The 56,406-nt window shown below is 57.1% G+C and carries 54 protein-coding genes, 1 tRNA gene and 1 pseudogene (1 of these 56 only partly in view); 37 read left to right on the top strand and 19 right to left on the bottom strand.

Annotation, left to right across the window (positions count from 1 at the left end; translation table 11 throughout):
• On the top strand, positions 1–827 hold the 3' portion of the coding sequence (locus tag QZT71_RS04225; protein ID WP_295912919.1) for a GyrI-like domain-containing protein. 37 nt of this gene lie to the left of the window's left edge; the window shows 827 of its 864 coding nt (coding positions 38–864); its start codon lies beyond the left edge, outside the window; the stop codon is at positions 825–827.
• A 194-nt stretch (positions 828–1,021) separates the two neighbouring features.
• Here QZT71_RS04225 and QZT71_RS04220 read toward each other — a convergent pair whose 3' ends face one another.
• Both QZT71_RS04220 and QZT71_RS04215 read right to left on the bottom strand, forming a co-directional pair.
• Entirely contained in the window at positions 1,022–2,698 is a 1,677-nt protein-coding gene (locus tag QZT71_RS04220) for a glutamine--tRNA ligase/YqeY domain fusion protein (RefSeq protein ID WP_295912917.1), read from the bottom strand.
• A 5-nt stretch (positions 2,699–2,703) separates the two neighbouring features.
• On the bottom strand, positions 2,704–3,822 hold the full coding sequence (locus QZT71_RS04215) for a hypothetical protein (RefSeq protein ID WP_295912915.1): 1,119 nt from the start codon (positions 3,820–3,822) through the stop codon (positions 2,704–2,706).
• An 80-nt stretch (positions 3,823–3,902) separates the two neighbouring features.
• Here QZT71_RS04215 and QZT71_RS04210 point away from each other — a divergent pair, with 80 nt between their 5' ends.
• From QZT71_RS04210 to guaA, 5 genes are all read left to right on the top strand, one after another.
• Positions 3,903–4,439, top strand: a complete 537-nt coding sequence (locus tag QZT71_RS04210; protein WP_295912912.1) for an RNA methyltransferase — start codon at positions 3,903–3,905, stop codon at positions 4,437–4,439.
• A 263-nt stretch (positions 4,440–4,702) separates the two neighbouring features.
• Positions 4,703–5,518 (top strand): 3-methyl-2-oxobutanoate hydroxymethyltransferase, encoded by an 816-nt coding sequence (panB, locus tag QZT71_RS04205; protein ID WP_295912909.1) that lies wholly within the window; start codon positions 4,703–4,705, stop codon positions 5,516–5,518.
• 155 nt (positions 5,519–5,673) lie between these two features.
• The gene (gene guaB / locus QZT71_RS04200; protein WP_295912907.1) at positions 5,674–7,152 is read left to right on the top strand and encodes an IMP dehydrogenase; all 1,479 of its coding nucleotides are present in this window, start codon (positions 5,674–5,676) and stop codon (positions 7,150–7,152) included.
• Between the two features lie 2 nt (positions 7,153–7,154).
• Entirely contained in the window at positions 7,155–7,490 is a 336-nt protein-coding gene (locus QZT71_RS04195) for a DUF3795 domain-containing protein (protein ID WP_295912996.1), read from the top strand.
• 13 nt (positions 7,491–7,503) lie between these two features.
• The gene (gene guaA / locus QZT71_RS04190) at positions 7,504–9,030 is read left to right on the top strand and encodes a glutamine-hydrolyzing GMP synthase (RefSeq protein WP_295912904.1); all 1,527 of its coding nucleotides are present in this window, start codon (positions 7,504–7,506) and stop codon (positions 9,028–9,030) included.
• A gap of 92 nt (positions 9,031–9,122) precedes the next feature.
• Here the strand turns inward: guaA and QZT71_RS04185 are convergent, their stop codons facing one another.
• Positions 9,123–10,211, bottom strand: coding sequence for an SGNH/GDSL hydrolase family protein (locus QZT71_RS04185; RefSeq protein ID WP_295912903.1), 1,089 nt, complete (start codon positions 10,209–10,211; stop codon positions 9,123–9,125).
• 304 nt (positions 10,212–10,515) lie between these two features.
• On the opposite strand from QZT71_RS04185, the gene QZT71_RS04180 reads away from it, so the two are divergent.
• Complete coding sequence (locus QZT71_RS04180; protein WP_295912900.1) at positions 10,516–11,010, top strand: 3'-5' exonuclease; 495 nt, start codon at positions 10,516–10,518, stop codon at positions 11,008–11,010.
• Between the two features lie 37 nt (positions 11,011–11,047).
• Here QZT71_RS04180 and QZT71_RS04175 read toward each other — a convergent pair whose 3' ends face one another.
• Positions 11,048–12,319, bottom strand: coding sequence for a porin (locus QZT71_RS04175; RefSeq protein WP_295912898.1), 1,272 nt, complete (start codon positions 12,317–12,319; stop codon positions 11,048–11,050).
• Positions 12,320–12,570: 251 nt separating this feature from the next.
• Here QZT71_RS04175 and tpx point away from each other — a divergent pair, with 251 nt between their 5' ends.
• The 3 genes from tpx to QZT71_RS04160 all read left to right on the top strand — a co-directional run bounded on the left by tpx (position 12,571) and on the right by QZT71_RS04160 (position 14,379).
• Positions 12,571–13,077, top strand: coding sequence for a thiol peroxidase (gene tpx / locus QZT71_RS04170; RefSeq protein ID WP_295912896.1), 507 nt, complete (start codon positions 12,571–12,573; stop codon positions 13,075–13,077).
• 18 nt (positions 13,078–13,095) lie between these two features.
• Positions 13,096–13,371 (top strand): putative quinol monooxygenase, encoded by a 276-nt coding sequence (locus QZT71_RS04165; RefSeq protein WP_295912891.1) that lies wholly within the window; start codon positions 13,096–13,098, stop codon positions 13,369–13,371.
• Positions 13,372–13,737: 366 nt separating this feature from the next.
• Positions 13,738–14,379 carry a nitroreductase family protein gene (locus tag QZT71_RS04160; protein WP_295912888.1) on the top strand — a complete coding sequence of 214 codons (642 nt, stop codon included), beginning with the start codon at positions 13,738–13,740 and terminating at the stop codon, positions 14,377–14,379.
• 40 nt (positions 14,380–14,419) lie between these two features.
• Here QZT71_RS04160 and QZT71_RS04155 read toward each other — a convergent pair whose 3' ends face one another.
• Positions 14,420–14,896, bottom strand: coding sequence for a TspO/MBR family protein (locus tag QZT71_RS04155; RefSeq protein WP_295912886.1), 477 nt, complete (start codon positions 14,894–14,896; stop codon positions 14,420–14,422).
• A 124-nt stretch (positions 14,897–15,020) separates the two neighbouring features.
• On the opposite strand from QZT71_RS04155, the gene QZT71_RS04150 reads away from it, so the two are divergent.
• Positions 15,021–15,281 carry a GlsB/YeaQ/YmgE family stress response membrane protein gene (locus QZT71_RS04150; protein ID WP_295912883.1) on the top strand — a complete coding sequence of 87 codons (261 nt, stop codon included), beginning with the start codon at positions 15,021–15,023 and terminating at the stop codon, positions 15,279–15,281.
• Between the two features lie 219 nt (positions 15,282–15,500).
• On the opposite strand, the gene QZT71_RS04145 is transcribed toward QZT71_RS04150, so the two are convergent.
• The 6 genes from QZT71_RS04145 to QZT71_RS04120 form a co-directional block, all read right to left on the bottom strand.
• Positions 15,501–15,710: a hypothetical protein gene (locus QZT71_RS04145; protein WP_295912881.1), complete on the bottom strand. Its 210-nt coding sequence runs from the start codon at positions 15,708–15,710 to the stop codon at positions 15,501–15,503.
• 189 nt (positions 15,711–15,899) lie between these two features.
• Positions 15,900–17,342, bottom strand: coding sequence for an alpha-amylase (locus QZT71_RS04140; protein WP_295912876.1), 1,443 nt, complete (start codon positions 17,340–17,342; stop codon positions 15,900–15,902).
• 114 nt (positions 17,343–17,456) lie between these two features.
• Positions 17,457–18,428, bottom strand: a complete 972-nt coding sequence (locus QZT71_RS04135; protein ID WP_295912873.1) for a manganese catalase family protein — start codon at positions 18,426–18,428, stop codon at positions 17,457–17,459.
• Between the two features lie 88 nt (positions 18,429–18,516).
• The gene (locus QZT71_RS04130; RefSeq protein ID WP_295912870.1) at positions 18,517–18,924 is read right to left on the bottom strand and encodes a hypothetical protein; all 408 of its coding nucleotides are present in this window, start codon (positions 18,922–18,924) and stop codon (positions 18,517–18,519) included.
• A 47-nt stretch (positions 18,925–18,971) separates the two neighbouring features.
• On the bottom strand, positions 18,972–19,202 hold the full coding sequence (locus QZT71_RS04125) for a hypothetical protein (RefSeq protein ID WP_295912867.1): 231 nt from the start codon (positions 19,200–19,202) through the stop codon (positions 18,972–18,974).
• A 67-nt stretch (positions 19,203–19,269) separates the two neighbouring features.
• Positions 19,270–20,517 carry a spondin domain-containing protein gene (locus QZT71_RS04120; RefSeq protein ID WP_295912865.1) on the bottom strand — a complete coding sequence of 416 codons (1,248 nt, stop codon included), beginning with the start codon at positions 20,515–20,517 and terminating at the stop codon, positions 19,270–19,272.
• Between the two features lie 356 nt (positions 20,518–20,873).
• Between QZT71_RS04120 and QZT71_RS04115 the strand changes: the two genes are divergently transcribed.
• The 3 genes from QZT71_RS04115 (at position 20,874) to QZT71_RS04105 (ending at position 23,122) form a co-directional block, all read left to right on the top strand.
• Positions 20,874–21,728: a VIT1/CCC1 transporter family protein gene (locus QZT71_RS04115; RefSeq protein WP_295912863.1), complete on the top strand. Its 855-nt coding sequence runs from the start codon at positions 20,874–20,876 to the stop codon at positions 21,726–21,728.
• 170 nt (positions 21,729–21,898) lie between these two features.
• A complete protein-coding gene (locus QZT71_RS04110) occupies positions 21,899–22,333 on the top strand; it encodes a PepSY-like domain-containing protein (RefSeq protein WP_295912861.1) in 435 nt (144 codons plus the stop codon).
• A 102-nt stretch (positions 22,334–22,435) separates the two neighbouring features.
• Positions 22,436–23,122: an SOS response-associated peptidase gene (locus QZT71_RS04105; RefSeq protein ID WP_295912860.1), complete on the top strand. Its 687-nt coding sequence runs from the start codon at positions 22,436–22,438 to the stop codon at positions 23,120–23,122.
• Between the two features lie 67 nt (positions 23,123–23,189).
• On the opposite strand, the gene QZT71_RS04100 is transcribed toward QZT71_RS04105, so the two are convergent.
• The 4 genes from QZT71_RS04100 to QZT71_RS04085 all read right to left on the bottom strand — a co-directional run bounded on the left by QZT71_RS04100 (position 23,190) and on the right by QZT71_RS04085 (position 26,920).
• Positions 23,190–23,504 carry a hypothetical protein gene (locus QZT71_RS04100; protein WP_295912857.1) on the bottom strand — a complete coding sequence of 105 codons (315 nt, stop codon included), beginning with the start codon at positions 23,502–23,504 and terminating at the stop codon, positions 23,190–23,192.
• 2 nt (positions 23,505–23,506) lie between these two features.
• Positions 23,507–23,767: a GlsB/YeaQ/YmgE family stress response membrane protein gene (locus QZT71_RS04095; RefSeq protein ID WP_295912854.1), complete on the bottom strand. Its 261-nt coding sequence runs from the start codon at positions 23,765–23,767 to the stop codon at positions 23,507–23,509.
• A gap of 70 nt (positions 23,768–23,837) precedes the next feature.
• A complete protein-coding gene (pulA, locus tag QZT71_RS04090; RefSeq protein WP_295912852.1) occupies positions 23,838–25,805 on the bottom strand; it encodes a type I pullulanase in 1,968 nt (655 codons plus the stop codon).
• 11 nt (positions 25,806–25,816) lie between these two features.
• Entirely contained in the window at positions 25,817–26,920 is a 1,104-nt protein-coding gene (locus QZT71_RS04085; protein ID WP_295912850.1) for a mechanosensitive ion channel family protein, read from the bottom strand.
• 171 nt (positions 26,921–27,091) lie between these two features.
• On the opposite strand from QZT71_RS04085, the gene QZT71_RS04080 reads away from it, so the two are divergent.
• Entirely contained in the window at positions 27,092–27,610 is a 519-nt protein-coding gene (locus QZT71_RS04080; protein WP_295912848.1) for an STM3941 family protein, read from the top strand.
• 682 nt (positions 27,611–28,292) lie between these two features.
• Here QZT71_RS04080 and crcB read toward each other — a convergent pair.
• Positions 28,293–28,670, bottom strand: coding sequence for a fluoride efflux transporter CrcB (crcB, locus tag QZT71_RS04075; RefSeq protein ID WP_195459975.1), 378 nt, complete (start codon positions 28,668–28,670; stop codon positions 28,293–28,295).
• A gap of 213 nt (positions 28,671–28,883) precedes the next feature.
• Between crcB and QZT71_RS04070 the strand changes: the two genes are divergently transcribed.
• The 11 genes and pseudogenes from QZT71_RS04070 to QZT71_RS04020 all read left to right on the top strand — a co-directional run bounded on the left by QZT71_RS04070 (position 28,884) and on the right by QZT71_RS04020 (position 38,183).
• Positions 28,884–29,186 carry an urease subunit gamma gene (locus QZT71_RS04070; protein WP_009597094.1) on the top strand — a complete coding sequence of 101 codons (303 nt, stop codon included), beginning with the start codon at positions 28,884–28,886 and terminating at the stop codon, positions 29,184–29,186.
• 111 nt (positions 29,187–29,297) lie between these two features.
• Positions 29,298–29,591, top strand: a pseudogene (locus QZT71_RS12510) (urease subunit beta); the annotation flags it as partial.
• Positions 29,592–29,737: 146 nt separating this feature from the next.
• Entirely contained in the window at positions 29,738–31,456 is a 1,719-nt protein-coding gene (locus tag QZT71_RS04060) for an urease subunit alpha (RefSeq protein ID WP_195459980.1), read from the top strand.
• A 74-nt stretch (positions 31,457–31,530) separates the two neighbouring features.
• Entirely contained in the window at positions 31,531–32,106 is a 576-nt protein-coding gene (gene ureE, locus QZT71_RS04055; RefSeq protein ID WP_295912836.1) for an urease accessory protein UreE, read from the top strand.
• 10 nt (positions 32,107–32,116) lie between these two features.
• The gene (locus tag QZT71_RS04050) at positions 32,117–32,809 is read left to right on the top strand and encodes an urease accessory protein UreF (RefSeq protein ID WP_295912834.1); all 693 of its coding nucleotides are present in this window, start codon (positions 32,117–32,119) and stop codon (positions 32,807–32,809) included.
• A 104-nt stretch (positions 32,810–32,913) separates the two neighbouring features.
• The gene (gene ureG, locus QZT71_RS04045) at positions 32,914–33,585 is read left to right on the top strand and encodes an urease accessory protein UreG (RefSeq protein WP_295912831.1); all 672 of its coding nucleotides are present in this window, start codon (positions 32,914–32,916) and stop codon (positions 33,583–33,585) included.
• On the top strand, positions 33,582–34,496 hold the full coding sequence (locus tag QZT71_RS04040) for an urease accessory protein UreD (RefSeq protein ID WP_295912829.1): 915 nt from the start codon (positions 33,582–33,584) through the stop codon (positions 34,494–34,496). Before ureG ends, QZT71_RS04040 begins: the two co-directional genes overlap by 4 nt.
• A 30-nt stretch (positions 34,497–34,526) precedes the next feature.
• Positions 34,527–35,567 carry an urea transporter gene (gene yut, locus QZT71_RS04035; protein WP_295912828.1) on the top strand — a complete coding sequence of 347 codons (1,041 nt, stop codon included), beginning with the start codon at positions 34,527–34,529 and terminating at the stop codon, positions 35,565–35,567.
• A gap of 65 nt (positions 35,568–35,632) precedes the next feature.
• Entirely contained in the window at positions 35,633–36,619 is a 987-nt protein-coding gene (locus QZT71_RS04030; protein WP_295912826.1) for an energy-coupling factor ABC transporter permease, read from the top strand.
• Positions 36,616–37,425: a cobalt ECF transporter T component CbiQ gene (gene cbiQ / locus QZT71_RS04025; RefSeq protein WP_295912824.1), complete on the top strand. Its 810-nt coding sequence runs from the start codon at positions 36,616–36,618 to the stop codon at positions 37,423–37,425. The genes QZT71_RS04030 and cbiQ overlap by 4 nt, the downstream gene beginning before the upstream one ends.
• A complete protein-coding gene (locus tag QZT71_RS04020) occupies positions 37,422–38,183 on the top strand; it encodes an energy-coupling factor ABC transporter ATP-binding protein (protein WP_295912821.1) in 762 nt (253 codons plus the stop codon). Before cbiQ ends, QZT71_RS04020 begins: the two co-directional genes overlap by 4 nt.
• A gap of 3 nt (positions 38,184–38,186) precedes the next feature.
• On the opposite strand, the gene QZT71_RS04015 is transcribed toward QZT71_RS04020, so the two are convergent.
• Positions 38,187–40,085, bottom strand: a complete 1,899-nt coding sequence (locus tag QZT71_RS04015) for an MFS transporter (protein WP_295912818.1) — start codon at positions 40,083–40,085, stop codon at positions 38,187–38,189.
• A 270-nt stretch (positions 40,086–40,355) separates the two neighbouring features.
• On the opposite strand from QZT71_RS04015, the gene QZT71_RS04010 reads away from it, so the two are divergent.
• Positions 40,356–42,245 carry a TonB-dependent receptor gene (locus QZT71_RS04010; protein ID WP_295912815.1) on the top strand — a complete coding sequence of 630 codons (1,890 nt, stop codon included), beginning with the start codon at positions 40,356–40,358 and terminating at the stop codon, positions 42,243–42,245.
• On the top strand, positions 42,245–43,735 hold the full coding sequence (locus tag QZT71_RS04005) for a nucleoside hydrolase (protein WP_295912812.1): 1,491 nt from the start codon (positions 42,245–42,247) through the stop codon (positions 43,733–43,735). The genes QZT71_RS04010 and QZT71_RS04005 overlap by 1 nt, the downstream gene beginning before the upstream one ends.
• Before the next feature lie 370 nt (positions 43,736–44,105).
• Here QZT71_RS04005 and QZT71_RS12505 read toward each other — a convergent pair whose 3' ends face one another.
• Together QZT71_RS12505 and QZT71_RS04000 are read right to left on the bottom strand one after the other, a co-directional pair.
• Positions 44,106–44,456 (bottom strand): IS1 family transposase, encoded by a 351-nt coding sequence (locus tag QZT71_RS12505; RefSeq protein ID WP_363150775.1) that lies wholly within the window; start codon positions 44,454–44,456, stop codon positions 44,106–44,108.
• Positions 44,457–44,977: 521 nt separating this feature from the next.
• Positions 44,978–45,068 (bottom strand) — tRNA-Ser (locus QZT71_RS04000).
• 419 nt (positions 45,069–45,487) lie between these two features.
• Between QZT71_RS04000 and sufB the strand changes: the two genes are divergently transcribed.
• From sufB to QZT71_RS03955, 9 genes are all read left to right on the top strand, one after another.
• Positions 45,488–46,933 carry a Fe-S cluster assembly protein SufB gene (gene sufB, locus QZT71_RS03995; protein ID WP_295912809.1) on the top strand — a complete coding sequence of 482 codons (1,446 nt, stop codon included), beginning with the start codon at positions 45,488–45,490 and terminating at the stop codon, positions 46,931–46,933.
• A gap of 25 nt (positions 46,934–46,958) precedes the next feature.
• Positions 46,959–47,711: a Fe-S cluster assembly ATPase SufC gene (gene sufC / locus QZT71_RS03990; protein ID WP_295912807.1), complete on the top strand. Its 753-nt coding sequence runs from the start codon at positions 46,959–46,961 to the stop codon at positions 47,709–47,711.
• Positions 47,708–48,529, top strand: a complete 822-nt coding sequence (locus QZT71_RS03985) for a SufD family Fe-S cluster assembly protein (RefSeq protein ID WP_295912804.1) — start codon at positions 47,708–47,710, stop codon at positions 48,527–48,529. Before sufC ends, QZT71_RS03985 begins: the two co-directional genes overlap by 4 nt.
• A gap of 2 nt (positions 48,530–48,531) precedes the next feature.
• Complete coding sequence (locus QZT71_RS03980; protein WP_295912801.1) at positions 48,532–49,749, top strand: SufS family cysteine desulfurase; 1,218 nt, start codon at positions 48,532–48,534, stop codon at positions 49,747–49,749.
• A gap of 38 nt (positions 49,750–49,787) precedes the next feature.
• Positions 49,788–50,492: a thymidylate kinase gene (locus QZT71_RS03975; RefSeq protein WP_295912798.1), complete on the top strand. Its 705-nt coding sequence runs from the start codon at positions 49,788–49,790 to the stop codon at positions 50,490–50,492.
• Positions 50,470–51,576, top strand: a complete 1,107-nt coding sequence (locus QZT71_RS03970; protein WP_295912795.1) for a BT_3928 family protein — start codon at positions 50,470–50,472, stop codon at positions 51,574–51,576. Before QZT71_RS03975 ends, QZT71_RS03970 begins: the two co-directional genes overlap by 23 nt.
• 60 nt (positions 51,577–51,636) lie before the next feature.
• Positions 51,637–52,665 carry an efflux RND transporter periplasmic adaptor subunit gene (locus QZT71_RS03965; protein WP_295912793.1) on the top strand — a complete coding sequence of 343 codons (1,029 nt, stop codon included), beginning with the start codon at positions 51,637–51,639 and terminating at the stop codon, positions 52,663–52,665.
• Positions 52,666–52,672: 7 nt separating this feature from the next.
• Complete coding sequence (locus QZT71_RS03960; protein WP_295912791.1) at positions 52,673–55,705, top strand: efflux RND transporter permease subunit; 3,033 nt, start codon at positions 52,673–52,675, stop codon at positions 55,703–55,705.
• The coding region (locus QZT71_RS03955) for a TolC family protein (RefSeq protein WP_295912788.1) at positions 55,702–56,406 on the top strand (705 nt) is incomplete at its 3' end. The genes QZT71_RS03960 and QZT71_RS03955, both read left to right, overlap by 4 nt.

Genomic DNA, 56,406 nt, shown 5'->3' with positions numbered 1-56,406 from the left:
GGCGTATCAACGTCGTCGTCGAATACATCCGCACCCACCTGGACGGGAATATCGACCTGCGCACGCTGGCCGAGGTGTCCTCCTTTTCGCCCTGCCATTTCCACCGTATCGTTTCGGCGTTCCTGGGCGAGCCCGTCGGGGAGTTCATTGTCCGCACGCGCATCGAAACGGCGGCCCGGCTGCTGCGTTACAGCGACCTGCCGGTTTCGGAGATCGCCTACCGCGTGGGCTACGACGCCCCGTCGTCGCTGACCAAGGCTTTCGGGCGGTTTTTCGGCATCTCGCCCACAGAGTACCGAACCGCTAAAATCTTTCCGCCCATGAGTACAGTCATGCCGCAGGCCGCCGAAGTCCGGTTGTCGAAACCCAAAATCCGGGAAATTCCCGAAAAGCCCGTCGCCTATATCCGTGCGCAGGGAAATTACAGTAAAGTCGATTACTGCGACAGCTTCGCTGCCCTGTGGCGGTATGTCAAGGAGTACAAACTCTTTTCCGCAGGCATCGAAAATATCGTCGTCTACCATAACGACCCCGATATTTCGAAAGCCGACGACCTGCGCTGCGACGTATGTCTGGTCGTCCCGAAAGGCCCGGTCGCTGCGGGGCCTGTCGGCGTGAAAACGGTCGGCGGAGGCCGCTATGCCGTCTTCACCTATACGGGCCCCTACTCGGGGCTGGGTGGCGCCTATCGCAAAATCTGCCGCGAATGGCTGCCCGACAGCGGGTGCGAACTGCGCGACAGCCCCTGTTTCGAGAAGTACCTCAATAATCCCGACCGGGTTCCCGCCGGGAAACTGAAGACCGAAATCTACATACCGGTAAAGTGACAGGCCTCCGGATAAAAAGGGAGCTTTTTCATGAAAGCTCCCTTTTTAATGCCGGTATCGCCCGGGAATGCCGCCTGCCGAACCATAGGCCGCCCGTACGCATTCGTGTCTTGCTTCCGGCTGCGTGGCCTCTTCTGGAGAAAAACAAAAAACCGCCCCGGTGGGGCGGTTCCTGTTTGCAGGGCGGAAGCCTGCTATTTGTTAATTTTGGCCCATGAATCCTTGAGTGTTACCGTGCGGTTGAATACCGGGTGTTCGGGCGTCGAGTCGGTGTCGGGGCAGAAGTAGCCCACACGCTCGAACTGCACGGCCTGGCCGACGGGAATATCGCGCAGCGACGGTTCGAGGTAACCTTTGATGCAGACCATCGAATTGGGATTGAGGTTGTCTTCCCAGGTCTGCCCCTCCTCGACGTCGTCGGGATTCTCCTTGGTGAAAAGCGGGTTGAACAGGCGGATTTCAGCCTCCACGGCATCCTTGGCGGAAACCCAGTGGATGACGCCTTTCACGCGGCGGCCGTCGCTCGACGAGCCTTCGCCCGACATCGGGTCGTAGGTGCATCGCAGCTCGGTGATGTTGCCTTCGGCGTCCTTTACGACCTCCTCGCACTTGATAAGGTACGAATAGCGCAGGCGCACTTCGCCGCCCGGCGCGAGGCGGAAGAACTTCTTGGGGGGCTCCTCCATGAAGTCGTCGCGCTCGATGTAAATCACTTTCGAGAACGGAACCTGACGGGTGCCGGCCGCTTCGTTTTCGGGATTGTTGATTGCCGTGAACATTTCGGTCTTGCCCTCCTCGTAGTTGGTGATGACCACTTTGAGCGGATTCAGCACGGCCATGCGGCGTTCGGCGACCTTGTTCAGGTCTTCGCGCACGCAGTACTCCAGCTTGCCCAGGTCGATTACGTTGTCGCGCTTGGCCACGCCCACCATTTCGGCGAAGTTGCGCACCGAGGCCGGGGTGTAACCTTTGCGGCGCAGGGCGCAGATTGTCGGCATGCGGGGATCGTCCCAGCCCATCACGGCGCCTTCCTGGACGAGTTTCAGTAGTTTGCGCTTCGACATCATCGTGTAGGTGAGGTTCAGGCGCGCGAATTCGTATTGGTGCGAGGGGAAAATCTCCAGCGCCTGGATGAACCAGTCGTAGAGCGGGCGGTGCACGTCGAATTCGAGCGTGCATATCGAATGGGTGATTTTTTCAATCGAGTCGCTCTGGCCGTGGGCGTAGTCGTACATCGGGTAGATGCACCACTTGTCGCCCGTACGGTGGTGTTCGGCGTGGATGATGCGGTACATAATCGGGTCACGGAAGAGCATGTTGGGGTGCGCCATGTCGATTTTGGCGCGCAGCACCTTCGCCCCGTCGGGGAATTCGCCGTTCTTCATGCGCACGAACAGGTCGAGGTTCTCCTCCACCGAACGGTCGCGCCACGGCGACGGGGTGCCCGGCACGGATACCGTGCCGCGGTTCTCGCGGATTTGCTCCTGCGTCTGGTCGTCGACGTAGGCCAGCCCCTTTTTGATCAGGACGACGGCCCAGTCGTAGAGCTGGTCGAAATAATCCGACGCGTAGCGCTCGACGGCCCAGTCGAAACCGAGCCATCGGATGTCGCGTTTGATCGAGTCGACGTACTCTACGTCCTCCTTGACCGGATTCGTGTCGTCGAAGCGCAGGTTGCATTTGCCGCCGTATTTTTTCGCCAGCCCGAAGTTGATGCAGATGCTCTTGGCGTGGCCTATGTGCAGGTAGCCGTTCGGCTCGGGCGGGAAACGGGTCTGTACGCGCGTTTCGCCTTTTGCGATGGACTCTTCGATGATTTCTTCGAGGAAGTTCAGCGACTTCTCCCGTGTTTCGTTTGTTTCGCTTGCCATATCTGTTATTTTTTATGATTCTTGCTGTTGTATGCGGTCTTTAAGAACCGCACGGCTACTTCGAGTTTCTGTTGGGAGCCGAGCCCCGTGCCGTCGTAATGGGTTACGAATTCGGCCTTGACGCGTACCGTATCCTTGAAAAACCACTTGGCGTAGGAGAGCGAAGCCCGGTTGTAGACGTTCTTGTCCGTGCGGAAAAAACTCTCTCCGGGGTACAGTTCGCGTCCGTAGGGAATATAGGTCGTCGTTCCGTCTTCGTTGTCGATGGTGTGGCCCCCGAAGAACGGGTTCAGGTTGTTGCCGAAATAGAGCCGCTCGTCGAGGGTGAAGCCCCAGCGGCTCATCTTGAAGCCGAACTCGCCCATGCGCGGCGTTTCCCACGAATGTCCGAAACTGCGGTCGCGCTGTGCCGACTGCAACAGTCCCAGCCTGATGTCGAAGTCGAAAAAGGCGCTGAATTTCACGCCCACGGCCGGGTTGAGCAGGAATGCGTCCACGACGTTCTCGAGTTGCGCCCCTTTCTGTCCCGCGAAGTGGAACATCGAGAAGTTGTAGCCGTAATAGAAATATTTGAGGTAATGGCGTCCGGAACTCAATATGCGGAACTTTTCGCGCGAATTTTCCGAATACATGCCCTCCCAGTCGCAGATGAACTCGACATACGACGGCCCCGAGTTGTATTGCGCCAGCACGCCGTTCATGCGGTTGTGGATGAATTTGTGGGAATCGGTGAAAAACGCCGTCGAATAATCGTCGCTGTGGGTCATGTCGCGGGTGAAGATACCGGCCACGGCTTTGACCTTGGGGGTGAGGAACTGGTAGTAGACGATGGGTTTTACGTCGGAAAGGAACCCGGAGTTTTTCTCCCCGAAGTTCTGGAGCATGTCGACGCCGAATACCAGCGTGTTCTTTTCTTCCCAGCGCACCCCGATTTTGGGAATCAGGCGTGCTGCGAAGTCGGTGCCGGACTCGATGTCCAGCCCCGGCACCGCGAACGTGTTGTTGCCGAACTCCTTGTTGTCGAAATACATATCGAAGTCGGCCCCGACTATGATTTCCTGCGCATGGCCTGCGGCGACGGAAGCGACGAAAGCCAACGATAAAACGAGTCGAAATAGTTTCATAAAATGATTTTTGAATCAACTGACAAAAGTAGGGAAAAGATTTTAAAAATGTCTAATTTTGCAGCACTAATAGAGAACTTATGCGCAAAATCACCAACGAAGAGCTCGGCCGACCCACGGCCGGGGAGTTTGCCGCGATGGAGAAGATGCCCGTTGCGGTGGTGCTGGACAACGTCCGTTCGCTGCAGAACGTGGGGGCTTTCTTCCGTACGGGCGACGCCTTTGCCGTGGAGCGTATCGCCCTGTGCGGCATAACCGCCACACCGCCTAACCGCGACATCCACAAGACGGCGCTCGGCGCCGAGCTGACCGTGCCGTGGACTTATTATCAAACGACGGAGGAATGCATCGCCCGCCTGCGCGGCGACGGCTACCGGGTCTATGCCGTCGAGCAGGTCGAAGGGGCCGTGATGCTCGATGCGTTCCGGGCCGAGCCGGGCGTGAAATACGCACTGGTGTTCGGCAACGAGGTGATGGGAGTGGGGCAGCAGGCCGTGGATATGTGCCACGGCGCAATCGAGATTCCGCAGGCCGGGACGAAACATTCGATTAACGTGTCGGTTTCGGGCGGGGTCGTCCTGTGGAGTTTTTTCTGCCGGCTCCGGCCGAAACGGTGACTTTACTGCGGGGAAAGCAGCGGCCCCGGCAGGCTGCGTTTCGGCAAAGTACAAATAAATTTGGCTTTGCGCCCGGCTTGCGCTATCTTTGCGCCGGTTTACAAGTGAACGAACGTAAGTCTTCCTTTTTTAGGAAGGTTTGGAGGGATTGTCGATATGGAGCCGGTGCACCAGCGCCGCAATACGAATCCGATGGGTTCCGTACCGAAGCCTTGCGAACAGTTGAAAATGTTGAATAATCCATCGGATTCATATTAAAAATTATGTCTGTAGAAAGTACTGTCAGGGCTGTGACGACCTACCGTCTGACGGAGATGAAGCAGCGGGGCGAGAAGATTGCCATGCTGACCTCGTACGATTATTCGATGGCGAAAATCGTCGATGCCGCCGGTATCGACGTGATTCTCGTCGGCGACTCGGCGGCCAACGTGATGGCCGGCTATGAAACCACGCTTCCCATTACCCTCAATATGATGATTTACCACGCCCGCTCGGTCGTACGCGCCGTCAACCGGGCTCTGGTGGTCGTCGACCTGCCTTTCGGAACCTATCAGGGCAATTCCAAAGTGGCGCTCGACTCGGCTGTTCGCATCATGAAAGAAACCGAAGCCGACGCCGTGAAAATCGAGGGCGGCGAGGAGATTCTCGAATCGGTCAACCGGATTCTTTCGGCCGGCATTCCGGTCATGGGACACCTCGGACTGACGCCCCAGTCGATTCATAAATTCGGTACGTACAGCGTCCGCGCCAAGGAGGAGGCCGAAGCCGCCAAACTCGTGCGTGACGCACGCCTTTTGAGCGACGCAGGGTGCTTCGGCATCGTGCTCGAAAAGATTCCGGCGGCGCTGGCCACACGCGTGACGCAGGAGATTCCGGTTCCCACGATCGGCATCGGCGCCGGCAACGGCTGCGACGGGCAGGTGTTGGTGATTCACGATATGCTGGGCATTAACAAAGGGTTTTCGCCCCGCTTCCTGCGCCGCTATGCCGACCTGCACGAGGTGATGACGGGCGCCGTGACGCAATATATCAAGGATGTCAAGGACTGCGACTTCCCCAACGAGAAAGAGCAGTACTGATTCTGTTTTACGGAATGTATGTCCGGAACGTTGCGTTCCGGACTTTTTTTGTCCTTTGATAAAATGTTGATAAAAAAATCACCGGAAAGGTCCGGATTTTAGGCCGTTTCGAAAAAAATGATTACTTTTGCGAGCAACAAAAATCCACGTTCATTATGTCTTTTATCAACGAAAGGGTTCAGCCCGAAGGACTTACGTTCGACGATGTGCTGCTTGTACCCGCCTATTCGGAAGTGTTGCCGCGAGAGGTCAGTATCCAGACCCGGTTTTCGCGAAATATCAAACTCAACATCCCTATTGTGTCCGCTGCTATGGACACGGTTACCGAAGCGCCGATGGCTATCGCACTGGCTCGTGAAGGCGGAATCGGCGTGATTCACAAGAACATGTCCATCGCCGAGCAGGCCGCGCACGTGCGCCGTGTGAAGCGCGCGGAGAACGGTATGATTTACGACCCGGTGACCATCTCGAAAGACCATACGGTCGGCGATGCGCTCAACCTGATGAAAGAGAACAAGATCGGCGGTATCCCGGTCGTGGATGCCGACCGGAAGCTGATCGGTATCGTCACCAACCGCGATTTGCGTTTCCAGCGCGACATGTCGCGCCGCATCGAAGAGGTGATGACCCCCGGCGACCGGCTCATCACCACGCACAGCACCGAACTCTCGCACGCATCGGAAGTGCTGCTCAACAGCAAAATCGAAAAGCTCCCTGTGGTGGACGACGAAGGCCATCTTGTGGGGCTTATTACTTATAAGGACATCACCAAGGTACAGGATCATCCCAATGCCTGCAAGGATGCCAAAGGGCGTCTGCGCGTCGCTGCGGGCGTGGGAATCACGCCCGACGCGCTGGAGCGCGTGAAGGCGCTGGTCGAGGAGGATGTGGACGCCGTGGTGCTCGACTCGGCGCACGGACATTCGATTGCGATTGCCCGCAAACTCCGGGAAATCAAGGCGGCATACCCCTCGCTGGAGGTGGTCGCTGGCAACGTCGCTACGGCCGAAGCCGCGAAATTCCTGATCGAGAACGGCGCCGACGGCGTGAAGGTGGGCATCGGGCCGGGCTCGATTTGCACCACCCGCATTATTGCGGGCGTGGGCGTTCCCCAGCTTTCGGCGATTTTCGACGCTGCGTCGGCCGCTGCCGGTACGGGCGTGCCTATTATTGCCGACGGCGGACTGCGCTATTCGGGCGACATGGTCAAGGCGCTGGCTGCGGGCGGCGACTGCGTGATGATCGGTTCGATGTTCGCCGGTACGGAAGAGGCTCCGGGCGAAACGATTATCTACAACGGCCGTAAATTCAAATCCTACCGCGGCATGGGCTCCATCGACGCGATGAAAGCCGGTTCGGCCGACCGTTATTTCCAGAAGGGCTGCGAGAACAATTTCAGCAAGCTCGTACCCGAGGGAATCGTGGCCCGCGTACCTTTCAAGGGTACCTTGAGCGAAACGGTCTTCCAGCTCGTGGGCGGCGTCCGCGCCGGCATGTTCTACTGCGGTGCAAAGGACATCAGGGCCCTGCAGCAGGCCCGCTTCGTCCGGATAACCTCCTCGGGTATGCAGGAGAGCCATCCGCACGACGTGGCAATCACCAGCGAAGCCCCCAATTACAGCAGCGAGCGGTAATGATGAATCCCGAAATCGCGGCCTGCGGGCTCTTCTGCGGTACCTGCCGGAAATTCCGTAAGGGGAGTTGTCCGGGATGCCATGCCAATGAAAAGGCTTCGTGGTGCGAAGTGCGTTCCTGCTGCCGGGAACACGGCTGGCAGAGTTGCGCCGAGTGCACGTTGATGCCGCTGGAGGCCTGCGGAAAGTTCAACAACTTTATTGCCAAGGTATTCGGGCTCGTGTTCCGCTCCGACCGCCGGGGCTGTATCGAGCGTATCCGCGAAACTGGGTATGAGGCTTTCGCCGCGGAAATGCACCTTGCGGGATGTTACAACCGTCCGGTAAAGAAACAATAAACAACGAAAATAGATGGAAAAAATCCTGATCCTCGACTTCGGTTCGCAGTACACGCAGCTCATTGCGCGGCGCGTGCGGGAACTGAATGTCTATTGCGAAATCCACCCTTTCAACAAGATTCCGGCGCTGGACGCTTCGGTGAGGGGTGTGATTCTCTCGGGCAGCCCTTTCTCCGTGCGGGACGAGCATGCCCCCAATCCAGACCTTACGGCGATTAAGGGCAAACTGCCCCTGCTGGGCGTCTGCTACGGCGCACAGTTCCTCGCCTCGTCTTTCGGCGGTGAGGTGCAGCCCGCACCCAGCCGTGAATACGGGCGTGCGATGCTCTCCGTGGGCGATGCCAATGACCCGCTGATGCAGGGCCTGCCCCGAACCACGCAAGTGTGGATGTCGCACGGCGACACGATTACCTCGGTTCCTGCGAATTATAAAATCGTCGCCAGCACGGAAGATGTGCGCGTGGCGGCGTTCCGTATCGAGGACGAACAGACGTGGGGCATTCAGTTCCATCCCGAGGTTTACCACTCGACCGACGGTACGCAATTGCTCCGCAATTTCGTCGCGGGTATCTGCGGCTGCCGGCAGGAGTGGACGTCGGAGAGTTTCGTGGAGGCTACCGTGCGCGAATTGCAGCAGAAGCTGGGCGATGACAAAGTCGTGCTGGCCCTTTCCGGCGGCGTGGATTCGACCGTGGCCGCCGTGCTGCTGCACAAGGCTATCGGCAAAAACCTCTACTGCATCTTCGTGGACTCGGGCCTGCTGCGCAAGGACGAGTTCGAGGATGTGCTCGAGTCGTACAAGGGCATGGGGCTGAACGTCAAGGGCGTCAAGGCCCATGACAAGTTCCTGGGCGATTTGGCCGGTGTCAGCGACCCGGAAACCAAACGCAAGATTATCGGCCGCGATTTCATCGAGGTGTTCAACGAGGAGGCTGTCCGTATCGAGGACGTGCGCTGGCTGGCGCAGGGGACGATTTATCCCGACGTCATCGAGTCGGTGTCGGTTAACGGCCCTTCGGCGACGATCAAGTCGCACCACAATGTCGGCGGACTTCCCGAGAAGATGAATCTCCGGATTGTCGAGCCGCTGCGCCTGCTCTTCAAGGACGAAGTGCGCCGCGTGGGCCGCTCGCTCGGTATTGCGGCCCAGCTGATCGGCCGCCATCCTTTCCCGGGCCCGGGCCTTGCGATTCGCATCCTCGGCGACATCACGCCCGAGAAGGTCGAAATCCTGCAAAACGTCGACAAGATCTATATCGACGCCCTGCGTGACGCGGGCCTTTACGACAAGGTCTGGCAGGCAGGCGCAATCCTGCTGCCCGTGAAGAGCGTGGGCGTGATGGGCGACGAGCGTACCTACGAAAGCTGCGTCGCCCTGCGGGCCGTGGCCTCGACGGACGGTATGACCGCCGACTGGGTGCACCTGCCCTACGAATTCCTGGCCAACGTGTCGAACGACATCATAAACAAGGTCAAGGGGGTCAACCGCGTAGTTTACGACATCTCCTCGAAACCGCCCGCAACGATCGAGTGGGAGTAAAGTATGCAGGCATATATATGCCGAACCGCCCGGACTGGAAAGTTCGGGCGGTTCGTTTTGCAGGGTATCCCGGTGTGCACCCGGCGGGGCGGTTACCGGATGCCGTATTTTTTGAGGATTTTCCGAATCGGCGGCTCGATGCGTTCGAGCATGCGTGTGAATCCGAGGTCGGTGGGGTGGATGCCGTCGGTCGTAGCGATGTGGTCGCCGCCCAGCAGGTCGCCCGGAGCGACGAAGTAGATGTGTTTGTCCGTTTTCATGCGCTCGCGGATTCGTGCCTCGGCTGCGGCCATTTTGTCGCTTTCGAACTTTTCGATTCTGGTGCTGAAGTTACGGGTTTCGCGGCGGATGGTCTGCAGGAAAATCAGCGGGGTAGTGGGATGCGCCTTGCGGATGGTATCCACAAATGCGTCGAACCGCTCGTCGATGGTTTTGGCCGAGGGGTTGGAGAAGCAGTCCAGGATGAATGCGTCGGCTTCGACGTGCGCCAGGTAAGAGGCGAACTCGGGTTGCATGGTGCATTGTCCGCTGAACCCGAGGTTGATGAAGTAAAGCCCCAGGTCGCGTCCGAGCCGGGAGGAGTAACACATACCGGCGCGTCCGGCCGCTATGCCGTGCGTAATGCTCGAGCCGTGGATTACGATTCTGTGGCGGAACGGGTTTTCCATCGGGGCGATGTCGCTCTGTCCGTCGACGCCGATTTCGAGGCGCTTCAGCTGGTCGTAGAGCGGCAGGTAAAGCAGGCACTCCTTTTCACCCTCCTCCAGGGTGCTGACCAGTGTGGCTTCGTGGCGGTCGTTCCTGCCGTCTATCTTCGGCGTTCCCACTCCGGCGAAAACCCATTCTCCGCCTCGGCGGATATACAGGTCGAGTCCTTTCTGGGCGATGGCGGTCATGTTGGCGCCGGGGTTTTTGCCCGAAGTTTCCCAGCGTGCGCAGATTGTGCGGCTGTCGGTGCGGAAAACGACGGCCAGTCCTGTCGAATGGTAGCAGAAGCCGACGGTTTTGGCCGGCACCCGGAACCGCGCCGTGTCGATGCGGTTATAGGGGAGTTCTGTGGGCAGGGCTTTGCCGATAATGGTCAGCGTCGTTGCGTCTACGTAGCGGATGGGCGGTGCGGCATGCGACGCTGCAGCGAAGAGTGCGCTCCCGAGCAGCATCAACAGGTGTATGCGTTTCATAATCCGGTGGTTTTGTTTGTTACTCCGGATACAAAGATAGCATAATTTCAATCCGTTGTATCCTGTCGGAGGACAGAATGTGCCCCTTGCGGTATCGTCATACGCCCGTCGCCGTTTCGAAACAGCGGGGAGGGTGCCGGGCAGCGCCCGACGCCCTTCGTGAACACCGCCTGTGCGGGGCGTGTTGCCGGCCGGCCCCAAAACTTCGCCGTCCCGTCCGCAATGAACGGGATTTTTTTACGTTTCCCGGGTACGGCTGGCCGCGAAAATGCCTATCTTTGCAACTGTGTCCAGCTTGAAAACGATGAAAGATTTTGCAGCCATAGATTTCGAAACGGCCAACGGCCGGCGTACGAGCGTCTGCTCGGTAGGTGTCGTCGTTGTCCGCGGCGGCGAAGTGGTCGACACCCTGTACAGCCTGATTCGCCCGCGTCCCAATTTTTACAGCCGTTTCACCACGGCCATCCACGGCCTTACCTATGAAGATACCGCCGAAGCCCCCGATTTTGCGGAGGTGTGGAAGCAGATTGCGCCCCGTATCGAGGGCCTGCCGCTCGTGGCCCATAATTCGCCTTTCGACGAAGGGTGCCTGCGGGCTGTTTTCGAGTTGTACGGCATGCCGTATCCCGGTTATCAGTTTTACTGCACGTGCCGTGCTTCGCGCCGGACTTTCGGCAGCCGGCTGCCCAACCACCAGCTTCATACCGTGTCGGCCGCCTGCGGGTTCGACCTGGCCAACCACCACCATGCGCTGGCCGACGCCGAAGCCTGCGCCCGAATTGCACTTAAAATCCTCTGAATAAAACACCCGGAGCGGCAGCCCCGGGTGTTTTTTGTCAGAGTCCCAGCTCCAGCGAGAAGCGGATTTCCCAACCGTCCTGCGGCGATTTGCCGACGGGGGCCGTCACGCGGTCGTAAAAGTGGTACGACATGTCGGCCTGAACTTTCAGGCTGTGGCCGATGATATAGCGTGTTATTCCCAACGTCGACTGGTTCCGGCGCACGTAGCCGGTCAGGGCCTGAATTTCGTTCTCCGGGAAGAGTGTTGAATTGCGCAGGGCCAACTCCCATTTGCGGTCGAAGAGGTAGCTGGTCTGGACATTGAGTCCGCATCCGCTGTATACGAATTCGTTTTTGCCGGGGCCGAACTGCGGGTCGGGGCACGTGCGTCCCATAAAATCGGTGTAGAAGGCGAAGCCGCGGTATTTGAGAATGAAGTCGGCGAAATAGGAGCCGATATTCCGCGTGGCGTCGTCGGGCATGGACGCGCCCCGCTGGCCGCTCAGGCGCGAGGCCTTGTGGTTGAAGGAGTAGGCCCCGGCCAGCAGTATCTTGACTTTTTCCTCTCCCTCGAAGTCCCCTTCCAGCACGTCGCCTTTGGCTTTGAACCGCCCCAGTGGGTAGAGCTCCAGGCGTCCCGTGTAGGCCAGTCCCCCGTTCGACGAGCTGCCCCAGTTGCGGCCCTCGCCCAGTGTCACGGAGCCTTTGGCCGACAGGTTGAAGCCCTCGCCGCCGCGCATGTTGTATTCGCCGAAGAAGCCGAAGTCGCGGTCGAGGTTGAACTCGCTGTTGACGATGCTGCGGTCTACGAACTGCAGGGCGCTCGACGAGTTGATGCGCGCCCGGTTGGCCTTGATTTTGGTTTGTCCGAACCCGATGTTCCATTTGGGACTCGGGACGTAGTAGACGATAGCGTCACGGACGATGTTCATGTTGCCGTTGGGCAGGGGATCGGTATCGTAGGAGGTGAAACCCAGCTGTACGGAGTAAACCAGTTTCGGCGAGTAAATATGTCCGTCGAAGCGCAGCCGGAGCCGTTTTACCTGGGCGTCGGTTTTCGTGAGCGTGAAATCTTCGTCGAACGATAACCCCACCATGTTCTGCATGCGGAAGCGCATGGTCAGCGAGAACCAGTTGTTCTTGGGGCGGAACGTGATGCCTTTGCCTACCTCGAGGTTGGGCATGTTGCGAAGGCGTTCCGGCTGTTGGTTGTCGTCGTCGAGCGAATCCGCCGCTGTGACTTCGGTATGTTTCAGCATCGAGCGCTCCTGTGCCGCTGCGAGCGTGCAGGTGCAGGTCAGCAGGAACAGGAAGAGTGTTTTTTTCATGTCGGTCTTGTCTGTTTGTTTGCGTTTTTCCGGCTTCGGGCAAAAATACAAAAAATATGCTTGTTCCGGTCATGTCGCTGCAAAGTTGGAAAGTAAACCTGAAAAGAATATGAAACAGACGTTGGTATGCTGTAAAAAAGGAATTATATTTGTGTGATACTGTCCGGGATACAGTCTGTCGCAGGGTGAGCCTGCGGGCAATAAACCCGGCGGCGGCACGTTTTAGGATATAACAGTTAAAATAAACGACGATGACAACGACAAATTTCAAGGGTTCGCCCGTACATATCGACGGCGAATTCATCCAGACAGGCGTTCAGGCCCCCGAATTCGAATTGGTAAAGAGCGATCTGTCGCCGCTGACGCTCGGCAGCCTGAAAGGCCGGCGCGTGGTGCTGAACATATTTCCCAGCCTCGATACGGGCGTCTGCGCTACCTCTGTGCGCAAATTCAACAAACTGGCCTCTTCGCTGCCCGACACCACCGTCGTGGCCGTATCGAAGGACCTGCCGTTCGCACAATCCCGTTTCTGTACTACGGAGGGAATCGACAATGTCGTGCCCGCATCCGATTTCCGCACGTCGGGATTCGATAAGGCTTACGGCGTGCTGATGTCCGACGGCCCGCTGGCCGGGCTTCTCGCCCGTGCAGTGGTAGTGATTGACAAGGCCGGAAAGGTGGTTTACACCGAACTGGTGCCGGAGATTACCGAGGAACCCGATTACGACAAGGCCGTGGAGGCAGTTAAGAACAACTAAACCTAAACAGATAGATTTATGATACGATTGAATGTTTTTATCCGGACGACGGAGTCCAACCGGGAGGAGATAATGAACACCGCAAAGGAGCTGGTCGCGGCTTCGCTTAAGGACGAGGGGTGTATTGCATACGACCTGTTCGAAAGCTCGACCCGCAAGGACGTGCTGATGATTTGCGAAACGTGGAGCGACGCCAAGGCCCTGGCTGCCCACGAGCAGGCCTCGCACTTCACGACGCTGGTGCCGCGCTTGCACCAGTTGGGTGAGATGAAGCTCGAGAAGTTCGTTTTCTGACGGTTCCGGATGACGGGGAAAAGACTTTTGCCAAAGCAAAAGTCTTTTTTTTTTGCCATTGGAAATCAGAGCGTTGTGGCGATGATAGATGCTGTGCGCCGTTTGCGGATGCGGTTCGTTGCCGGGCGGATAGATGATTCCGGTTGAGGTCTTGCATGGGCAGGGACACCGTCGGATTTGAAAGCTGTTTGTGGGTAACCTGCCATGTCCCGCAGCGTTCGCTGGCCCGGGTATTCGGGAGGGTTCCGGTGTTCCACGGACGCGATTGCCGGGATAAATTCGCTGCGGCGGGACGCAAGCGGGGGCAATCGGGAGTAGGCAAATGAAAGATTTGCGTATCTTTGCACCGGATAAATCGCTTGAAAAATGGCAGACGACTATTTAGGACGGAAAATGGAGGAGTATCTGGCCCGGGCGGCAGCGGGCCCGCGGAATCGCACGCCGTCGGCGACGCTGAACAGGCTGCTGCTGAAAAACCGGAGCCATCGCGGTTACGACGCCCGCTTCCTCGTGCGCGCGGATCAGCTCCGGCGGATTATCGGCGTGAATACCAAAATTCCCTCGGCGCGGAACCAGCAGGTGCTGCGGTTCCGTCCCGTCCTTGCCGACGAAGCTCCCCGGGTTTTGGCGCATATCCGTCTGGGAGGCGCGTTACCCCAATTACATTTGCCCCTTCCGGGTACCGAGCCCAATGCGTTCATCATTGTCTGCTCGACGGTCGAAGAGAACCGTTATGTCGATATCGATTTGGGCATTTCGGTTCAGAGCATGTTGCTGCAGGCGGCGGAAATCGGGTTGAACGGGATTTGTATCGGGGCGTTCGACAAGGAGCGGATTAAGCGGGAGTTCGGGCTGGAAGCGGAACCGCTGCTGATTCTCGCCATCGGCAAGGGCATCGAGAAAATCGAGCTGACGGAGATCGGCGCCGGCGACGACCATGCCTACTACCGTGAAAACGGTACGCACTATGTCCCCAAAGTCCGTGTGGAAGATCTGCTGATTGAATAGTCCGGCCTTTTCAGCGCCGGCCGGATGACCCCACAATGCGTTAAAGCCCTGTGCCGTTGGCCGCGAGGATATAGGCGTTGAGATAGGTTGCGAAAAGAATCCAGCAAAGGTACGGGACGAAGAGCCACGCCGCCGCGGTGTGTATCCTGCCGCTTTGCGCAATATAGGCAATGACGAGGATGTCCAGGAGCGCGATGTCGAGCATACCCAGCAGGGGGCTTCGGCATACGAAGAAGAGGATGCTCCACAGGACATTGAATCCCAGTTGGACGAACCACAGGGTCATGACTTTCCGGCGCGAGGGTGCGGCGGAGGTCAGGAGCAGCCCCGCGGAGACGCCCATGCAGAGGTAGATGATACTCCATGCAACCGGGAATACCGCATCGGGCGGAGTCAGCGCGGGTTTTATAAGAAAAGGATACCATTCACGTATCGAATCGCTCTGCCACCATCCGACCAATCCCCCCAATACGAAACAGAGCAGTGTGGGAAGAATATAAGCCCAAGCCTTTTTCATTGTTTTGCCGTTTTATGTCATTCGTGCAAAATCGGTGCCCGCGTCCGGGGCGCTGACGGCCGGCGGATGAAACGGGTATAAGATTTGTATCCTGCCCGGCATGTACTATTAATGTTGTCGCGCCATGTTTATCTGGTATCTAATCATAGGTCTTCTCGCCGGATGGATTGCGAGCAAGATTGTCCGGGGACGCGGATCGGGCCTCGTAGTCAATCTCGTCGTCGGACTTGTCGGCGGCATATTGGGCGGGTGGTTGGTCTCGCTTGTCGGATGGGTTCCGGTGGGTTCCGTCGGGAGCCTGCTGACATCGGTTATCGGTGCAATCGTACTTTTGTGGTTCGTTTCACTCGTAACGCGGACGGTGCCGCCGAAAGGTACGCATTGAGGCGTCCGCATCCTGCCGGAAGTGTCCGGCAGCCCGAATGCCTGCCCTGCACGACAAGGAATCGGAATGGAGCCGCACGAGCCCGGAGCGTGTCCCCAGTTGCTGCGGGACGCTAACCGGGCTTTCTTTGTCCGACAAGGGCCGGATAAAAAACGGGGGACTGTCTGAAACTTGTCAGACAGTCCCTTGCGACACGCTATCGAAAGATAAATTGCACCGTTAGCAATTGCCCTGCGATTTTTTGGTGTACTGGTTGTGTCCTTCGGGATTGTTGCTGCGCGAAACGCGGCCCGTAGCGGACGACTGGCTTTTGGCGGTTCCCCGGCTGGCCGAGCTGGCGTGCGAGGTGGTTGTACGGGACGATTTCGTCGCCGATTTGTTTTGTCCGGTCTGTGTGCGGCCGGCGGTCTTGTTCGTTGACTCTTTCATGACAGATAAAGAATTTAGTTTGACATTGTGCTGTCGTTCGTGCCGAAAATAATTTCTTTTCGACCGAAAGCAAGTTTGTAACGCTGCACTATTGACGCAATATGCGGCGTTGTTCGGAAAGAATACAAAACGTATACCATTCCACTCTTCCAAGGCATTCATTCGACTGTTCCGGCTATAAGGAGCGCATTATTTTTTGACCCAGACGGCCAATTTTCCCCCGTGTACTTTGAAAAGGGCCTTGCCGTCGTCTCCGATGACTATTTCGTCGTCATAGCTTCCCGTGATTTCATGCCACGTCTCATTCGCATGCGTTACGCCTACGGACATCACCTTTTCACCGTCTTCACCGTTGGAAAGGAGCAGCGCCAGCCCGGAATCCGGATGCTTATCGTCGCCTGCGCGGGTGAACCCCACCGTGTTGGGATGGTCGAAATAGTCGGTCTGTTCGCCGAATGCCCGCGAGCGGCGTGCGTCGAGCAGGATGTCGAGGACAGGACGGTGGGGCGACGCTTCGCCTTTCATGCTGTAATAGTCGCCGTAGAAGATGCAGGGATAACCCTCTTTCATGAGCAGAATCAGACCGTACGCCAGCGGTTTGAACCACGATTTGACCTGCGATTCGAGCGAACTGCCGCGCTGCGAATCGTGGTTGTCCACGAACGTCACGGCGAGCGTGGGGTATTTCTGCACGAGCGTGTCTGCGAGCAGCGTCCGCATGTCGAAATCGCGCCCCTGCTGCGAAGCAGTGAAAAGTTTGAAATGGAGAGGTGCATCGAACAAATCGATTTGGTGGTCTACGGCGTCGAGATAGGCTTCCAGCGACTCGAAGTCGCCGCTCCAGTATTCGCCGACGGCGTAAAACTCCTTGCCCCGGGAAGCCCGGACGCTGTGCATGAAGTCGGCGATAAAACTGTTCTTGATGTGTTTGAGCGCATCGAGACGCATGCCGTCGGCATTCAGCGTCTGGGATATCCATACGCCCCAGCGCTTCATCTCTTCGATGACTTCGGGATGGTCGAAATCCACGTCGTTGAAAATCAGGAAGTCGTAATTCCCGTTCTCGCTGTCGACTCCTTCGCTCCACTTTTTGCCTTCGCCCTGGATGAGGTAGATGGCCCGCTTGCCGGTTTCGTAAACCTGGTCGGTTCCCGAAAAGTGGTACCAGTGCCATTTGAAGGGAGAATACGTGTCGCCGCGTCCCGGAAAGGTGTATCCCGTCCAGCCTTCGACTTCGACGGGAGCGCCGATTACCTGCTCGCGGTTTTCGGGATTGACCTCGCAGGCCATGAATTTTTCGGTATAGTCGGCACCGGTCTTCTGGTTCATCACCGTGTCGAGATAGACCGAAATTCCGTTGTCATGCAGCGCCGCTATCGCCTCTTCCAGCTCGTGCCGCGTTCCGTATTTGGTGCGGACGGTTCCCTTCTGGTCGAACTCGCCCAGATCGTACAGGTCGTAAACGGCGTATCCCTCGTCCTGCTGTTCGTCGGCCTTGTAGGCCGGCGGCGTCCAGATGGAGGTGACACCGATGTCGTGCAGGTGTTTGGCGTCCTCTTTGAGCTGTGTCCACAATTTACCGTCATTGGGCAGATTCCATTCGAAATACTGCATCATTACTCCGTTTTTCATAAAGCCGATATATGTTTGATGTTTGCGGTGTTTTGTTGCAAAGCGCATGCAAAACAGGAAGAACGCTCCGGCGGAAATTCCGGAGCGTTCTCACCCTGCGTGCCGGCGGGATATTTAGTTCTGTTCGACCGGCTGGCGGCGGGACGTCTCGATGCTTTGCGAATCGTACTCGCTCCACTGGAGGTTCTTCTCCGGTGTGGCTTTGCGGATTTCGTCGCTGCGTTGCTTGCCGAGTTTCTTGTCCGCGCTGCGCACCGAAGCTTCGGTGCGGGGAGTCCCCTGGGGTTTGAGCCGTGTGAGGCCGTCGGTTTCAATCACCTGCTCGCGCGGGTTCTCGACGTACAGCCACTCTTCGCCCAGCCCGGTGCTTTCGCCTTCGTTCCACGGCCCGCGGGCATCCTCTCCCATCGAATGATTGGAGTAGATGTTGCTGTAGCGGGGATCGCTTTGGAGCACTCCCGGCGGGAAATTGGGCTGGATGGTGCCCAGAGCCGCTTCGAATTGCTGGAAATGCGCCACTTCGCGTGTCATCAGGAAATTGAGCGTGGCCAGCACATCCTTGTCGTCGGTGAATTGCATCAGGTATTCGTAAACGATTTTGGCGCGCGATTCGGCGGCGATGTCCGAACGCAAATCGACCGTCAGGTCGCTGTTGGCATTGACATAGGAGCCCTGCCACGGGACGCCGTTGCTGTCGGTAAGGCGCGGCCCGCCGCCCGTCAGTACGCCGAATTGCGGATTGACCGAAAAGGCCGCGTGGATGAAGTCGTCCTTCGAAACGGTTTGTCCGAAGACGTCGCTGCGCTGGGCCGCATCTTTCAGGTTGCCGTTGACGCCTGCGAGCAGCATCTGGATGGTGGCACCGACGATTTCGAGGTGTCCCAGCTCCTCGGTGGCGATATCCATCAGCATGTCGTATTTGTCCGGATAGGGGTTGTGGCAGGCGAACGCCTGCACGAAGTACTGCATCGCAGCTTTCAGTTCGCCGTTGCCGCCGCCGAATTGTTCGAGCAGCAGCCGTGCGAAACGGGGATCGGGTTTCGATACCCGTGCCTTGAACTGGAGTTCTTTGGAGTGGTAAAACATACATTTGTCGTTTTAAGGTGATACTTGGTTCGTGTTTTTATTCCGAAGGAGCGGCCTTGCCGGGCCGCTCCTTATGCAGAGGACGGAATCAACGCTGTTTCGGGAGGCCGGCATAGGCGGACTCTTTTTCTTTTCCGTCTGCCGTGCTGTCGCCGGTGTCGCGGGACTCGTTCTGGCCCTGTTGCCCGTACTGCTGCCGGTCCTGCTGCTTTTTATTCATACTTTCTTCGTTCATGCGGCTTCCGATGCTCTGTTCCCGGTCGGAGCCTTTTTCCTCCCAGTACGAACCTTTCTTCGAGCCGTATTGTTCCGTATGGCCCGGCTGTTGCTGCTGGCGGTAGGAACTTCCTTCGGTGCCGCCCGCGTGCATGCCGCTGTTGTCGCGGCCGTGGCTGCGGGGGTCGAGGTTGTTCGTGTTGCCGTTTTTCATCGGGCCTGTCTGTGTGTCGTTTCGGTTGTCACGGCTTTCGCCGTGCATTTGGTTGGTCTTGTCCATAATCGTGATTTTTAATGATTCGGTTTGTTTTGTCTGATTGCGACGGGTCAGTCGTGCCCCTCGGTCTTGACAATCTTGTTGTAAAGTCCCATTATCAGCAGCGGGGCGGCCCATTGGCCGACGAGCAGCGCTGTGGATTTACGGCCGCGCAACATCATGCAGACCGAAGCCGCCAATGCGCTCAAGCCGGCGCCCAGGTAGATCATCGAGGGTACTTTGGAGGTCTTTTTTTCTACGGCAACGGTCGCGTTGCCTTCCTGTGATTTGTTGTTTTTCATGATTTTGCAGAGTTTAAAAACCGGAGCAGTTTCCTGCTCCGGGCGCAATTAACACACACGACAATCTTTAATAGATTGTTATCTTGACGATTCCGTCGACGGCGGGAACCGGGAAGGTGTCGCCGACAGCGCTGATGGCCTTGTCTTCCGGCATCAGCGTTCCGCCGAACAAGAACTGGGCGTTACCGGCACCGGGATACTGGCTTACGGCCGTGCCGTCGTCCAGCAGGACGGTCTTGCTCGTTACGTTGCCTTTGGTCAGGGCATTGAGTTCGGGGCCATTGGCGAAGAACCAGTCGTTCGAATAGCCGAACATCGTGGCGAAGGCCACTTTCTCGTTGGCCGCAGCCTCATAGGTGCATTCCATGCTCTTGCCCGGCAGGACGGTATCCGTAATCGTGTAGATTTTGCGTACCTGCGGGACTTTTTCGAGCGATGTGCGCAAAGGTGCCGGGTCGCCGCGCTGTGCGAGCGCTGCCAGGCCGAGCTGTGCGTCTTTCTGTCCCAACTGGTAGATCGGGTTGGTGTTGCCCGTGTAAACCACTACGATGGCACCGTGCAGCGTGGTGATGATGCCCGTCTGGTCGGCGACAAGCGATTGCAGGGGAGCGACATCGCCGGCTTCGGCCAGTTTGGTCAGTTCAACGCCCGATTTCTGGTCGACGCTGAAGAACGGCTTCTCCATTACCAGTTTGCCGTCGAGCAGGTTCGATACGACGAACACGCCGCCCGAGAACGGAGTCTCGTTCGATGTGCCGTTCGAGATGTTGGAAATCGTACAGGTAAACTGCGACTGCACGGCGTCGAAAGTCAGGTTGACCTGAAGCAGGGTCGAAGCCTTCGGATAGGTGTGGCCTTCCGTGTCCGTACCGTTCACTTCGCTTACCACGCCGGCCTGGGCTACGCCCGGATGGTTGACGTTGGGGCCGGGCTGCTCGTTGACGCGGGTGCCGTTGTCCCACAGTTTCACGGCATCGGTTATGATGCCGGTATAGGGAACACCCGCATCATTGAAGAGTTCGATACCCGGATTCTCCGGAGCGAAGAACAGGTCGTTGGAATAGGAATACATGGTGGCGAACATCAGGCGCTGCCCTTTGGCCGCATGGAATGTGAACGAAGTCGTGGCTCCGGGGGCGACGGAGGCGAACGTGCCGCTCTGGACGTAATTCTTCGTCGGGATTACGTTCTCGAACTTGATTGTCGGCTTTGTGCCGGGGGCGTTGTTGTCGTCGTCGTCGTCACAGGCGGTAAAGGCGAGCCCTGCGAAAAGCAAAACCGCAGCGAATGCGGTGAAAAAGTACTTTTTTTTCATGGTTGATGTAATGATTAATTAAGTTAATACTCGGTTAAACCGTTGTTGCTATTTATATTAAGGTATATGTTCATATTTGTCGTCCGGCACCCTTTTCGATGCAGTTGCGTGCATCATTTATGCCATGAAAAATACTTTTGGATGGATTGAAAAAGCGGGAGGATGGATATTCCTGCAAAACACGCAGTAAGGGGTGGATGGATTTTTTTTCGCACCTCGTGCGTTGAGGTAAAACATTCTTCCTGCGGAGGTTCGGACGCCGTTTCGGCAGATTTTTTGCGGCTCCCGGACTGTGACGCCCGCCACTCCCCGGTTTCGGCGGCTTCGGGTGAAATTACCATACAAATAGGACTGCGATGACGAAAAACCTTTTGACCCTTCAACGGGACGAGACTACCTTGTGCGAAGTCTACCGCCGGCTGGCCGGACTGGAAAAAGATCCGGTTCGCCGGCGGACTCTGCTGCGTATCATGCACGACGAAAGACGGCATTGCGAGGTGCTCAAAAGCCGTACGGGACGTACGGTGGCTCCCGATTCGAAACGGGTTTTCTGGTATGTGGGAATGGTCAGGGTGCTGGGGCCGGCTTTTGTGGTGCGGCGGATGGAGCAGTGCGAAAGAGGTGCGGAGGCGAACTATGCGCTCTATCCCGAACGCGAAGAGTTCGTGCGCATAGCGCTGGAGGAGCGGCGGCACAGCGAGGAGCTGACGACCTTGGCCGGCGGAATGCGGTTGTGTTACATAAGCTCGGTCGTCCTGGGGTTGAATGACGCGTTGGTCGAGTTCACGGGAGCGCTGGCCGGTTTTACACTGGCGCTGAACGAGCCGCGGCTGGTCGCGCTGACGGGCGGAATCACGGGTATTGCCGCGGCCCTCTCGATGGCGGCCTCCGAATACCTTGCCACCAAGTCGGAAAAAGGCCGCGAGAAACATCCGCTGCGGGCTGCGGTCTGCACCGGAATCGCTTATCTGGTAACGGTCGCCATTCTGATACTTCCTTATCTGCTCTTTTCGAGTGCGCTTGCGGCGTTGGGGGTCATGCTCCTGGCGGCCTTGAGCGTGATTGCCCTGTTCAATTATTATTATGCCGTCGTCCGGCGGGAGAGTTTCAGGCAGCGTTTTTTCGAAATGGCCCTGTTGAGTTTCGGCATCGCCGGAATCAGCTTCCTGATCGGCTATATCCTCAAGTTGTTTACGGGTGCAGCCCTGTAAAGCGGCCTTTGGCGCCTGTTTGTACCGTCCGGCAGGCCGGATTGGGGCATGCGGCGGAACTGAAAAAAATTGATAGTCAGTATGGAAAATATTTTTTTAACAATTTCAACCTCAATGGAATACCATTTGCAGGTATTCCGGTATCATTCATCACTTAAATTCTTTATATTATGAAAAAAATTCTTTTACTCGTCGCGGCTGCGGTATTTGCTTTTGCCGTAAGTGCTGCTCCTCAAAAGGTTGATTTCGGTAAACTGCCGAAAAACTCGCAGGAGTTCATTCAGAAAAATTTCCCCGGTGAGAAGGTGAAGTCCGTGGAGATGGATCGTGAGGCGTCGTGGGACAAGTACACCGTCTATTTCAACAGCGGCAACCAGGTCTCCTTCGAGGGCGGCAGCGGTGATTGCTCGCAGATTATCATGAAGAACGGTTCGGTTCCCATGTCGGTGATTCCGGCCAAAGTCAAGACCTATGCGGGTAATAACTACCCCGGTCAGCGGATTGTTATGGTGGAGACGACTGCCGACGGTTACAAAGCAGGGCTTGCCGACAAGACGGTGCTCGATTTCGATAAGGATGGCAACTTTACGAAAGCTACGAAATAGTTTTCGCCGTGTGAAAAACGCAGGGGGCGGCCGTCGTCATGCTCCCTGCGTTTTTATGTTTCCAGCGGGCCGTGCCGGCCCGAATTGTAATCGTATCATGCCATGTGTTATCATATTTTTCTTGCTGCCGGGCCTGATGAGCTCGCCCGGCATTTCGGCCGCAAGGCCGATCTGAACCGAAATTTCCGCCCGCCTTGCCGTGTCTGCGCATTTTCGCACCTCCCGTATCCGATTCTGACCCGGGACGAACAGATACAGTATGCCAGTTGGGGATTGATTCCCTATTGGATACGAAAGACGGAGGATACCGTGACGCTCCGTAACCAGACGGTCAATGCCCGTGCGGAAACCATTTTCGAAAACGCCTCGTTCCGGGTTCCGATTCGTCAGCGACGCTGCCTGGTGCCCGTCAGCGGATTTTATGGGTGGCGCCATGAACAGAATCGGAAAATCCCCTTGTACGTGACGCTGAAAGAGCGGCCTCTCATTTCGTTGGCCGGGATTTTCGATTGCTGGTATTGCAGTGCGACCGCGGCATTGACGATGACTTTTTCGATAATCACTACCGAAGCCAACCCGTTGATGCGCTACGTCGACAATGCCAATTGCCGGATGCCGGTAATCCTCCGTCCCGACGACGAGGAGCGCTGGTTGAATCCGGAGTTGTCCGACAGGCAAATCGCCGCATTGCTCAAGCCGTATCCGGAGCAGGAGCTCTACAGCGAACCCGTGCGATGCGATTTCATGCACGAGGCCGCTGCCGATCCGGGCATAGTCGTACCGGCTTGAACGTACCGCAGTGAAAATAAAAAAGGGAAGTCTGAAGACTTCCCTTTCCTGTTTTCGGCTCGCCGGGTCATACTTTTTCCTTAATCCGGTTTGTTGCCTGCGTGGCCGTCTCGTTTACCTTGTGCGCGGCTTTGGTCAGGCCCTCTTTGGTCGCATTTTTGACTTTCGTGCCGGCCTCTTCGATCTTGCCGGCCATTTTGTGAACGCCCGTCCTGGCTTCGTTCCGCGCCTCGATGGCCGCCTCCTGGGCGTCATCCTTCAGCTTCTGCATGTTTTCCTGCAGATGGTGCTTTGCCTGCTGGCCGTGCTCTTCCACCTTGTGAACCGCTTTCTCCGCGTGTTCGCGGTACGTTTCGTTCTCTTTTGTCGAATACTTTTCCATAATTACATTGTTTTAGCAGGTTTGTGCCGTGTAAACAGCGATACGATCCACAGCAGTACGATAGCGCCGATGACCGAGGAGAGGAAAGTTCCCCATGTGCCTGTCGGCACCCATCCTAACAGAGAAACGAGCCAGCCGCCCAGAATGCCGCCGATGAGACCGACGATCAGATTGACCAGCAATCCGGAGCCGCTGCCCTTGAAAATCAGGCTGGCGATCCATCCGGCCGCCAGGCCAATGAGTAAATACCATAAGAAATACATATCTTTTATAATTTTGGTTGACAATCAATATAATACAAAATTTGTACCCCGGAGGATGGACTGCCGGAAATTATTCGCTGTATGCGATAATAGCCGATGAGGGGGCTATCCGGACAACTCCTCCGGAGAGGCGTTCGCGGCTGTCGGGGTCGATTCGCCCGTCGCGGCAAATTACGACACGGTCTGCTTCGGGAAGCTGGAATTCGGCCTCCCGGCGGTTTCCGTTATAGGCCACCAGAATCTCTTTCCACGCATCGCCGTTCGCATATTCGCCCAATGTATAGGCGATTATGCCGGAGTCGCCCGTGTCGAGAAAACGGAGCCACTGCCGCAGTCCCTCTGCCGTCGGGATGCGGAAGGCCGGATGCGCTTTCCGCAGGGCAATCAGTTGCCGGATATAGTCGAACAGTTCGCGGTTTTTGGCTTTCAGCGACCAGTCGATCCGGTTGACGGCGTCGGGCGAACGGAAACTGTTCGGCTCGCCCTGTTTGTCCTGCATCATCTCCTCGCCGGCACGGATGAACGGCACCCCCTGCGCTGTGAGCAGGATGGTGTGTATCAGCTTGTCGATAGGGAGCAGCTCGTCTTGGGCACGGTCGCCCGTGACGGACAGTTTCAGTTTGTCGATTACCGTGTAGCCGTCGTGGCTGGCCACGAAATTAACCGCCTGGGAAGGGGCGGCCGCATACGGTACGGAACTGTACAGGAGCCCGTTATAATCTACCTGCGGATGCTGTGTGGCGCCGACGACCCCGAATTTTACGGGTTCGTAGTGTCCGGCGATATTCCCCGAAGCGTATCCGCAGGCGTGTTCCTCGAACGTGCTGCCGCGCACGGCGTCGCGGAAATCGTCGCAGAAAACGGCGATACCCTCCATCTGTCCGACATGATCCCGTACGGCCCGTTTTTCCGGCGGCAGGGGAGAGTCGGCCGCAAGCCAACCCTCGCCGTAGATGAAAATGGTCGGGTCGATTTTCGACAGTTCTTCCCGGATCCTGTTCATCGTTTCGATGTCGTGTATTCCCATCAGGTCGAACCGGAAACCGTCGATATGGTATTCCTGCGCCCAGAACTTGACGGATTCGACGATGTAGTGCCGCACCATTTCGCGCTCTGAGGCCGTTTCGTTGCCGCAGCCCGAGGCGTCCGAGTAGGAGCCGTCGGCATTCTGGCGGTAAAAGTAGCGGGGAACGGTAAGGGTGAAATTCGAATGTTCGACCGAGGCCGTGTGGTTGTAGACGACGTCGAGAACGATGCGCATGCCGTTCCGGTGCAGGCTTTGCACCATCTGTTTGAACTCCCGGATGCGTGCCGCGGGGTCGGCGGGATCGGTGGAGTAACTGCCTTCCGGAACGTTGTAGTTCTTCGGGTCGTATCCCCAATTGTAGGTTTTGTCCGACAGCCTCGCTTCGTCCACTGTTGCGTAATCGAAGGAGGGGAGGATGTGTATATGTGTTACACCCAGTTCTTTGAGGTGATCCAGACCGGATGCCTCCCCTTCGGGAGTCTTGGTGCCGGTTTCGGTCAGGGCGAGGAACTTGCCTTTGTTTTCGATTCCGGAATCCGGGGCGATGCTGAAATCGCGGTGGTGCAGTTCGTAGAGAATGATGTCGGAATACATCTTCAATTCGGGCGCGCGATCCGACTCCCAGCCTTCCGGATTGGTTTCGCTCCGGTCGATTACGGCCGCCCGGTCGCCGTTTATGCCGACAGCCCTGGCCCAGATGCCGGGTGTTTCATCCAGCCAGTTTCCCGCTTGTTCGATTTGAAAGGTGTAGAAAGTCCCTTTCAAATCGTGCTCCAGGGCGATGCGCCACGTGCCGTTGTCGGAGGGCTCCATCTCCAGCCGCTCCTCTGCCTCGCCGCCGTCGCCCGAAGCGTAGAGATTCAGCCGGGCTTTGTCGGCTGTGGGCGCCCACAGCGTAAAGACGGAGCGTTGAGGAGTGTATGCCAGTTCCAAATCGGTTCCGTAATAACAGGGATATTGGTCGAACGAATCCAGCCGGTCGGCCGCGGGATGATTCTTCAGAGTTTTCATGGGAAATATTTTCAGGAATTCGGAATTTGCGTTTTGCCGGCTGCGGCCGGTTCGCTGCCGTTTTTGCCGTTTTCGTCCCGGTGCAGGAGCAGCGTACGGGTGGGGAATGCGAATTCGAGTCCCGCCTTGGCGAAAGAGTCCAGTATCTCCAGATTCACGTCCGACGTCACTTTCAGAATGTCGCCCTGTTTCTCGATGTAGTAGTAGAACGTGATGACCAGCGCCGAATCGGTGTAGTCCGAAAAGTAGGCTGTGGTGTCCGACGGATTCCCGGAAACGTCCTTGACCTTTGCCGGGATGGCTCTCAATATATCCAGCGCCTCTTTCATCTTTTCTGCTCCCGTGTCGTACGTCAGCCCCAGTTTCACCATGGCCCGCCGCATCGGTTCCGAAGAGATGTTGACGATGGAGGCATCCGTAATCTTGTAGTTGGGATAGCTCGTGATGCGCCGGTCGTAACCCAGTATCCTCGTGCTACGCATGCCCACGTCGATGACCGTCCCCTCCAGGCCGTTCACGTTAATCGTGTCGCCGATGCCGAAGGGCTTGTCCGTAAAGATGGTGAATGCGCCGAAGATGTTTTTCACGGTATCCTGTGCGGCCAGGGCGAAGGCGATACCGCCGATGCCCAGCGTGCCCCATAACGCATTGATGTCGACGCCTACGTTGCTCAAGGCCGTCACCAGGCCGATAACCCAAATCAGAACCAGGAGCGTCCGCCTGACCACCGGCATCATTTTCACCGCATGACCGTCCGATCTCTGTCCCCAATATTGTTGGAGCAAGGCCGTGGAAAGGCGGGCGAGAACCCAGGTTATGTCCAGTATAATCAGTATGCGGTAGGCGTTGTCGACGTACTTCACCAAGTTGTCGGGATAGACCAGCCGGTGAATGGCAATCCAGATGCCCAGCAGCATTACGGCGAATTTCAGGGGTGCTTCGAGGGAGTAGTAGATAATGTTGTCCACCCGGTTGTCCGTGCGGTCGATAAACGGCCTTATGACCTTCCGGCCCAACAGGGAGAGCAGTTTTACGACGACGAACGCCCCTGCGACGATAAGTATGGAAACAATCCATGTCTGGACCGTATTTCCCCAAATTTCATATTCCAACATTTTTCAATCGGTTTTTAAATTATAGAATCAATTTGTTATTTGTGCCTTCTTTTTTGCCATCCGGCTCTTTACAATAGTGCATGCCGCAACGTTTTTTTCTTATCCGGGGTTTCAATTTTTATGCCTTTGGAGGCAAATTTGCACGATTTCGAAATGAAAATGTGGTTGAGGATGAGGATGATAATTCATAAATCCAGGAAGAAGTCGGTGTGTATCACTGTCGCAGGACTCCTTGCGGGTATAGCCGGCGGCCTTGTTTTGTACTATGTCCGCGATGTCGTTCTGGGGTGGTGCCTCGTGATAACGGCGGTCTTCGCCCTGCTGTACGGTATGTGTTCGCTGTTCGACCGCCGCCCGTATGTCGTCCTTACCGCGCACGGCATTACCGAACCGTTTACGATTCGTGAGCAAATCGAATGGGAGGCCATACGTTATGTGGACGACTTCTACTTCCGGGGCCAGTACTGGGTGCGCCTGCTGCTCCGCGGCGATTACAAGCCGCAACTCATACGGCCGGGCTGGTTTCGGAGATTCGACCGGCTGTACGAATCGGAGGGTGTAAAGGCAGTCTACATCCGCATGATGGGGCTGGAGGTCGATTCCATGCAGTTGGTCGCCCTGATTCGCAAGATGAAAGAGGCGGATATGCCCGACCGGATTGGCTTGCTGAAAAAGTACCGTTCGAAGTGAAGTGGAATCCGATGCGCGGGACGTGCGTCCGGGCCGGGGCACAAGCCCTTCCGCCTGTAATATTCCCGCATAATAAAACCCCGCCGAAAAACTTTTTGGCGGGGTTTGTTTTGTTTTTGCCGATGGCGGCATCGACTTTCAGCGGAGAGGGAGGAGTGTGAGCCTATCACACCTAAATCTATGTAAGTCAAATACTTAACAGATTCTCGAGCCGTGCTGGTTACAAATTGGATACAAAACTGATTTTTTGCCCTAATTGTCCAGAAAGAATCTATTACCAATACAAATATACAACATTATCATGTCATTATGTCATTGCAAAATAAATTGCAGTTTTTTTAATAAAATACCACCTAATTGACATGTATTCAACATTATATATTCCATGCAGGCAATGTGGAAATCGAGTATATTATTGAATATTTTATTGGGTGATGGATTGAATGTAGGTGCAAGCTGCGACCGGGAATGAGTTTTTTCCAATTTGGTCGTTTGTAAGACAGCGGGCATATAGGTATATAAATACCTATATGCCCGCTGTCTTTATCGATATTGCTTGGCGAATAATGATTTATGCCTCAATTTTATTGCAAGATATAAGTGGAAAATATGGGAATGAAGATATTAAAAAGCGCCCCGAGAACCAAGTATTTTCGGGGAGCTTTTTATTGTATTGAGTACACTATATCGCCTTTATCAGCGAGCGACCCAGCCATACCAATATCAATCCCAGAATAAAACTCAATCCGACGTAGAGACCGAAATAGAGCCAGTGTTTCTGCTGCAGGAGCAGGTACATGTCATCGGCGAACGACGAGAAGGTGGTGAATCCGCCGCAGAAGCCGGTGATCAGGAAGACGTTCATCGATGGGGAGATAACATGGGTTTTCTCGGCCAGGCCGAAGAAGATGCCGATCACGAAACTGCCGATTATATTGACGGCGAACGTGCCCCAGGGAAAAGCCGAAACCGTGATGACATGGGCCAGTTTCCCTGTCAGAAAGCGCAGGCATGTGCCGATAAAGCCACCGAAACCTGCAATAATCATTGCTTTGAACATAATTCTCACATTTTTAGTTGATTCTACCATTCGGAATTTTCTCCGGGCAAATTTAATGCCACCGGCTTTCGGGCTTTTTGTCAAATATTTCAGGTCAAGCTTTGGCATCCTATTTGGAACCTCCCATAACAGTATCGGCGAACTGCTGCTCCGGTGGGCTACGAGATGGCCTTCGGGGATGCGGAGCCGGATTAACTATAAAAATCATTTACTATGCACTTGACACCGAAAGAGATTGACAAGTTGATGCTGCTTTCACTCGGTATGGTTGCCGAACGGCGCATGAAGAAAGGGCTGAAACTGAATTATCCGGAGGCCGTAGCCTATATTACGTCCACGGCACTGGAGGGAGCGCGTGAAGGCAAAACCGTAGAAGAGGTTATGAAAGGAGCGGCCAGCGTACTGAAGAAAAGCGACGTTATGGAGGGCGTCGCCGATATGATCGACCTGTTGCAGGTCGAAGCCGTGTTTACCGACGGTTCCCGTCTGGTGAGCATCCACCATCCGATTAAGTAATTTTAAACAAGCGAATTTATGAGTACAACAAATCCCGCCCCTGCGAACAATCAGGCACAGGCGGCGAGTCTCTATCCGAATAAACCGGGGTTTAAACCTGCACAGCCCGTCATTGTCGGAGGCGAAATTCTGATGAGCGACCCGATCGAGTACAACATCGGGCGTAAAACCGTAAAGCTGGTCGTGCGCAATACCGGCGACCGTCCCATCCAGGTCGGTTCGCATTTCCATTTCTTCGAAGTCAATCGCTACCTGGAATTCGACCGTGAAGCCGCGTTCGGCTGCCACCTGAACATTCCCGCCACGACCGCCATCCGTTTCGAGCCGGGCGACCAGAAGGAGGTCGAAGTCGTCGCCTATTCGGGCAAGCGTCGCGTGATCGGTTTCAACGGTCTGGTGATGGGCTACACCGGCGAGGAAGATGCTCCCACCTATTTCCCGGCGCGCATCAAAGCCGTGGCCAAAGCCCGGAAGAGAGGTTTCAAAAGCATTCCGGAGAGTGATGCCGAGGCCGCTTTGAAACAGAGTAACAACACCAAAAAATAGAGGATATGGCAACAATTTCACGTCAAGAATACAACAACCTGTTCGGTCCGACCGTCGGCGATAAAATCCGGCTGGGCGATACCGATCTGTACGTTGAAATCGAAAAGGACCTGCGCGAATACGGCGACGAAGTCGTCTACGGAGGCGGCAAAACCCTCCGCGACGGTATGGGTCTTGCGAATACGATGACTTCGGAGGAAGGCTCGCTCGATCTGGTCATCACCAACGTCACGGTCATCGACGCCAAACTGGGCGTGGTGAAGGCCGACGTGGGCATCAAGAACGGCAAGATCGCGGGCGTCGGCAAATCGGGCAACCCCAATATCATGCACGGCGTGCATCCCGATTTGGTGACCAGCGCTGCGACCGACGCCATTTCGGGCGAACACCTGATCCTGACGGCGGCCGGCATCGACGGCCACGTGCACATGATCTCCCCGCAGCAGGCTTATGCTTGCCTGAGCAACGGCATCACGACCGTTTTCGGCGGCGGCATCGGCCCCTCGGACGGCAGTAACGGAACCACCATTACCTCCGGCCGCTGGAACATCGAGCATATGCTCGAATCGGTCGAGGGTCTTCCCATCAACGTCGGTCTGCTGGGCAAGGGCAACTGCTCGATGAACCAACCGCTCGAAGAGCAGATCGAAGCCGGCGCCTGCGGTCTGAAGATCCACGAGGACTGGGGCTCGACCCCTGCTGCGATCCGCGCCGCGCTGGGCGTCGCCGATCGTTTCGACGTGCAGGTAGCTATTCATACCGACACGCTTAATGAAAGCGGTTATGTCGAGGATACGATCGCCGCCATGGACGGCCGCACGATCCATACCTACCACACCGAAGGCGCCGGCGGCGGACACGCCCCCGACCTGCTGAAAGTGGCGTCGATGCCCTACGTATTGCCCTCGTCGACCAACCCGACACTGCCGTTCGGCATCAACTCCCAGGCTGAACTGTTCGACATGATCATGGTCTGCCACAACCTCAATCCGAAGATTCCGTCGGATGTGGCCTTCGCCGAGAGCCGTGTGCGTCCCGAAACGCAGGCAGCGGAGAATGTGCTGCATGATCTGGGTGTCCTGTCGATGGTTTCGTCCGACTCGCAGGCCATGGGCCGTATCGGCGAATCGTTCATGCGCACGTTCCAGATGGCGTCGTTCATGAAAAACGCCTGCGGCAAGCTCGCCGAGGATGCCGACGGGAACGACAACTTCCGCGTGCTGCGCTACATCGCCAAGATCACGATCAACCCGGCCATCACGTTCGGCGTTTCCGACTACCTCGGATCGGTCGAGAAAGGTAAATGCGCCGATCTCGTGCTCTGGGAGCCGCAGTTCTTCGGCGCCAAACCGAAGCTGGTCATTAAGGGCGGCATGATCAACTGGGCGAACATGGGCGACCCCAACGCATCGCTCCCGACGCCTCAGCCATGCTACTACCGTCCGATGTACGGCGGTTTTGGCAAGGCAATGCCCGAAAGCTGCCTGTCGTTCGTCTCCAATGCGGCTTTCCAGAGCGGCATCAAGGACCGACTCTGCCTGCAACGCATGGTAAAGCCCGTGCGCCGCACCCGCCAACTGACCAAGTTCGACATGGTGCGCAACGGCGGTGTGCCGAAGATCGATGTCAATCCAGAGACCTTTGACGTGCTGGTCAACGATATCCGTGCTTATGTCAAGCCTGCAGACAAATTCCCCCTGAGCCAGTTGCTCTGGTTCAGCTAACCGACCTTTCGATTTCCGGGAGCATACCCTACGGCATGCTCCCGGAAATTAAAAACCAACTAAATAATAATCCGATGAAAATATATACGGAAATCATAGGTAATCTTCAAACTCCCGAATGGGTGAAGAAATCGCAAAATGCCGAAATCGAATACATCGACCTCGATCAGTGGACAGCCCAGAAAAGCCGCTTCGTAATCAGCAGCGATCATGCGAACGAATATGCCGTGGCGCTGAAACGCCATTCGCAGATGCTCGACGGCGATATTATCGAATACCTGCCCGAACAACATAAGATTGTGGCCGTTCGCATCCGGCTCAACGACGTGCTGGTAGCAGACCTCTCTGCGCTGGCCCGCGAGAAACCCGAAACGATCATCCATATTTCGGTGGAACTCGGCCATGCCATCGGCAACCAGCATTGGCCGGCCGTGGTGAAGGGAACAAAGGTATACGTTCCGTTGACGGTGGACAAAAAGGTGATGGACAGTGTGATGCGTACACATCACATCGAGAATGTAACCTATTCGTTCCAGCCCGGTTCGGAGGTCATTCCCTACCTGGCTCCCCACGAAATCCGGCGTTTGTTCGGTGGCACGGGCCCCGACAGCGACGTACATCACCATTATGAACATGCGCATGCGCATTAAACCGGCTCTTATGACCGACAACGCGACAATTGTCATGCGGCTGCTCGAATTTACCGACTCGGCCTTTCCGGTCGGAACCTTCTCCTTCTCCAACGGACTGGAAACAGCTGCCGAAGAGGGATTGGTGCACGATGCCGCGACGCTCGAAAAATATACGCAGGATATTGCCCGGCAGGCCGCCTTTACCGACGGAGTCGCGGCATTGCACGCTTTTCGCAGTTACAATCTCGGTCATTACGAGGGTATCCTCAACGCCGACCGTCAGGTCATACTCTGTAAAATGAATGCCGAGGCTCGGTTAATGACCCGGCGCATGGGTAAGAAACTGGCTGAACTGTCGAAACATATCTTTTCAGATGAAACCGTAGCGCTGTGGCTCGGCGACATTGCCGACGACCGCACGCCCGGCACCTATCCCGTGGCGCAGGGCATCGTATTCGCAGCCTGCGGAATTCCGGAAAAAGAACTGTTCTGCTCCCACCAGTATGGTGTGGTCAACATGGTTGTCAGCGCGGCTCTTCGCTGCGTGCGCGTATCGCATTACGACACGCAGCGCATTTTGTTCGGGGCCGCTGAAAGCCTCGGCGAACTCTATAACAAGGTGATTGACATGGATTTCGACGATATGTACACCTTCGTGCCGCAAATCGACATCCTCGCCTCGCTGCACGAAAAAGGTACCAAACGCATGTTTATGAATTAAGGCTTAAGAAGCCTTATTTAAGGGCGGTGGCAGACTGGTTCGTTGGAGCCGGATTTGCGCTGCCATCCCGGGATAAACGAATGTAAAAACAGAAAGATAAAATTATGAGCAACAATACAACTTGCAGAATCGGAATCGGCGGCCCCGTAGGCTCCGGCAAAACAGCGCTGATCGAAGCGATTACCCCGCGGCTTCTGGATATGGGCTATAAAGTGCTGGTAATCACCAATGACGTAGTGACCACGGAGGATGCCAAGCATGTGCGTAAAATGCTGAAGGGCATCCTTGTCGAGGAGCGGATCATCGGCGTTGAAACCGGCGCGTGCCCGCATACCGCCGTACGCGAAGACCCTTCGATGAACATCGCGGCGGTCGAGGAGATGGAAGCCCGCTTCCCGGACGGCGACGTGGTGCTGATCGAGTCGGGCGGCGACAACCTGACCCTCACGTTCAGCCCGGCGCTCGTGGATTTCTTCATCTACGTGATCGATGTGGCCGCAGGCGACAAGATACCCCGCAAGGACGGGCCGGGCATCTCCCAGTCCGATATTCTGGTCATCAACAAGACCGATTTGGCCCCTTATGTCCATGCCGACCTCGAAGTGATGCGGCGCGATTCCGAGCTGATGCGCCCGGGCAAGCCCTTCGTATTCACCAACTGTATGACGGGGGAGGGGATCGACGAACTGATCGCTCTGATCCGCCGGATGGCGCTTTTCGACATTGACAAAAATAAACAGGAAGTTTCGGAACCCGTAACCAGCACCGTACAATGAATTTTGCAGCAGCCAAAGAGATGAGTCCCTATCTCGAAGAGCCGAAGGCGATGCCTGTGGGCACTCCGGGCAAGATGGGGTATCTTTTCCTGGGATTCGAACTCGATGACGACGGCAAGTCGATCATGCGGGATTTGGAAAGGCATGCGCCGCTGATCGTCCAGCAGGAACTCTATTTCGATGAAGGCATGCCCGAGATGCCGTGCGTTTACATCCTATCCTCGGGAGGCCCCAACGTGGACGGCGATCGCTATGAACAGCGTTTCGTCGTCCGCGAAGGTGCCTATGCCCACATTTCGACCGGGGCGGCGACCAAGCTGGCCGAGATGCGCTACAACTATTCGGGACTGACACAGGTAATCGAACTCGAAGAGGACTCCTATCTGGAATATCTGCCCGAACCGACGATTCCGTGCCGCCACACCCGGTTCATCGCTGATACGGCTATCCGCATCGCGCCGTCGGCCACGTTGTTCTATTCGGAAATTTACATGAGCGGCCGCAAGTATTTTGACCGGGGCGAAACTTTCCAGTACGACATACTTTCTGTCTGCTCCCATGCCGAACGTCCCGACGGGGAGCAACTGTTCCGCGAGAAATTCATCATTCGGCCCGAAATGTACCCGCCGTCGACGCTCGGCGCAATGAACGGTTACGACGTTTTTGCCAATGTGATCGTACTGACGCCTCCGGAACATGCCGACAGCATCTATGAACGGACGCAGGCATTCATCGACCGCGATCGCCGGCTGGCCGCCGGTATTACGCGCCTGCCGAACGAAGCAGGGCTGCTTTATAAAGTTTTAGGCGAGGAGACGGCGCCCGTGAAGAAACTCATCCGCGAATTCTGTTCCTCGGTTCGGCAGGAAGTCAAGGGCAAACCTTTGCCCGAAGAGTTCCCCTGGCGGTAGGAGCCTTATCAATATTCAAATTCTGAGCGTATGGCAAACACAATTACTTCTTCGCAAGACGCCGTCGGCGGCTTCGACTTCATTAAAATTCTACTTCGTGGAACCGGGCAGGTGATGTTTCAAAACAGCGCATGGACCGGGTTGCTGTTCATGGTTGGCATTTTCTGGGGCGCGTACATCGAAGGCCAGGGACTCGTTGCCTGGGGCGCCCTGCTGGGCGTGAGCGTCTCGACGATAACGGGTTACATCCTCGGATTTCCCGCCAAGGACGGCGAGCAGGGGCTTTGGGGCTTCAACGGCGTGCTGGTGGGATGTGCGTTTCCTACTTTCATGGGCAACACCGTCTGGATGTGGCTGGCGTTAGTGCTCTGTTCGGCGCTTACGACCTGGGTACGCATGGGATTCAACAATGTGATGGCGCCCTGGAAAGTCAACTCGTTCACCTTCCCGTTCGTCTTCTGCACCTGGATGTTCCTGTTGGCGGCGCGCGCCATGCATGGGCTTCCCACGACGCATATGGCCGATCCGGCGCTTCCGGCGGCGTTCTCGTCGTTCGAAAGCATCCGTTTCGTCGATCTGTTGGTTTACTGGCTCAAGGGTATCGGGCAGGTCTTCCTGATCAACTCCTGGGTGACGGGCATCTGCTTTCTCGTGGGACTGTTCCTCTGCAGCCGCTGGGCGGCGCTATGGGCTGCAATCGGTTCGGCGCTGGCGCTGCTAACGGTCATCGTTTTAAAGGCTTCGGGCTCGGATATTTCAGACGGACTTTACGGTTACAGCCCCGTGCTGACGGCCATAGCGCTCGCTACGGTGTTTTATAAACCGAATTTCCGCTCGGCCTTGTGGGCCATTCTGGGCATTTTGGTCACGGTGTTCATCCAGGCGGGCATGTATATGCTGATGGCGCCCGTGGGTATCGCTACCTTAACAGGGCCGTTCTGTATCGCCACATGGCTGTTCCTGCTGCCGCTCATCAAGTTCGACGACGAGGAGAAACCCGACCATTCGAACTGGAACCCGGAGAACAAAAAGCACCTGGCCATGCAGCAGCCCGGTGCGAAAAAGAAATAGCCGCCCGGTTCGGCATAGACCGGGCGGACCAATTCTGAAAACCTGAAAAACGACAGATCATGCATATGTCCGACGCACTGGTATCTCCGCCGGTATTTGCCGTCACGGGGGCCGTATCGCTGGCCTTGCTCGGGGCGGCGATTTGGAAAGTGAAGCACACGGGAAGCGATAGCCGTGAACCAGACGGGCAGAACGAACACATCGTTCCGCTGATGGGGGTGATGGGCGCGTTCATCTTCGCCGCCCAGATGATAAACTTCTCCATTCCGGGCACGGGTTCAAGCGGCCACCTGGTCGGGGGTATCCTGCTTTCGGCGATATTGGGCCCTTGGGCGGCACTGATTACGTTGGCTTCGGTGCTGGTGCTCCAGTGTCTTGTTTTCGCCGACGGCGGATTTATGGCCCTTGGGGCCAATATCCTCAACATGGCCGTATTGTCGTGTCTTGTGGCCTATCCGTTGCTGTTCAGGCCGTTGATAAAACGCAATGCATCGCCGGGACGGATTTTGGCCGCGTCGATGATCGCTTCGGTGGTCGGACTCGAACTGGGCGCACTGGCTGTGACAATCGAAACCGAAGCTTCGGGTATTACGGCGCTGCCTATGGGGCAGTTCCTGCTGTTCATGCTCCCGATCCACCTGTTTATCGGCGTCGGCGAAGGGCTGGCCACGGCTGCCGTGATCTACGTGGTACAGAAATACAAGCCCGAGTTGTTGTATGGTGTCCGTAGGGAACGCACTCCTGGAAAGCGGAGGTTCGGAAAGGTACTTGCGGCGATCTCGCTGGCGGCGCTGCTGATCGGCGGGTCGTTCTCGTGGATTGCCTCGTCCGATCCCGACGGGCTGGAGTGGTCGATTGAAAAAACAACGGGACAGGCAGAACTCGAAACAGTGCCCGACGGCCTGCACCGAAAGGCCGCCGCTATTCAGGAAAAAACAGCCGTGATACCGGATTATAACACGACATTTGCGGGGATTATAGGCAGCGGAGCTATTCTGCTGGCCGTATTCGGCGTTTCCTACCTGTTTCGCACCGGACAAAAGCAGGGATGAAAAACAGGCTGCAGCACGTACTTTGTGCATTGGATGCGATGGAGCGGACTGCGCGAATGCAGAGTCCGCTCCATCGTACGGATACACGGGCCAAACTGCTCGTTACGCTGGTTTTCCTCTTAACGATGCTCTCCGTGCCGCTCGTCCGGCTCCCGAACCTGTTGTTGTTTTTTGTTTTTCCGATCATTACCTGTGCGATGGGCAATATAAGTTACGGAACGGTATTCCGGCGGTCGCTCATCGTCCTGCCGTTCGTCGCCTTTATCGGTGTCTTCAACCTCCTGTACGACCGTGAACCGGTTTTCCGGATTGGCACGCTGGTCGTCACCGCAGGCTGGGTCTCGTTCCTCTCGATCACCCTGCGCGGCCTGTTGTCGGTACAGGCACTGCTCGTCCTGATCGGCAGCACCGGATACTACCGCCTTTGCCGGAGTATGCAACGGCTTGGCGTACCGGCCGTTTTCACTACGCAGTTGCTTTTCGTTTACCGTTACCTGTATGTGTTGATCGAAGAGGCTATGGCCATGCAACAGGCCCGCGACGCGCGGAGTTTCGGACGCAGATCCTATCCGCTGAAAGTCTGGGGAACGCTCGTCGGACAACTGTTGATCCGCACCTTCGACCGGGCCGAGCTGATCAGCCGGGCCATGCTTGCACGTGGGTTTACGGGACGGATTCCGGCGGATGTTTCCGAACATCCGGTATGGAAAATGCGCGATACGGTTTTTCTTGTCGTATGGTGTGCGGCACTCGTTCTGCTGCGCCTGTTCCATCCGGTCGAGACCCTTTCAACGCTACTGTCATGAGTCACCATTACCTCCAATTCGACGATGTGCATTACCGTTATCCCAACGGTTATGAAGCGCTCTGCGGCGTCTCGTTCTGCATCACGCACGGGGAGAAGGTCGCCTTGGTGGGGGCGAACGGAGCCGGGAAATCGACCCTGTTGCTGCACACCAACGGATTGCTGACGCCCTCGCAGGGGGTGGTGGTCATGGGTGGGATCAAGCTCACGCGCAGGACGCTGCCGCTGGTGCGACAGTCGGTGGGACTGGTGTTTCAGGATTCGGACAATCAGCTCTTCATGCCCACTGTCGAAGAAGACGTGGCCTTCGGCCCCTCGAACATGCGACTCGAATCCGAAGAGATCGAACGCCGTGTCACGGAGGCGCTTGATGCCGTCGGTGCGCTGCATCTGCGCAAGTCGTCTCCTTTCCAGCTTTCGGGCGGCCAGAAGAAGCGCGTTGCAATCGCCACGGTACTTTCGATGGAGCCGTCGGTACTCGTCATGGACGAGCCTACTTCGAATCTCGACCCCCGCGCCCGGCGGCAGATCATCGACCTGATCCGCCGTTTCAGCCATACGACGCTAATCGCTACGCACGACATGGAGATGGTGCTCGACCTTTGCGACCGCACCATTGTGATGAAAGAGGGGCGGATCGTAGCCGACGGTAACACACGGCATGTATTTGCCGATCTGGCTCTGCTGGAAGACTGCGGACTGGAACAACCTTGCGAACTGCGGATGAAACGTGCGCTGAAGAAGGAATATGCTCTCTGACGGTCAGTCGCGCCGGATTTCCGGACGTACCGACCGGCCTTGGTCGGGAAGCACCTCCCGGCCGACAACAGCCGTAACCAGGGCTCCGGCGAGCAGTACGCCGATTGTCACCCAAAGCACCAGCGAAGCTCCGCCCCATTTGAGCAGCACCGGAATGAAGACGACGCCCACGACGGCTCCCAGTTTGCCGAAAGCTGCGGCCAATCCCGCTCCCGAACCGCGTTCGGCGACGGAATAAATTTGAGGCGGGATGATGAAAGTCATCAGGTGGGGGCCGGCATTGAGAAACAACTCGAATAGCATGAACCCGGCCACAGCAATCCAGACCGGCCAATGGAGCTGGTAGGCCGCCAGCAGGATGCCCATGCCCGCTGCGCAGAGAATAAAGCCCCAGGTCTGGGTCCGCACATGGTACCAACGGTTGACGAGCAACAGGCCCAGGACGAATCCCGGCAGGATGAAAAGGTTGATCCAGGTGGTCAGCAGTACCGAATCGGTGATTCTGGAAAAGGCCGATTCGGAACCCGTTTCCAGTCCCAGCGCCATGACCAGCACGGGCAGGAATACCCCGATGCCGTAAACACCCAATCCCTCACAGGCCCAGGGGATGCCGCTGAACACCACTTTCTTTACCTGACCTGATTTAAAAAGGTCGCTCCATGCGACTTTCGGCATTTCCGTTTTCTTCGGCCGATTGCGGATTTCGCCGATCTCCACGTCCGGCCCCAGAAAATAACGCACCGCCTTCTCGGCTTCAGGTATGCGGCCGTGGGCGATGAGCCATCCGGGACTTTGTTCGAAGCGGATGCGGCAGAGCAGCATGATGACCGCCATGACTGCGATAAGCAGCAGCAGACGATTCCAGAGATGCGGATCGTTCCACTCCCGGAGCAGGAAGAAACAGATGCCCGCTGCCGCGATGCTGCCCAACGACGAAGCGGCTTTCGCCACGCCTACCATCAGCAGTTTCCACCGCCGGGGCATGATCTCGGAAATATAGTCCGAATCGAGGCTGTAACCGCCGCCGATACCCAGTCCCATAAAAAACAGCCCTGCGACCAGGCCGAAGAGATTGGCTGTAAAAAAGGCAAACAGTGAGGCCGCGAGAATGAGTGCAGGGCAGAAACGAAAGAAGAACAGGTACCCCTTTTTATCGCTCCATTGTCCGAACAGCACCGAACCGACCATGATTCCGACGAGGCTGGTCGCAGCCACAAGTCCCTGCTGAAGAGACGTAAGTTCGGGATGTCGGAAAATCTGGATCATCGGCAGGATGACGCCGACCAACGTCGCCAGACCCGCTCCGGTTATCTGTCCGAGCGAAGCGACGATAAGCACTCTGAAATGGCCCCAGCGCAAGGGCATCGTGTCCATATTCATGTTTTTATCGGAATGTATGTTCGTATTTTGGGGCGGTTCGAGCCATCGTTTCCACCGTTCGAGTACCCACAACAGTGCAACGCCCACCCCGACGCCGACGACCGATTCGGTAAATCGTAGCAGGCAGTTTACGGCCGGCGAGACGTGGGGCGTCATCTGCGAGACGAGCAGGATGATGAGCAGCGTGATGGTGGCGATGCGGTTGTTCTGATAGATTCCGACCAGCATGCAGAGCATCTCCAGCACGAAGACCGAGGCGAGCATTCCTACGATCGAAAAGGGCCAGTTCTCGAGGTATATGTAGGCAATAAGCGCCCCGAGGAAAGTCCCCAGCACCCTGGTCCATCCGGCACGCAGCGACTCCTTGTAACTGTGCGATTGCAGAACGACTACCAGTGACGTACAGGCCAGCATGGCCCCCATCCAGCGCGATGCCTCGTGCAGCGATCCTGTTATGTAGACGCCTGTCAGATAAGCCAGCAGGACGCCGATGCAGGAGACGAACGAGACGGAAGGGTGCATGCGTCCGACGGCATCGCGCAGGTACTGCCGGATCCTAAGTGGGATCGGTTGCCGGGTGTTTTCCATAATGAGCGCTTTGTCCGGTTCAGAACAAGAAACGCGCCGAAACAGGAAGACGACCGTCTGTTCCAGGCTCGTATCCGGAATTTACACTTTCCTTTGCTCTGGCGGCGGATTTGGAACAAGAATTGGGGAGGGACAAAATCATGTCGCCACATATGCGTTGCAAAGAGATGGAATAAGTATCCGAGTAAAACATAATGCAAGAAAATGAAGTTTAGATTGTTTGCCCTGCTGCTATGCGGCAGCATCGCCCCCGTGTGTGCTGTGCGGTCCGAGATCGCCGACAGCATGCGTAAAGAGAAAACCTATCCCATCGGAGAGATCGTGGTTACGGGAACCCGGCATGAAACCGACATCCGGCATTTGCCGATGACCATCTCCGTCGTCGACCGTAAGAAGATCGAGAACGGGTTTCACCCATCGTTGTTGCCGACGCTGACCGAGCAGATTCCGGGCCTGTTCGTTACGGGACGCGGCATCATGGGCTACGGCGTTTCAGGCGGCGCGGCCGGACAGATGACGCTGCGCGGTGTCGGCGGAGGTCCCACGACGGGTCTGCTGGTGCTGATCGACGGCCATCCCCAGTACATGGGGTTGATGGGGCATCCCATTGCCGATGCCTACCAGTCGATGCTGGCCGACCGGGTCGAAGTCGTGCGCGGCCCTGCTTCGGTGTTGTACGGTTCGAACGCCATGGGCGGCGTAATCAATATCGTGACGCGAAAAATGGTCGAAGACGGCGTGAAAACCAATGTCCACGCCGGTTACGGCTCCTACAACACGTTGGAGACCGAAGCCACGAACCAGCTGAAATACGGGCGTTTCACCAGCACGGTCACCGGATCGTACAACCGCACCGACGGACACCGTAAGGATATGGGATTCGAGCAGTATGGAGGCTATGCCAAACTGGGCTACCAGATTACGAAGGAGTGGGACGTCTACGCCGACGTGAACCTCACGCATTTCAACGCTCAGAACCCGGGAGCCGTGTCGGCGCCCATTCTCGACAACAAACAGCACATCACCCGCGGCATGACTTCGTTCGCGCTGCGCAACGACTACGGAAAGACCTCCGGAGCCTTGAGCTTTTTCTACAACTGGGGCCGCCACAAGATCAACGATGGCTATTCGCCCGGTGCCGAACCGCTCGATTACCGCTTCAATTCCCGCGACAGGATGCTGGGTGTATCGTGGTATCAGAGCGCGTCGCTCTTCACGGGCAACCGCCTGACCATGGGCGTCGACTACCAGCACTTCGGAGGCAAGGCCTGGAACCGCTATCTCAACGGCGATCCGGATAAGACCACGGCCGACAAGACGATGGACGAAGTGGCCGGATACATCGATTTCCGCCAGAGCCTGACACACTGGCTGACGCTCGATGCCGGGCTGCGTCTCGACCACCATTCGCACGCCGGAACAGAGTGGATTCCGCAGGGCGGCCTGTCGTTCCTGCTGCCCCGCAACGCCCAGCTCAAGGCAATGGTCAGCAAGGGATTCCGCTTTCCGACCATCCGCGAAATGTATATGTTTCCGCCGCAGAATCCGGATCTGAAACCCGAGAAACTGATGAACTACGAACTTTCGTTCACCCAGCGGCTCCTCGGCGGTGCCCTTTCCTACGGAGTCAACGTCTTCTACACCGACGGCGACGACATGATTCAGACCCTCCCGGTCAACGGCCGGCCGATGAACATCAATACGGGCCGCATCGAGAACTGGGGTGCGGAAGGCGACATCGCCTGGCGGATCTGTGCCGCGTGGTCGGTGTCCGCCAATTACAGCTATCTGCATATGGCTTATCCGGTCGTCGCTGCTCCCGAGCACAAACTCTACGTCGGCGGCGCCTTCACGCGGGGGCGGTGGAACGCCTCGACAGGCATTCAGTATGTGCACGGGCTTTATACGCAGGTCAAACCCAAAGAGCTGACCGACAACTTCGTGCTGTGGAACGCCAACGTGACCTTCCGCGTAACCCGCTGGCTCGATCTGTTCGTCCGCGGCGAGAACCTGCTGGCGCAGCGTTATGAAATCAATACGGGCTTCCCGATGCCGAAAGCCACGGCACTGGGCGGCGTAAACGTAACCTTTTAATGGAATCGGAAGATATGACAATTCATTTACACACGCTTTTACGAACTATATTTACCATCGTATGTTTAATTTACCTGATCCCGGAAGGCCATGCGCATTCGGGCAAGGCGCGCTTTCATGCGATCATTGACACCGACGGGGCTGCGGACGACCTGCGCACGCTCTGTATGCTGCTGGGAAACCGGGAGGTCGAAGTACTCGCCATCACGACTTCGGAAGGGGCGTTGCTCCCCGACAGCGCCGCCGTCCGCGTGCGGGCATTGCTCGACTCCTTCTACCACGAAGGCGTCCCGGTCGGAGCGGGCAGAGCCGTGAACGCGCCGGCTCCGGTGTGGCGGACGCATTCCCTGCATGTAGAGTGGGGCGCTCCCTCGTCCGGTTCTGCCGCCCTCCCTTTGGCGCAGACGCTGATCGGGGAAACGCTCGAAAACGAAGAGGAAAAAGTCTTTTTTATCGCACTGGGTGCTCTGACGAACCTATCCGATGTATTGCAGGCGAATCCCGCCCTCGGTGGCCGCATCGAACGGGTGGTTTGGTACAACACCCGGGTGGAACCTCTGGCTGGGGCTAATTACGAGACAGACCGAGAAGCTGCCAGCCGCGTGCTGGCAAGCGGGATTCCCGTGACGGTCGTTTCGGCCAACCCGGATTGTCCGGTTGTCGTCACTCCCGCCCTGCTCGATTCGGTGGCCGCCGTTCCGACCGTTTACGCCCGGAAGATCGCCGATACGCACCGTGCCGCTCCGCTGGCGAAGCTGGTTGATGCGGGGCATTTGCAGGCATGGGACGATTTGGCCGCGGTCCGGCTGTTCGCTCCGGGATTGTTCGCTACCCGGAAAATAAACGAAACCGTCGAGGTTTGCAGCCTGTCGGATCAGGTTGCTGCTGCGCAGATTCCGGAGGAGATACTTCGTATTCTCCGGGGTAAACCCGACAGTGAGAGCCGCGTGTTCTACGGATTCCCTGTTCAGCACGAGCTCTATGCCGCAGATGTCGTGCCGATGGTCGACGAGACGATTGCCCGGTATGGGCCGAGTGAGTGGCGTGCAGGCGTGCTGACCAACGAACTGCATGGCCATCTGGGTATCTACGCCACCATCGGAGTCAAGATGGGAATCCGGGCGCGTGAATACTTCAATATCGGAGTGGATGATATCGAGGTGACGACCTATGCTGGGCATAATCCGCCCATAAGCTGTATGAACGACGGCTTACAGGTCGGAACCGGAGCATCCGTCGGGCACGGACTGATCTCCGTGGCGGAAAACGATCCGCCGCGTCCCGAAGCCCGATTCAGTTTCAAGGGAAAAACGATCCGGCTGGCTTTGAAGCCTGAATATGCCCGACGCATCCGTCGGGACGTAGAAAAGGGAATTGAACTTTACGGTAACCTGACCGAACCTTATTGGCTGTATGTCCGGGGATTGGCCTTGCAATACTGGCTTGAATTCGACCGCCACGGTATTTTCGATATGTATGTCGGGGAATAGTGCGCCCGGATCATAAATTCAGGTTGCATTTTTCACTCTGCATCCATGTCTTACGATGTAGGGCGGATGCCATGTGTTTTTGCGTGTTTGCGTTCGCGTCGGCCTGTGAGTGCAAATAATACCGCATATCATTGATATGAATATTACCGCTTTGCAGGAGTGGTTACGTAGAATTACTTCGTATGTACACTGCCCCGCCGCAATGTCGAGTTCATAAAGAGCCCCATTCTGCAAATCCAGTGTCTGAACTGTTCGTAAAGGAACTGCCCGGCAACGCTTACCCCGGCTCTGTATTGATCATATTACCCTTTCCGGTTAGTAGCCAACGCGGGTTAAAGTCTAAACAAGCGTTTACCATTTTTAACGCTTGTCAATAGAATTTCCCGATTGATATAATCATTAATCCCCAGAAATAGATTTTTAAAATGGCGGATAAGATTGCCATACTTCGACTATAACAAATTGTGCGTCTGGTAAGTCGTTTCAAGTGTGTGCGCAATGTCAAATTGTTTCTCTCTATGAGGTTCGTTCCGTATAATGATGTCCGATGTATTTTCCGGTCGATCAACGAACGATGATTTCGTAATCGGTCTGTATATATCCGCTTATTTTCAGATAGTTTTGGCGTTTCTAAGACTACGTCCAATGTAGAATTTGTTCTGGGGCCGATATTGTAGCTGACTACTTCCTTCGATTTTCGGTGAGGGCATATGCAATCCACACGAACTCCGATTTTCGACGGACGAAACTCTTGATTTCATCCACTTCGTAAATCCGGTGTTTGACAATTGGAGGACGTGTAATAGACTTGGCAATTAAGATGATGCAGTGTAAAAGCGTTGTCGGAGATATCTGAAGAATCCGAGCGGTACTTCTTATTCCTAGGCCTTCTTTTGTTAAGGTTGTTATATCTGTGTTAAATTGAGAGAATATGCGTTATAAGAATAATGTTCCTGTTGTCTTTTGTGGCAATGGCTACATTTATATCGTTGCTTCCCGTTTGCTTGGCGTCCGTCTTTAATACATTCTTCGCCACAAAATCTGCATTTCATTTTGTTTATCCCCTAATCTGTAACATGAAGGTCAATTTTCGGGACCTTCGACTTATTTATCTCGATTTTCAGGACATAAAAAATAATAAAGACGACCCAAAGATCGTCTTTATTACTCTAATTTTTTTAGGTTCTTGGAATGATTTACAGTTAGTTAACTGTTCACCTCCTAATCTGTAACATTACCCCCTGGCGGAGAGTGGGGGATTCGAACCCCCGGTACAGTAATCCCGTACGTCAGTTTAGCAAACTGGTGGTTTCAGCCACTCACCCAACTCTCCGGTCACCCTCGTTTCGGGTGTTTAACCTGAAAAAGGTTCGCAAATATAGAATCTTTTTGGCGAACTGCAAAGAAATGCGGCCAAAATTTATTTTTTCATCCGAACTTCCGCGGTTCCGCGGTCCGGTTTTGTTATCGTTGTGCAGGGTTTTGACGTTTTGCAGGCCGGGCTTACGCCCGGTGACAGGCTGCCGGCAGTTCACGGAATACCTGTCGCTTACCGGGCTCGGGGCGTCGGCATTTCACGTGCAGTCCTTTCCCTGGATATTTCGGAGGCCCTTTGTCGGCGGTAGACGGGAAACGGGAAAGAGTGCTTCGCGCCTCTTTTTTGTCGTTTGAGCGGCTCTGGACCTATATTTGCTCGGCTTCGTTATGAATTTGTGATTTGATTTTGTATCTTTGTGTGATATTTCGCTCACGATGGCAGAGAAAGATAAGGACATACTGGAAAATATAGGAGAGCAGGAGTATAAATACGGCTTTACCACGGACATCGAAACCGAAACCATCGGCAAGGGTCTCAACGAAGAGGTCGTACGGCTGATCTCCGCCAAGAAAGGCGAACCCGCATGGATGACCGAGCGGCGCGTGGCGGCTTACCGCCATTGGCTGACGCTGGAGCCTCCGACGTGGGCGCACCTGACGATTCCCGAAATAGATTTTCAGGACATCATTTATTATGCCGCTCCCAAGCAGCAGAAAAAGCTCAATTCGATGGACGAGGTCGACCCCGAACTCAAACGTACGTTCGACAAGCTGGGGATTCCCCTCGAGGAGCAGATGGCGCTGGCGGGCGTTGCGGTCGATGCCGTGATGGACTCGGTGTCGGTCAAGACTACGTTCAAGGAGGTGCTGGCCGAAAAGGGCATTATCTTCTGCTCGATCTCCGAGGCGCTGCGCGACTGTCCCGAGTTGGTGAAAAAATACCTCGGCAGCGTCGTTCCCTATACCGATAACTTTTATGCCGCGCTCAATGCCGCGGTCTTTTCCGACGGGTCGTTCTGTTACATCCCGAAGGGCGTGCGCTGCCCGATGGAGCTGTCCACCTATTTCCGGATCAATGCGGCGGGAACCGGGCAGTTCGAACGCACGCTCATTGTGGCCGACGAAGGCGCCTATGTGAGTTACCTGGAGGGTTGTACGGCTCCGCGCCGCGACGAAAACCAGCTGCACGCCGCCGTGGTCGAGATTATCGTCGAGAAAGACGCCGAGGTAAAATACTCCACGGTGCAGAACTGGTATCCCGGCGACAAGCAGGGACGGGGCGGTATCTACAACTTCGTTACCAAGCGCGGTATCTGCCGTGAAAACGCGCGGCTGTCGTGGACGCAGGTCGAAACCGGGTCGGCGATTACGTGGAAATACCCGAGCTGCATCCTTGCCGGCGACAATTCGGTCGGCGAGTTCTACTCGGTGGCCATGACCAATAACTTCCAGCAGGCGGATACCGGCACGAAGATGATTCATATCGGCCGCAATACCCGCAGCCGCATCGTTTCGAAAGGTATTTCCGCCGGGCGGAGCGAAAACTCCTACCGGGGCCTCGTGCGCATGGCCAAAGGGGCCGAGAACGCCCGCAACTATTCGCAGTGCGATTCGCTGCTGATCGGCGACAAGTGCGGCGCGCATACGTTTCCGGTAATCGACAGCCGTAACCGTACGGCGGTCGTCGAACACGAAGCCACTACGTCGAAGATTTCGGACGACCAGCTCTTCTACTGCAACCAGCGGGGGCTGTCGACCGAGGACGCCGTGGGGCTGATTGTCAACGGTTACGCCCGCGAAGTGCTGGCCAAACTGCCGATGGAATTCGCCGTCGAGGCGCAGAAACTGCTGTCGATAAGCCTCGAGGGGTCGGTGGGATAATTAACGATAATTAAAAGACGAAGATATGTTAAGTGTAAAGAACCTGCATGCGTCGGTCGACGGCAAGGAGATACTGCGGGGCATCGACCTCGAAGTCCGGGCCGGCGAAGTGCATGCCATCATGGGCCCGAACGGCTCGGGCAAATCGACGCTCGCGGCGGTGCTCGCGGGCAATGAGAAATTCACCGTCACCGATGGCTCGGCGACATTCCTGGGGCAGGATCTGCTGGACATGGCCATTGAAGACCGGGCGCGCCTGGGGCTGTTCCTGGGTTTCCAGTATCCGGTGGAAATTCCGGGCGTCACGATGGCCAATTTCATGAAACTGGCCGTAAACGAGCAACGCAAATTCCGCGGCGAGGAGCCGCTGACGGCTGCCGAGTTCCTGCGCCTGATGCGTGAGAAGAGCGCCGTCGTGGAGCTGGATTCGAAACTCACTTCGCGTGCCGTCAACGAGGGTTTCTCGGGCGGCGAGAAGAAGAAGAACGAGATTTTCCAGATGGCGATGCTCGATCCCAAACTGGCTATTCTCGACGAAACCGACTCGGGCCTCGACATCGACGCCCTGCGTATCGTCGCCACCGGTGTGACGAAACTGCATACGCCCGAAAACGCTACGGTGGTCATCACGCACTACCAGCGCCTGCTGGATTATATCGTTCCCGACGTCGTGCACGTGCTCTACAAGGGACGCATCATCCATACGGGCGACAAAACTTTGGCCCTCAAACTCGAAAAGGAGGGATACGATTGGTTGATTAACGATTACAGGGAATGACGGCGCTGCTCGATATAATCCGCGGGTTCCGCACGGCACAGGGCGAGGCGCTCCGCCTTTCCGGGGCCGGAGAGGTTCCCTATGCCGCGGTCGACCCCCGGCATATGCGTATCGAAGTCGCCGCGGGGGGTTCGGCGCAGCTTGTCGTCGTGCACACCGGGCCCGGCATGTCGTCGCTCGACATCGTGCTGGCGGAGGACGCCCGGTTCGAAATGACGGAGTTGTTCCTTGCCGAGGCGTTTGCCGAAGTCGCGGTCAGGCAGGCGGCCCGCAGCCGGTGCCATATGACGGCGGTACAGCTTTCGAGCGCCAACGTTTCCTATACAATCGACCTCGACGGCCGGGATGCCGAAAACCGGCTTGGCGGGGTGTTCCTCGCCGCAGGGCAGGAGCATTGCGTGGTCAGGCTCCGCACGAACCACAATGTGCCCGACTGCCGCAGCATGTCCTACGTCAAGGGTGTAGCGGGCGGAACGGCCGTGGGCGAATTCTGCGGGCTGGTCTATGTGGCACCCGATGCGCAGCATACCGATGCGCAGCAGCAGAACCGCAATATCCTGTTGAGCGAAACGGCGCGCATTACGACCCAGCCCCAGTTGGAAATCTATGCCGACGACGTGAAATGTTCGCACGGCGCGACGGTGGGGCAGATGGACTCGGAGGCTATCCTCTACATGCGGCAGCGCGGTTTGAGCGAAGCGCAGGCCCGGCGGCTGCAAATCGAAGGTTTCGTAGGCGACATCGTGCGCCGCTGCGGCATCGGGCCGCTGTGTGAGGCGGCGATGGATGCCGTGATTGCCAAAATGGAAAAACTGTAACGATGTTCGACGTCGAAAAAATACGCGAAGAGTTCCCGATTCTGGGACGCAGGGTCTACGGCAAACCGCTCGTCTATCTCGACAGCGGCGCTACGGCCCAGAAACCGCTGGCGGTAATCGAAACGGTCGATTACCTGCAGCGTGAGCTCAACGCCAACATTCACCGCGGGGTGCACTACCTCTCGGAAGAGGCGACGACGCTCTACGAGGCGTCGCGCGAATGTATCCGTGCCTTTATCGGCGCGGCGGAAAAGGAGGAGATCGTCTTTACGGCGGGCGCTACGGCGTCGCTCAATACGGTCGCCTATGCGTGGGGCGAAAAGTTCGTCCATGCGGGCGACAACATCGTCGTCAGCGAAATGGAGCACCATTCGAACATCGTTCCGTGGCAGCTGCTCGCCGGGCGCAAGGGGGCGGAAATCCGTGTCCTGCCTTTCGACGACGAAGGGCGCCTGCGCACGGAACTGCTTCCGGGGCTGCTGGACGGCAAAACCCGTGTCGTCGCCGTGACGCAGGCCTCGAATACGCTCGGCACGCGCCCCGACCTGCGGACAATTATCGATGCGGCGCACGCCGCGGGGGCGATTGCCGTCGTGGACGGATGCCAGGGCATCGTGCACGGAGGCGTCGACGTGCAGCAACTCGACTGCGACTTCTATGCGTTCTCGGGCCATAAGCTCTACGCCCCGACGGGTATCGGCGTGCTGTACGGCAAGCGCGCCCTGCTGGAGGCCATGCCGCCGTTCCTCGGCGGGGGCGACATGGTCGATACCGTGACGTTCGCCGAAACCACCTATGCACCCGTGCCGCTGAAATTCGAGGCCGGAACGGCCAACTTCACCGGAGCGATCGCCCTGGGCGAGGCCGTGAAGTTCGTGCAGCGGTTCGACCCTGCGGAAATCGAGGCGCACGAAGCGTCGTTGCTCCGGCACGCCACGGAGCGCCTTTCGGCAATCGACGGGCTGCGTATCTACGGCACGACGCCCGACAAGTGCGCTATCGTGTCGTTCAATGTCGAGGGTGTGCATCCGTACGATATGGGGATGATTCTCGACAAACTCGGCATCGCCGTCCGCACCGGGCAGCATTGCGCCGAGCCGACGATGACGCATTTCGGCACGACGGGCATGTGCCGTGCATCGTTCGCACTGTACAATACGCTCGCCGAAGCCGATGTGCTGGCCGACGGCGTGGAACGGGCCGTGCGGATGCTGCGGTGACAGGAAAACTACTTGATTCTTTAAATAAAAAGGAACTTATGTTCATTGTACTCGAAGGTTTGGACGGTGCGGGCAAGTCGACCCAGATCCGGATGCTGCGCCAACTGTTTGCCGACAGGGGTGCCGCGAGCGAGTATGTGCATTTCCCGCGCTTCGACTCCCCGGTTTACGGCGAGCTCATTGCCCGCTTCCTGCGCGGTGAATTCGGCGGCGTGGGGCAGGTCGACCCCTATCTGGTGGCGCTGCTCTTCGCAGGCGACCGCGCCGACGCGGCTCCGCAGATACGGCAGTGGCTCGCGGCGGGCAAAGTCGTTATCCTCGACCGCTATGTCTACTCGAACGTCGGTTTCCAGTGCGCCAAACTTCCTGCCGGGAAGGAACGCGACCGCCTGGCGGAGTGGATTGTGAACCTAGAATTCGGTTATAACGGGCTTCCGCGTCCTGACATGTCGCTGTTCCTCGACGTGCCGTTCGCCTTCACCGAGCGCAAACTCACCGAAGTGCGCGAGGGCGACGACCGCGACTACCTGCAGGGCGGACAGGACATACACGAGGCTTCGCTCGCACTCCAGCAGAACGTGCGCAGCGTGTACCTCGCCATGGCGGCCAAAGACCCTTCGCTGCGGGTAGTCGACTGCTGCGATACGGTGGGCGCCATGGATTCCCCCGAGGGCATCTTTGCCAAAATCCGCGCCGAACTGACCCCAATACTCGAAACCGATGCGAAAAAGCAGAGCCTTTAAATTACTGGCCAACGTCTGCCGGCTGATTCTGGCCTGTACGTTCATCGTTTCGGGCTTCACGAAAGTCATCGACCCGTGGGGGACGGCGATGAAGGTCAACGAGTACCTGTCGATTTACGGCATTGAATTCCTCCAGCCCGCGAGCATGGCCTTTTCAATTTGGCTGTGCGGCGCCGAGATGATGATGGGATGCATGCTGCTTTTCAAGGTCCGCATCCGCCTGATTTCGATTTTTGCCGTGCTGTCGATGCTCTTCTTTACGGCGCTTACGCTGTTGAGCGCCACGCTGATTCCCGTCGAGGACTGCGGCTGTTTCGGCGAGGCGCTGAAGCTGACGCCGTGGCAGACGTTCTTCAAGAACCTGGCCCTGCTGCCGATGGCCGTGGTGGTCTGGTGGCGTTACCGCCCAGACAAGATTTTTGCGTTCAATCCGCTGGAAATCGTGCTCACGGTCACGTTCTTTTTCCTGACGATGTACCTGGGCTATTACTGTTACCGCCACCTGCCGCTGATCGACTTTTTGCCCTACAAGGTCGGGGTCAATATCTGGGACGGGATGCATGCCCCGGTCGTCGAGCCCGGGGAAACGGAAACCGTGCTCATTTACCGCAATATCAAAACTGGGAAACTGCGCGAATTCTCGCTCGAGGACATCGCATGGCAGGATGCTGAAAAGTGGGAGTGGGTCGATACCCGCACTACGAGCGAAATGCCTGCCATACGACCGCTTATGAGCGAATTCGCACTGCGCGACGCCGAGGGGGACGCTACCGAGGAAATCGTGACGGCTCCCGGCCGTGTGTATATGCTCTGCGTCACGTCGTTCGACCGCCTGCCGCGCAGTTGTGCCAAACGGTTCGCCGGAATCGTACAGCGTGCCGCCGCCGAAGGCGCCCGCGTCGTCTGCCTTACTCCCCAGCCTTTGTACGGTGTTACACGCCATGATTTCGGTTCGGGCGAAGTGCGCTGCTACAATATCGACGCTTCGACCATGAAAACCATGCTGCGCGCCAACAACGGCATGGTCGTGTTGGAGGACGGCATAATCCGCGCTAAAAAGAATTGTCGCGATATTCGTCCGTAGGGACACCTTGCGGCCTGTGGTATGAAAGTTGACCCCGGAAACGGAGTCAACTTTCTTATTATGCGAACTTTCCATCTTTTGATTCTCCTGCTCGCGCTCTCCGCCTGCTCCCGCCGGCAGCCTGCGCCGGCAGCGGTTCGACCCGTAAAAGTCACCGTTGCCTCCGGCGCCGGGGTCATCGACAAGGATTTTGCCGGGCTGGCGACGCCGGACGATGCCGTAAACCTCGCATTCAAACTTGCGGGGCAGGTGCTCGACGTGCCGGTTTCGCAGGGCGAAAGCGTGAAGAAGGGGGAGTTGCTGGCCGAACTCGATCCCCGGGACATCGAGCTGCAGGTTTCTGCCACCCGTTCGGCGTACGACGAAGCCCGTTCGCAGTTGCAGCGCATGCAGCGCCTGCTGGAGCACGAAGCCGTTTCGCGGCAGGAGTTCGAAGCCTCGCAGACCCGTTACGCACAGGCCCGGTCGTCCTATGACAATGCCCTCGACTTGCTCAAGGATACCAAGTTGCGTGCTCCGTTCGCAAGCGTCGTGGAACGCAAGTACGTCGACAATTACGAGCGTGTGCAGGCCGGGCAGGCCATAGTCCGTGTCGTGAACCCCGTTACGACGCAGGTGCAGTTCACGATGCCCGAAAGCGGCCTGATGCTCCTTTCCGAGCCCTCGACCCGTTTCGAGGTCGAATTCGACAACTACCGGGGCGTGAAGTTCCCGGCCGTGCTGAAAGATTACGCCAAAACCTCTTCCGATGCCTCGGGATTCCCCGTGTCGCTGCGCCTTGTGAATGTCGATGCCGGGCGCTATCCCGTTTCGCCCGGTATGTCGTGTACGATTACGATGCAGAGCGCCGATCCGGTTCCCGACGCCGTGTCGCTGCCCGTTTCGGCCGTTTACGCCCCGGCCGAAGGCGGCACCTACGTCTGGATTGTGGGAAGTGACGACCGTGTCGTACGCCGTGCCGTGACACTCGGCGAGTTGTTCGGCCGCGACCGTGTCGTGGTCGACAGCGGAGTGGAACCGGGCGAGCGGGTCGTTACGGCGGGGGTGTACCAATTGCGTCCGGGCGAGCGCGTGCGGACATTAAACTGAATCTGCCATGAACCTGCCCGAATATTCGCTGCACAATAAGAAAGTCGTCTGGTTCTTCCTGTTCGTCCTGATCGCCGGAGGGGCCCTGGGCTTCTTCACGCTGGGTAAAAAAGAGGATTCCGTATTCGTCATCAAGAGCGCGTCGCTGGTCTGTTCCTATCCGGGAGCCACGCCGGCGGAGGTCGAACAACTCGTCACCGAGCCCATCGAACGCGAGGTGCAGTCGATGCGCCTGGTGCATAAAATCACCTCCGAATCCTATTACGGGCTCTCGAAAATCATGGTCGAACTCGACCCGGCGACCAGCGCTTCCGAGATTCCCCAGTTATGGGACGAACTGCGCCGCAAGGTGCTCAACGTCCAGCCGCGCCTGCCGTCGGGGGCTTCGCCCGTGACGGTGGCCGACGATTTCGGCGATGTTTACGGCATCTATTACGGACTGTCGGTCGACGGCGGTTTCACGTGGTCGGAACTGCGCGACTGGGCACAGCGGATTAAAACGGCGCTCGTCACGGTCGACGGCGTGCAGAAAGTGAGCCTTTTCGGCGAACAGACGCCCGTGGTCAATGTCAGCATCAGCCTTGCGGCGCTCGCCAATTTCGCCATCCGCCCCGAAACCATCGTGGCCACAATCGGCCAGCAGAATACCATCGTCAACAGCGGTGAAAAGCAGGCCGGGGCGCTCAATATCCGGATCCTCGAAGCCGGCACCTACAAAAGCCTCGACGACATTTCCAACCAACTGCTTATCTCCTCTTCGGGCAAGCAGTACCGGTTGGGCGACATCGCCCGCGTCGAGCGCGGATATGCCGACCCGCCGCAGACGCTGATGCGTGTCGACGGCAACCGCGCCGTCGGCATCGGCATTTCGACCGAGGACGGGGTCGACGTCGTGAAAACCGGGACCAAGATCACACAGGTGCTCGACGGGCTTACGCGCCAGATGCCCGTTGGCATGGAATTGAAGGTGCTCTATCCTGAAAACCGCATCGCGCAGGAGGCCAATGCGACCTTCGTGCTGAACCTCGCCGAGTCGGTGGCGATTGTCATCCTCATTATCATGCTCGTCATGGGCTTCCGCGCCGGGGTGCTGATCGGCAGTTCGCTGCTCTTCTCCATCGGCGGCACGTTACTGTTGATGCAGTTCCTGGGCGAGGGGCTCAACCGCACGTCGCTCGCCGGATTTATCATTGCCATGGGGATGCTGGTGGACAACGCAATCGTGGTGACCGACAATGCGCAGCAGGCCATGCTGCGGGGTGTCGCGCGCAGGCAGGCCATCACCGAGGGGGCCAATGCCCCGCGCTGGAGCCTGCTGGGGGCTACGCTGATCGCTATTTTCTCGTTCTTGCCGCTCTACCTCGCCCCGTCGTCCGTGGCCGAAATCGTCAAGCCGCTGTTCGTCGTGCTTGCCCTTTCGCTGCTGTTGAGCTGGGTGCTGGCGCTTACGCAGACGCCGCTTTTCGGCGATTTCATGCTTCGCGTCAAACCTGCCGCGCACGACCCCTACGATACGAAATTCTACCGCGCCTTCGACCGCCTTCTGGCCGCCCTGCTGCGTTGGCGGTGGGGTGTCGTGGCAGGCGTCGTGGCGCTGTTCGTGCTGTCGCTCGCGGTAATGGGCCTCATGCCGCAGAATTTCTTCCCGTCGCTCGACAAACCCTATTTCCGGGCCGACGTGCTGTTGCCCGAGGGGTATAATATCCGCGATACGGAACACAACCTGCGCGGGATGGAAGAGTGGCTCCATGCGCAGCCCGAGGTGAAGACCGTGTCGGTGACGATGGGCTCCACGCCGCCGCGCTACTACCTCGCCAGCAGCAGCGTTTCGCTGCGGCCCAATTTCGGGAATGTCCTGATCGAACTGCACGACAAGGGGCAGACCGAAGCCGTCGAAGCGCGGTTCAACGCCTATGTCCGGGATAGTTTTCCCGACGTCTGGCTGCGCTCGTCGCTTTTCAAGCTTTCGCCCGTGCCCGACGCGGCAATCGAATTCGGGTTTATCGGCGACAATGTCGACACACTGCGCCGCCTGGCGCAGGCCGCCGAAGAGATTATGTGGCGTACGCCCGGCACCGTGAATATCCGCAACAGCTGGGGTAACCGCGTGCCGACGTGGCTGCCGCTCTATTCGCAGATGAAAGGACAGCGTATCGGCATGACGCGCAGCCAGATGGCGCAGGGCATTACGATTGCCACGCAGGGCTACCGCCTGGGCGAATACCGCGAGGGCGACCAGTTCATGCCGATTCTGCTCAAGGACGAGAACATCGACGCCTATAACCTGACCAACCTGCAGGCGCTGCCGATTTTTACCCCGGCCGGAAAGGTCTACTCCATCGAGCAGGCGACCGACGGGTTCCGCTTCGAATACCGCGGCGGGGTGGTTAAACGCTTCAACCGCCAGCGGGTGATGAAAGCGCAGTGCGACCCCGGTCGCGGAGTCAATACGATGCAGTTGTTCGCCGCCCTGCGGGATTCGATTTCGCGCAGCGTTACGCTGCCCGACGGCTATTCGATGAAAGTATTCGGGGAGCAGGAGAGTCAGCAGGAGTCCAACTCGGCGCTGGCCGAATACATGCCCCTGACGATGGTGCTGATTTTCATCGTCCTGCTCCTGCTGTTTGGCAACTACCGCGAGCCAATCGTCATCCTGCTGATGATTCCGCTGATTTTTATCGGCGTGGTGCTCGGCCTGGCCGTCACGGGCAAGGTTTTCAACTTCTTCTCGCTGCTCGGACTGCTGGGGCTCGTGGGCATGAACATCAAGAATGCCGTAGTGCTGGTCGAGCAAATCGGCGTGCTGCGCTCGGGGGGCAAGGGCGCTTACGAGGCCCTTACGACCGCTACGCGCAGCCGTATCGTTCCCGTGGCGATGGCTTCGGGCACCACGATTCTCGGTATGCTGCCCCTGCTGTTCGATTCGATGTTCGGCGCCATGGCCGCGACGATCATGGGCGGTTTGCTGGTCGCCACGCTGCTGACTGTCTGCGTGCTGCCGGTCGTCTACGCTATTTTCTATAATATCCGCAAACCATGAGGAATATCCTGACATTATTCGCTCTGTGCGCCTGCCTGCCTGCATCGGCCCAGACTTCGCTCGACGATTACCGCCGTGCCGTGACCGATTACAGCTGGGAGCTGAAAGTCGCCGCGTCGAAGAGCGATGCAGCCGCCGAAACCCGGGGACAGGTCTATACGGGCTATCTTCCGCGCCTGTCGCTCGACGGCAGTTTCACGGCTACGGCACATCATTACGACGGGGTCGAGCGGTGGAATTTCAGCGTCCTGCCGCAGCTCGTGCAGACCGTCTACGGCGGCGGGGCCGTGCGTGCGGCGTACAGGCAGGCCGAACTAGGGTACGACATCGCCCTGTGTGACCAGGAGTTCACGCGGCTCGACGTGCGGTATACGGCCGAATACACCTACTGGAACCTATCGGCCATGGAGCTTTATGCCGCCTCCATGCGCCAGTATGTCCGTATTATCCGGTCGCTCAAGGAGGTCGTCGACCGCCGTTTTGCCGAGGGGTATATTGCCAAGGGCGACGTGCTGATGATCGAGGCGCGGTTGAGCGAGGCGCAGTTCGCCCTGGTGAGCGCCGAGCAGAATTACACCGTGGCGCTGCATAATTTCAATATCCTGCGCGGCACCGATCCCGGACTGGAGGTGACACTGGTGCAGGGCATCCGCGACTCGCTGCCGCTGCCCGGCCGGGTGCTGCCGGACGAAGCGCTGGCG

The organism is uncultured Alistipes sp., assembly GCF_902388705.1.
Taxonomy (GTDB): Bacteria; Bacteroidota; Bacteroidia; order Bacteroidales; family Rikenellaceae; genus Alistipes.
The sequence above is the reverse complement of the archived record's forward strand: the minus strand, read 5'-3'. Positions and strand labels throughout refer to the sequence as shown.

Excerpts from the sequence above, each read along its gene's own strand:
- QZT71_RS04220 (WP_295912917.1), bottom strand. The coding sequence starts at position 2,698 with ATGGCAAGCGAAACAAACGAAACACGGGAGAAGTCGCTGAACTTCCTC.
- QZT71_RS04215 (WP_295912915.1), bottom strand. The coding sequence starts at position 3,822 with ATGAAACTATTTCGACTCGTTTTATCGTTGGCTTTCGTCGCTTCCGTC.
- QZT71_RS04210 (WP_295912912.1), top strand. The coding sequence starts at position 3,903 with ATGCGCAAAATCACCAACGAAGAGCTCGGCCGACCCACGGCCGGGGAG.
- panB (WP_295912909.1), top strand. The coding sequence starts at position 4,703 with ATGTCTGTAGAAAGTACTGTCAGGGCTGTGACGACCTACCGTCTGACG.
- guaB (WP_295912907.1), top strand. The coding sequence starts at position 5,674 with ATGTCTTTTATCAACGAAAGGGTTCAGCCCGAAGGACTTACGTTCGAC.
- QZT71_RS04195 (WP_295912996.1), top strand. The coding sequence starts at position 7,155 with ATGAATCCCGAAATCGCGGCCTGCGGGCTCTTCTGCGGTACCTGCCGG.
- guaA (WP_295912904.1), top strand. The coding sequence starts at position 7,504 with ATGGAAAAAATCCTGATCCTCGACTTCGGTTCGCAGTACACGCAGCTC.
- QZT71_RS04185 (WP_295912903.1), bottom strand. The coding sequence starts at position 10,211 with ATGAAACGCATACACCTGTTGATGCTGCTCGGGAGCGCACTCTTCGCT.
- QZT71_RS04180 (WP_295912900.1), top strand. The coding sequence starts at position 10,516 with ATGAAAGATTTTGCAGCCATAGATTTCGAAACGGCCAACGGCCGGCGT.
- QZT71_RS04175 (WP_295912898.1), bottom strand. The coding sequence starts at position 12,319 with ATGAAAAAAACACTCTTCCTGTTCCTGCTGACCTGCACCTGCACGCTC.
- tpx (WP_295912896.1), top strand. The coding sequence starts at position 12,571 with ATGACAACGACAAATTTCAAGGGTTCGCCCGTACATATCGACGGCGAA.
- QZT71_RS04165 (WP_295912891.1), top strand. The coding sequence starts at position 13,096 with ATGATACGATTGAATGTTTTTATCCGGACGACGGAGTCCAACCGGGAG.
- QZT71_RS04160 (WP_295912888.1), top strand. The coding sequence starts at position 13,738 with ATGGCAGACGACTATTTAGGACGGAAAATGGAGGAGTATCTGGCCCGG.
- QZT71_RS04155 (WP_295912886.1), bottom strand. The coding sequence starts at position 14,896 with ATGAAAAAGGCTTGGGCTTATATTCTTCCCACACTGCTCTGTTTCGTA.
- QZT71_RS04150 (WP_295912883.1), top strand. The coding sequence starts at position 15,021 with ATGTTTATCTGGTATCTAATCATAGGTCTTCTCGCCGGATGGATTGCG.
- QZT71_RS04145 (WP_295912881.1), bottom strand. The coding sequence starts at position 15,710 with ATGAAAGAGTCAACGAACAAGACCGCCGGCCGCACACAGACCGGACAA.
- QZT71_RS04140 (WP_295912876.1), bottom strand. The coding sequence starts at position 17,342 with ATGAAAAACGGAGTAATGATGCAGTATTTCGAATGGAATCTGCCCAAT.
- QZT71_RS04135 (WP_295912873.1), bottom strand. The coding sequence starts at position 18,428 with ATGTTTTACCACTCCAAAGAACTCCAGTTCAAGGCACGGGTATCGAAA.
- QZT71_RS04130 (WP_295912870.1), bottom strand. The coding sequence starts at position 18,924 with ATGGACAAGACCAACCAAATGCACGGCGAAAGCCGTGACAACCGAAAC.
- QZT71_RS04125 (WP_295912867.1), bottom strand. The coding sequence starts at position 19,202 with ATGAAAAACAACAAATCACAGGAAGGCAACGCGACCGTTGCCGTAGAA.
- QZT71_RS04120 (WP_295912865.1), bottom strand. The coding sequence starts at position 20,517 with ATGAAAAAAAAGTACTTTTTCACCGCATTCGCTGCGGTTTTGCTTTTC.
- QZT71_RS04115 (WP_295912863.1), top strand. The coding sequence starts at position 20,874 with ATGACGAAAAACCTTTTGACCCTTCAACGGGACGAGACTACCTTGTGC.
- QZT71_RS04110 (WP_295912861.1), top strand. The coding sequence starts at position 21,899 with ATGAAAAAAATTCTTTTACTCGTCGCGGCTGCGGTATTTGCTTTTGCC.
- QZT71_RS04105 (WP_295912860.1), top strand. The coding sequence starts at position 22,436 with ATGTGTTATCATATTTTTCTTGCTGCCGGGCCTGATGAGCTCGCCCGG.
- QZT71_RS04100 (WP_295912857.1), bottom strand. The coding sequence starts at position 23,504 with ATGGAAAAGTATTCGACAAAAGAGAACGAAACGTACCGCGAACACGCG.
- QZT71_RS04095 (WP_295912854.1), bottom strand. The coding sequence starts at position 23,767 with ATGTATTTCTTATGGTATTTACTCATTGGCCTGGCGGCCGGATGGATC.
- pulA (WP_295912852.1), bottom strand. The coding sequence starts at position 25,805 with ATGAAAACTCTGAAGAATCATCCCGCGGCCGACCGGCTGGATTCGTTC.
- QZT71_RS04085 (WP_295912850.1), bottom strand. The coding sequence starts at position 26,920 with ATGTTGGAATATGAAATTTGGGGAAATACGGTCCAGACATGGATTGTT.
- QZT71_RS04080 (WP_295912848.1), top strand. The coding sequence starts at position 27,092 with ATGAGGATGATAATTCATAAATCCAGGAAGAAGTCGGTGTGTATCACT.
- crcB (WP_195459975.1), bottom strand. The coding sequence starts at position 28,670 with ATGTTCAAAGCAATGATTATTGCAGGTTTCGGTGGCTTTATCGGCACA.
- QZT71_RS04070 (WP_009597094.1), top strand. The coding sequence starts at position 28,884 with ATGCACTTGACACCGAAAGAGATTGACAAGTTGATGCTGCTTTCACTC.
- QZT71_RS04060 (WP_195459980.1), top strand. The coding sequence starts at position 29,738 with ATGGCAACAATTTCACGTCAAGAATACAACAACCTGTTCGGTCCGACC.
- ureE (WP_295912836.1), top strand. The coding sequence starts at position 31,531 with ATGAAAATATATACGGAAATCATAGGTAATCTTCAAACTCCCGAATGG.
- QZT71_RS04050 (WP_295912834.1), top strand. The coding sequence starts at position 32,117 with ATGACCGACAACGCGACAATTGTCATGCGGCTGCTCGAATTTACCGAC.
- ureG (WP_295912831.1), top strand. The coding sequence starts at position 32,914 with ATGAGCAACAATACAACTTGCAGAATCGGAATCGGCGGCCCCGTAGGC.
- QZT71_RS04040 (WP_295912829.1), top strand. The coding sequence starts at position 33,582 with ATGAATTTTGCAGCAGCCAAAGAGATGAGTCCCTATCTCGAAGAGCCG.
- yut (WP_295912828.1), top strand. The coding sequence starts at position 34,527 with ATGGCAAACACAATTACTTCTTCGCAAGACGCCGTCGGCGGCTTCGAC.
- QZT71_RS04030 (WP_295912826.1), top strand. The coding sequence starts at position 35,633 with ATGTCCGACGCACTGGTATCTCCGCCGGTATTTGCCGTCACGGGGGCC.
- cbiQ (WP_295912824.1), top strand. The coding sequence starts at position 36,616 with ATGAAAAACAGGCTGCAGCACGTACTTTGTGCATTGGATGCGATGGAG.
- QZT71_RS04020 (WP_295912821.1), top strand. The coding sequence starts at position 37,422 with ATGAGTCACCATTACCTCCAATTCGACGATGTGCATTACCGTTATCCC.
- QZT71_RS04015 (WP_295912818.1), bottom strand. The coding sequence starts at position 40,085 with ATGCACCCTTCCGTCTCGTTCGTCTCCTGCATCGGCGTCCTGCTGGCT.
- QZT71_RS04010 (WP_295912815.1), top strand. The coding sequence starts at position 40,356 with ATGAAGTTTAGATTGTTTGCCCTGCTGCTATGCGGCAGCATCGCCCCC.
- QZT71_RS04005 (WP_295912812.1), top strand. The coding sequence starts at position 42,245 with ATGGAATCGGAAGATATGACAATTCATTTACACACGCTTTTACGAACT.
- sufB (WP_295912809.1), top strand. The coding sequence starts at position 45,488 with ATGGCAGAGAAAGATAAGGACATACTGGAAAATATAGGAGAGCAGGAG.
- sufC (WP_295912807.1), top strand. The coding sequence starts at position 46,959 with ATGTTAAGTGTAAAGAACCTGCATGCGTCGGTCGACGGCAAGGAGATA.
- QZT71_RS03985 (WP_295912804.1), top strand. The coding sequence starts at position 47,708 with ATGACGGCGCTGCTCGATATAATCCGCGGGTTCCGCACGGCACAGGGC.
- QZT71_RS03980 (WP_295912801.1), top strand. The coding sequence starts at position 48,532 with ATGTTCGACGTCGAAAAAATACGCGAAGAGTTCCCGATTCTGGGACGC.
- QZT71_RS03975 (WP_295912798.1), top strand. The coding sequence starts at position 49,788 with ATGTTCATTGTACTCGAAGGTTTGGACGGTGCGGGCAAGTCGACCCAG.
- QZT71_RS03970 (WP_295912795.1), top strand. The coding sequence starts at position 50,470 with ATGCGAAAAAGCAGAGCCTTTAAATTACTGGCCAACGTCTGCCGGCTG.
- QZT71_RS03965 (WP_295912793.1), top strand. The coding sequence starts at position 51,637 with ATGCGAACTTTCCATCTTTTGATTCTCCTGCTCGCGCTCTCCGCCTGC.
- QZT71_RS03960 (WP_295912791.1), top strand. The coding sequence starts at position 52,673 with ATGAACCTGCCCGAATATTCGCTGCACAATAAGAAAGTCGTCTGGTTC.